The sequence below is a fragment of the Klebsiella sp. Q2 genome, from assembly GCF_009900705.1.
Taxonomy (GTDB): Bacteria; Pseudomonadota; Gammaproteobacteria; order Enterobacterales; family Enterobacteriaceae; genus Klebsiella; species Klebsiella quasipneumoniae.
The window spans coordinates 168,204-224,616 of the sequence record NZ_JAAABE010000004.1 but is presented as its reverse complement, the minus strand read 5'-3'; the positions used below and the strand labels follow the sequence as shown (position 1 = coordinate 224,616).

At 56.4% G+C, this 56,413-nt stretch carries 54 protein-coding genes, 6 tRNA genes and 2 pseudogenes (1 of these 62 running past the window's edge); 40 read left to right on the top strand and 22 right to left on the bottom strand.

From position 1 onward, the window contains the following. Positions 1-311 precede the first annotated feature (311 nt). Complete coding sequence (locus GT756_RS16635) at positions 312-1,946, top strand: Na+/H+ antiporter (protein WP_004203499.1); 1,635 nt, start codon at positions 312-314, stop codon at positions 1,944-1,946. A gap of 94 nt (positions 1,947-2,040) precedes the next feature. On the opposite strand, the gene GT756_RS16630 is transcribed toward GT756_RS16635, so the two are convergent. After that, a tRNA-Asn gene (locus tag GT756_RS16630) sits at positions 2,041-2,116 on the bottom strand. A 330-nt stretch (positions 2,117-2,446) separates the two neighbouring features. Between GT756_RS16630 and nac the strand changes: the two genes are divergently transcribed. From nac to ldtA, 3 genes are all read left to right on the top strand, one after another. After that, positions 2,447-3,364, top strand: a complete 918-nt coding sequence (gene nac, locus GT756_RS16625) for a nitrogen assimilation transcriptional regulator NAC (RefSeq protein WP_004203498.1) — start codon at positions 2,447-2,449, stop codon at positions 3,362-3,364. A 106-nt stretch (positions 3,365-3,470) separates the two neighbouring features. After that, on the top strand, positions 3,471-4,421 hold the full coding sequence (gene cbl, locus GT756_RS16620; protein ID WP_004180456.1) for an HTH-type transcriptional regulator Cbl: 951 nt from the start codon (positions 3,471-3,473) through the stop codon (positions 4,419-4,421). A gap of 78 nt (positions 4,422-4,499) precedes the next feature. Continuing rightward, on the top strand, positions 4,500-5,441 hold the full coding sequence (ldtA, locus tag GT756_RS16615; protein ID WP_064757110.1) for a L,D-transpeptidase: 942 nt from the start codon (positions 4,500-4,502) through the stop codon (positions 5,439-5,441). Positions 5,442-5,530: 89 nt separating this feature from the next. Here the strand turns inward: ldtA and GT756_RS16610 are convergent. Both GT756_RS16610 and mtfA read right to left on the bottom strand, forming a co-directional pair. Then, positions 5,531-5,606, bottom strand: a tRNA-Asn gene (locus GT756_RS16610). 100 nt (positions 5,607-5,706) lie between these two features. After that, entirely contained in the window at positions 5,707-6,507 is an 801-nt protein-coding gene (gene mtfA, locus GT756_RS16605) for a DgsA anti-repressor MtfA (protein ID WP_072140495.1), read from the bottom strand. A 90-nt stretch (positions 6,508-6,597) separates the two neighbouring features. Between mtfA and GT756_RS16600 the strand changes: the two genes are divergently transcribed. After that, positions 6,598-6,687 (top strand) — tRNA-Ser (locus GT756_RS16600). A gap of 274 nt (positions 6,688-6,961) precedes the next feature. Here the strand turns inward: GT756_RS16600 and ompC are convergent. Next, positions 6,962-8,098, bottom strand: a complete 1,137-nt coding sequence (ompC, locus tag GT756_RS16595) for a porin OmpC (protein ID WP_004203491.1) — start codon at positions 8,096-8,098, stop codon at positions 6,962-6,964. 537 nt (positions 8,099-8,635) lie between these two features. Between ompC and drpB the strand changes: the two genes are divergently transcribed. The 4 genes from drpB to GT756_RS16575 all read left to right on the top strand — a co-directional run bounded on the left by drpB (position 8,636) and on the right by GT756_RS16575 (position 11,621). Next, positions 8,636-8,917: a cell division protein DrpB gene (gene drpB, locus GT756_RS16590; protein ID WP_135730070.1), complete on the top strand. Its 282-nt coding sequence runs from the start codon at positions 8,636-8,638 to the stop codon at positions 8,915-8,917. A gap of 41 nt (positions 8,918-8,958) precedes the next feature. Beyond that, positions 8,959-9,669, top strand: coding sequence for a phosphohydrolase (locus GT756_RS16585; protein ID WP_135730069.1), 711 nt, complete (start codon positions 8,959-8,961; stop codon positions 9,667-9,669). A 76-nt stretch (positions 9,670-9,745) separates the two neighbouring features. Continuing rightward, complete coding sequence (locus GT756_RS16580; protein ID WP_161992938.1) at positions 9,746-11,146, top strand: DNA cytosine methyltransferase; 1,401 nt, start codon at positions 9,746-9,748, stop codon at positions 11,144-11,146. Beyond that, positions 11,127-11,621 carry a very short patch repair endonuclease gene (locus GT756_RS16575; protein ID WP_023318645.1) on the top strand — a complete coding sequence of 165 codons (495 nt, stop codon included), beginning with the start codon at positions 11,127-11,129 and terminating at the stop codon, positions 11,619-11,621. Before GT756_RS16580 ends, GT756_RS16575 begins: the two co-directional genes overlap by 20 nt. Here GT756_RS16575 and yedA read toward each other — a convergent pair. Further along, positions 11,596-12,507 carry a drug/metabolite exporter YedA gene (yedA, locus tag GT756_RS16570; protein ID WP_023318644.1) on the bottom strand — a complete coding sequence of 304 codons (912 nt, stop codon included), beginning with the start codon at positions 12,505-12,507 and terminating at the stop codon, positions 11,596-11,598. The genes GT756_RS16575 and yedA overlap by 26 nt on opposite strands. Before the next feature lie 183 nt (positions 12,508-12,690). On the opposite strand from yedA, the gene GT756_RS16565 reads away from it, so the two are divergent. Then, complete coding sequence (locus GT756_RS16565; RefSeq protein ID WP_087832156.1) at positions 12,691-13,602, top strand: DUF808 domain-containing protein; 912 nt, start codon at positions 12,691-12,693, stop codon at positions 13,600-13,602. Between the two features lie 117 nt (positions 13,603-13,719). After that, the gene (dgcQ, locus tag GT756_RS16560) at positions 13,720-15,399 is read left to right on the top strand and encodes a cellulose biosynthesis regulator diguanylate cyclase DgcQ (protein ID WP_160124927.1); all 1,680 of its coding nucleotides are present in this window, start codon (positions 13,720-13,722) and stop codon (positions 15,397-15,399) included. Positions 15,400-15,698: 299 nt separating this feature from the next. Here the strand turns inward: dgcQ and yodD are convergent, their stop codons facing one another. After that, positions 15,699-15,920, bottom strand: a complete 222-nt coding sequence (yodD, locus tag GT756_RS16555) for a YodD family peroxide/acid resistance protein (protein ID WP_004203478.1) — start codon at positions 15,918-15,920, stop codon at positions 15,699-15,701. Positions 15,921-16,055: 135 nt separating this feature from the next. On the opposite strand from yodD, the gene dsrB reads away from it, so the two are divergent. Continuing rightward, a complete protein-coding gene (gene dsrB / locus GT756_RS16550) occupies positions 16,056-16,247 on the top strand; it encodes a protein DsrB (protein ID WP_004203477.1) in 192 nt (63 codons plus the stop codon). 32 nt (positions 16,248-16,279) lie between these two features. On the opposite strand, the gene rcsA is transcribed toward dsrB, so the two are convergent. Then, positions 16,280-16,903: a transcriptional regulator RcsA gene (gene rcsA, locus GT756_RS16545; protein WP_004203475.1), complete on the bottom strand. Its 624-nt coding sequence runs from the start codon at positions 16,901-16,903 to the stop codon at positions 16,280-16,282. A gap of 374 nt (positions 16,904-17,277) precedes the next feature. Between rcsA and yedD the strand changes: the two genes are divergently transcribed. After that, positions 17,278-17,712: a lipoprotein YedD gene (gene yedD / locus GT756_RS16540; RefSeq protein WP_072140493.1), complete on the top strand. Its 435-nt coding sequence runs from the start codon at positions 17,278-17,280 to the stop codon at positions 17,710-17,712. A gap of 41 nt (positions 17,713-17,753) precedes the next feature. Here the strand turns inward: yedD and amyA are convergent, their stop codons facing one another. Continuing rightward, the gene (gene amyA / locus GT756_RS16535; RefSeq protein ID WP_004203469.1) at positions 17,754-19,241 is read right to left on the bottom strand and encodes an alpha-amylase; all 1,488 of its coding nucleotides are present in this window, start codon (positions 19,239-19,241) and stop codon (positions 17,754-17,756) included. Between the two features lie 200 nt (positions 19,242-19,441). On the opposite strand from amyA, the gene tcyJ reads away from it, so the two are divergent. The 5 genes from tcyJ (at position 19,442) to sdiA (ending at position 23,794) form a co-directional block, all read left to right on the top strand. Continuing rightward, a complete protein-coding gene (gene tcyJ, locus GT756_RS16530) occupies positions 19,442-20,242 on the top strand; it encodes a cystine ABC transporter substrate-binding protein (protein ID WP_004203468.1) in 801 nt (266 codons plus the stop codon). A gap of 95 nt (positions 20,243-20,337) precedes the next feature. Continuing rightward, on the top strand, positions 20,338-21,324 hold the full coding sequence (gene dcyD, locus GT756_RS16525) for a D-cysteine desulfhydrase (RefSeq protein WP_004203467.1): 987 nt from the start codon (positions 20,338-20,340) through the stop codon (positions 21,322-21,324). A 15-nt stretch (positions 21,325-21,339) separates the two neighbouring features. Continuing rightward, on the top strand, positions 21,340-22,008 hold the full coding sequence (tcyL, locus tag GT756_RS16520; RefSeq protein ID WP_004203466.1) for a cystine ABC transporter permease: 669 nt from the start codon (positions 21,340-21,342) through the stop codon (positions 22,006-22,008). After that, positions 22,005-22,757, top strand: coding sequence for an L-cystine ABC transporter ATP-binding protein TcyN (gene tcyN / locus GT756_RS16515; protein WP_004203465.1), 753 nt, complete (start codon positions 22,005-22,007; stop codon positions 22,755-22,757). Before tcyL ends, tcyN begins: the two co-directional genes overlap by 4 nt. Before the next feature lie 314 nt (positions 22,758-23,071). Further along, a complete protein-coding gene (gene sdiA, locus GT756_RS16510) occupies positions 23,072-23,794 on the top strand; it encodes a transcriptional regulator SdiA (RefSeq protein ID WP_004203458.1) in 723 nt (240 codons plus the stop codon). A 67-nt stretch (positions 23,795-23,861) separates the two neighbouring features. Here the strand turns inward: sdiA and GT756_RS16505 are convergent, their stop codons facing one another. Further along, complete coding sequence (locus tag GT756_RS16505) at positions 23,862-24,086, bottom strand: DUF2594 family protein (protein WP_004203457.1); 225 nt, start codon at positions 24,084-24,086, stop codon at positions 23,862-23,864. A gap of 461 nt (positions 24,087-24,547) precedes the next feature. Between GT756_RS16505 and uvrY the strand changes: the two genes are divergently transcribed. From uvrY to GT756_RS16460, 8 genes are all read left to right on the top strand, one after another. Beyond that, the gene (gene uvrY, locus GT756_RS16500; protein WP_002911539.1) at positions 24,548-25,204 is read left to right on the top strand and encodes a UvrY/SirA/GacA family response regulator transcription factor; all 657 of its coding nucleotides are present in this window, start codon (positions 24,548-24,550) and stop codon (positions 25,202-25,204) included. After that, the gene (gene uvrC, locus GT756_RS16495) at positions 25,201-27,033 is read left to right on the top strand and encodes an excinuclease ABC subunit UvrC (protein WP_004203456.1); all 1,833 of its coding nucleotides are present in this window, start codon (positions 25,201-25,203) and stop codon (positions 27,031-27,033) included. The genes uvrY and uvrC overlap by 4 nt, the downstream gene beginning before the upstream one ends. Before the next feature lie 57 nt (positions 27,034-27,090). After that, the gene (gene pgsA / locus GT756_RS16490) at positions 27,091-27,639 is read left to right on the top strand and encodes a CDP-diacylglycerol--glycerol-3-phosphate 3-phosphatidyltransferase (RefSeq protein WP_004141115.1); all 549 of its coding nucleotides are present in this window, start codon (positions 27,091-27,093) and stop codon (positions 27,637-27,639) included. Between the two features lie 150 nt (positions 27,640-27,789). Beyond that, a tRNA-Gly gene (locus GT756_RS16485) sits at positions 27,790-27,865 on the top strand. Between the two features lie 40 nt (positions 27,866-27,905). After that, a tRNA-Cys gene (locus GT756_RS16480) sits at positions 27,906-27,979 on the top strand. Between the two features lie 13 nt (positions 27,980-27,992). Further along, positions 27,993-28,079: transfer RNA gene (locus GT756_RS16475), tRNA-Leu, on the top strand. Between the two features lie 1,479 nt (positions 28,080-29,558). Beyond that, the gene (locus GT756_RS16465; protein WP_080935535.1) at positions 29,559-30,440 is read left to right on the top strand and encodes a dihydrodipicolinate synthase family protein; all 882 of its coding nucleotides are present in this window, start codon (positions 29,559-29,561) and stop codon (positions 30,438-30,440) included. A 98-nt stretch (positions 30,441-30,538) separates the two neighbouring features. Next, the gene (locus GT756_RS16460) at positions 30,539-31,207 is read left to right on the top strand and encodes a YecA family protein (RefSeq protein WP_004203454.1); all 669 of its coding nucleotides are present in this window, start codon (positions 30,539-30,541) and stop codon (positions 31,205-31,207) included. Positions 31,208-31,232: 25 nt separating this feature from the next. Here the strand turns inward: GT756_RS16460 and tyrP are convergent, their stop codons facing one another. Then, the gene (gene tyrP, locus GT756_RS16455) at positions 31,233-32,444 is read right to left on the bottom strand and encodes a tyrosine transporter TyrP (protein WP_004203453.1); all 1,212 of its coding nucleotides are present in this window, start codon (positions 32,442-32,444) and stop codon (positions 31,233-31,235) included. A 192-nt stretch (positions 32,445-32,636) separates the two neighbouring features. Here tyrP and GT756_RS16450 point away from each other — a divergent pair, with 192 nt between their 5' ends. After that, complete coding sequence (locus GT756_RS16450; RefSeq protein WP_004203452.1) at positions 32,637-32,876, top strand: YecH family metal-binding protein; 240 nt, start codon at positions 32,637-32,639, stop codon at positions 32,874-32,876. 36 nt (positions 32,877-32,912) lie between these two features. On the opposite strand, the gene ftnA is transcribed toward GT756_RS16450, so the two are convergent. Together ftnA and GT756_RS26270 are read right to left on the bottom strand one after the other, a co-directional pair. After that, positions 32,913-33,410: a non-heme ferritin gene (gene ftnA / locus GT756_RS16445; RefSeq protein ID WP_160124926.1), complete on the bottom strand. Its 498-nt coding sequence runs from the start codon at positions 33,408-33,410 to the stop codon at positions 32,913-32,915. A 57-nt stretch (positions 33,411-33,467) separates the two neighbouring features. After that, positions 33,468-33,575: pseudogene (locus GT756_RS26270) on the bottom strand (hypothetical protein); the annotation flags it as partial. A 244-nt stretch (positions 33,576-33,819) separates the two neighbouring features. Here GT756_RS26270 and GT756_RS16440 point away from each other — a divergent pair. Continuing rightward, positions 33,820-34,458: an RpiB/LacA/LacB family sugar-phosphate isomerase gene (locus GT756_RS16440; protein ID WP_004203450.1), complete on the top strand. Its 639-nt coding sequence runs from the start codon at positions 33,820-33,822 to the stop codon at positions 34,456-34,458. Positions 34,459-34,495: 37 nt separating this feature from the next. On the opposite strand, the gene GT756_RS16435 is transcribed toward GT756_RS16440, so the two are convergent. Beyond that, positions 34,496-35,917 carry an MFS transporter gene (locus GT756_RS16435; RefSeq protein ID WP_124989333.1) on the bottom strand — a complete coding sequence of 474 codons (1,422 nt, stop codon included), beginning with the start codon at positions 35,915-35,917 and terminating at the stop codon, positions 34,496-34,498. A gap of 147 nt (positions 35,918-36,064) precedes the next feature. Between GT756_RS16435 and GT756_RS16430 the strand changes: the two genes are divergently transcribed. Further along, positions 36,065-36,316 carry a DUF2766 family protein gene (locus GT756_RS16430; RefSeq protein ID WP_004203448.1) on the top strand — a complete coding sequence of 84 codons (252 nt, stop codon included), beginning with the start codon at positions 36,065-36,067 and terminating at the stop codon, positions 36,314-36,316. Positions 36,317-36,353: 37 nt separating this feature from the next. Here GT756_RS16430 and GT756_RS16425 read toward each other — a convergent pair whose 3' ends face one another. Then, positions 36,354-37,865, bottom strand: coding sequence for an MFS transporter (locus GT756_RS16425; RefSeq protein WP_004203444.1), 1,512 nt, complete (start codon positions 37,863-37,865; stop codon positions 36,354-36,356). 65 nt (positions 37,866-37,930) lie between these two features. Here GT756_RS16425 and GT756_RS25940 point away from each other — a divergent pair. After that, a pseudogene (locus tag GT756_RS25940) lies at positions 37,931-38,065 on the top strand (succinate dehydrogenase). Between the two features lie 103 nt (positions 38,066-38,168). On the opposite strand, the gene GT756_RS16420 reads toward GT756_RS25940, so the two are convergent. Next, the gene (locus tag GT756_RS16420) at positions 38,169-38,678 is read right to left on the bottom strand and encodes a non-heme ferritin-like protein (protein ID WP_032425947.1); all 510 of its coding nucleotides are present in this window, start codon (positions 38,676-38,678) and stop codon (positions 38,169-38,171) included. A gap of 892 nt (positions 38,679-39,570) precedes the next feature. On the opposite strand from GT756_RS16420, the gene GT756_RS16415 reads away from it, so the two are divergent. The 5 genes from GT756_RS16415 to otsA all read left to right on the top strand — a co-directional run bounded on the left by GT756_RS16415 (position 39,571) and on the right by otsA (position 45,470). After that, on the top strand, positions 39,571-40,551 hold the full coding sequence (locus GT756_RS16415; protein WP_004203441.1) for an arabinose ABC transporter substrate-binding protein: 981 nt from the start codon (positions 39,571-39,573) through the stop codon (positions 40,549-40,551). Between the two features lie 60 nt (positions 40,552-40,611). Beyond that, positions 40,612-42,126, top strand: coding sequence for an L-arabinose ABC transporter ATP-binding protein AraG (gene araG, locus GT756_RS16410; protein ID WP_004203440.1), 1,515 nt, complete (start codon positions 40,612-40,614; stop codon positions 42,124-42,126). A gap of 14 nt (positions 42,127-42,140) precedes the next feature. Beyond that, positions 42,141-43,121, top strand: a complete 981-nt coding sequence (gene araH, locus GT756_RS16405) for an L-arabinose ABC transporter permease AraH (RefSeq protein WP_106938910.1) — start codon at positions 42,141-42,143, stop codon at positions 43,119-43,121. Positions 43,122-43,282: 161 nt separating this feature from the next. Then, positions 43,283-44,071: a trehalose-phosphatase gene (gene otsB, locus GT756_RS16400; RefSeq protein WP_023318630.1), complete on the top strand. Its 789-nt coding sequence runs from the start codon at positions 43,283-43,285 to the stop codon at positions 44,069-44,071. Further along, the gene (gene otsA, locus GT756_RS16395; protein ID WP_023318629.1) at positions 44,046-45,470 is read left to right on the top strand and encodes an alpha,alpha-trehalose-phosphate synthase; all 1,425 of its coding nucleotides are present in this window, start codon (positions 44,046-44,048) and stop codon (positions 45,468-45,470) included. Before otsB ends, otsA begins: the two co-directional genes overlap by 26 nt. 23 nt (positions 45,471-45,493) lie before the next feature. Here the strand turns inward: otsA and uspC are convergent, their stop codons facing one another. Beyond that, positions 45,494-45,922 carry a universal stress protein UspC gene (uspC, locus tag GT756_RS16390; protein ID WP_004203433.1) on the bottom strand — a complete coding sequence of 143 codons (429 nt, stop codon included), beginning with the start codon at positions 45,920-45,922 and terminating at the stop codon, positions 45,494-45,496. 352 nt (positions 45,923-46,274) lie between these two features. Between uspC and GT756_RS16385 the strand changes: the two genes are divergently transcribed. After that, entirely contained in the window at positions 46,275-47,858 is a 1,584-nt protein-coding gene (locus GT756_RS16385) for an MFS transporter (RefSeq protein WP_017900226.1), read from the top strand. A 4-nt stretch (positions 47,859-47,862) separates the two neighbouring features. Beyond that, positions 47,863-49,002 (top strand): glycoside hydrolase family 105 protein, encoded by a 1,140-nt coding sequence (locus GT756_RS16380; RefSeq protein WP_004203430.1) that lies wholly within the window; start codon positions 47,863-47,865, stop codon positions 49,000-49,002. A 60-nt stretch (positions 49,003-49,062) separates the two neighbouring features. On the opposite strand, the gene argS is transcribed toward GT756_RS16380, so the two are convergent. Continuing rightward, positions 49,063-50,796, bottom strand: a complete 1,734-nt coding sequence (gene argS / locus GT756_RS16375; RefSeq protein ID WP_004203428.1) for an arginine--tRNA ligase — start codon at positions 50,794-50,796, stop codon at positions 49,063-49,065. A gap of 236 nt (positions 50,797-51,032) precedes the next feature. Between argS and GT756_RS16370 the strand changes: the two genes are divergently transcribed. Further along, positions 51,033-51,602: a VOC family protein gene (locus tag GT756_RS16370; RefSeq protein WP_048295107.1), complete on the top strand. Its 570-nt coding sequence runs from the start codon at positions 51,033-51,035 to the stop codon at positions 51,600-51,602. A gap of 76 nt (positions 51,603-51,678) precedes the next feature. Then, positions 51,679-52,422, top strand: coding sequence for a copper homeostasis protein CutC (gene cutC, locus GT756_RS16365; protein ID WP_160124925.1), 744 nt, complete (start codon positions 51,679-51,681; stop codon positions 52,420-52,422). An 80-nt stretch (positions 52,423-52,502) separates the two neighbouring features. Here the strand turns inward: cutC and cmoB are convergent, their stop codons facing one another. From cmoB to GT756_RS16340, 5 genes are read right to left on the bottom strand one after another with little or no spacing between them, the layout of a single operon-like run. Continuing rightward, positions 52,503-53,507, bottom strand: a complete 1,005-nt coding sequence (cmoB, locus tag GT756_RS16360; RefSeq protein WP_017900222.1) for a tRNA 5-methoxyuridine(34)/uridine 5-oxyacetic acid(34) synthase CmoB — start codon at positions 53,505-53,507, stop codon at positions 52,503-52,505. Beyond that, the gene (gene cmoA / locus GT756_RS16355) at positions 53,504-54,247 is read right to left on the bottom strand and encodes a carboxy-S-adenosyl-L-methionine synthase CmoA (protein ID WP_004203422.1); all 744 of its coding nucleotides are present in this window, start codon (positions 54,245-54,247) and stop codon (positions 53,504-53,506) included. The genes cmoB and cmoA overlap by 4 nt, the downstream gene beginning before the upstream one ends. A 39-nt stretch (positions 54,248-54,286) precedes the next feature. Then, entirely contained in the window at positions 54,287-54,682 is a 396-nt protein-coding gene (locus GT756_RS16350) for an MAPEG family protein (RefSeq protein WP_004203421.1), read from the bottom strand. Positions 54,683-54,734: 52 nt separating this feature from the next. Next, positions 54,735-55,553, bottom strand: coding sequence for a DUF72 domain-containing protein (locus GT756_RS16345; protein ID WP_004203419.1), 819 nt, complete (start codon positions 55,551-55,553; stop codon positions 54,735-54,737). Next, on the bottom strand, positions 55,550-56,116 hold the full coding sequence (locus GT756_RS16340; protein ID WP_043520570.1) for a hydrolase: 567 nt from the start codon (positions 56,114-56,116) through the stop codon (positions 55,550-55,552). The genes GT756_RS16345 and GT756_RS16340 overlap by 4 nt, the downstream gene beginning before the upstream one ends. A 267-nt stretch (positions 56,117-56,383) precedes the next feature. Between GT756_RS16340 and aspS the strand changes: the two genes are divergently transcribed. Beyond that, on the top strand, positions 56,384-56,413 hold the start of the coding sequence (gene aspS / locus GT756_RS16335; protein ID WP_004203416.1) for an aspartate--tRNA ligase. 1,758 nt of this gene lie beyond the right edge of the window; the window shows 30 of its 1,788 coding nt (coding positions 1-30); the start codon lies at positions 56,384-56,386; the stop codon falls past the right edge of the window.

The following is a 56,413-nucleotide window of genomic DNA, read 5'->3' as shown; positions in this document are numbered from 1 at the left end:
GGCTATTCCGCTGACCATATATCTCTCTGGTCGCCACGGAATGATAAGGATGAATGGTAGAGATTATATTGCCGGGCTGACGATGATTTGCAGACCATAGCGGATTGACAATGCCGGCATGATAAAACACATTGTCCCCCCTGAACGGGCGCCGGTTGCCACCTCAGTTTAAATAAACACGCCGCCAGACAGGAAAGCCTGTCCTTTATTATCGGCGTCTGGATAAATAACCCGCCGCTGAAACCACACCTGCGAAAAAGGAATAACAGCCTGATGTACAGAATGAATATTGCCGTCAAAGGAGGGGAGGAATGTCTCTAATCGCTATTGTGCTGGTCTTTATCATGGCCATCGTGGTGACGGTGTTCATTTCCCATCTTCTGCCCGTTAAAGTGCCGCTGCCGTTGATCCAGATTGCGGCGGGCGCCGCGCTGGCCGCCGGTGGTTTTCAGGTCGATTTCGATCCGCACATCTTTTTGCTGTTGTTTATCCCGCCGCTGCTTTTCCTCGATGGCTGGCGGATCCCGAAAGACGCGTTTTTCCGCGATATGAAGCCGATTCTGTCGCTGGCGATAGGCCTGGTGATGGTGACTATCCTCGGTATTGGCCTGTTTATTCACTGGCTTATTCCGGCGATTACCGTGGCGGCGGGGTTCGCCCTGGCGGCGATTCTGTCACCTACCGATCCGGTGGCGGTATCGGCAATGACCGCCAGCTCGCCGCTGCCTTCCCGGATGGCGCATATCCTCGAAGGGGAGTCGCTGTTAAACGATGCTTCGGGTCTCGTCGCTTTTAATTTTGCCATCGCCGCGGTGCTGACCGGCAGCTTCTCACCGGGAGAGGCGGTGATGAAGTTTTTCCTGATGGCGTTCGGGGGCATCCTCAGTGGGCTCGTGGTGGTGTGGGTCACCGGCAAATGTAATAACTTTCTGGTGCGGCGCACCCGCGAGGAGCCGGCCATCCAGATCCTGATCAGCCTGCTTATCCCCTTCGCCGCCTACCTGCTGGCCGAGGCGTTCCATGTCTCCGGCATTCTTGCCGCCGTCGCCGCCGGCATTGCGATGCACTATGAGCAGCTGTCGGGGCCACGGCTTCCCGCGACGCGCATGAAAAGCAGCGCGGTGTGGTCCATGCTGCAGACTACCCTCAATGGGATGATCTTCCTGATGCTGGGCGAGCAGTTGCCCCGCATGCTCAGGACGTTGCCGGCGGTAGCCAGCCAGGCCGGCGTCCCTTCGCCCTGGTATCTGCTGCTGTACGCCGTGGCCATCACTCTCGCGCTCGGTCTGATGCGTTTCGCCTGGGTATGGCTGTCGATGACGCTGACCATTTTTCGCCGTAAACGCCGGGGCAAGGCCATCACCGTCCGTCCGCGATTCAGCATCCTCGCCGTCATGGCGCTGGCGGGGGTTAAAGGCTCCGTGACGCTCGCCGGTATTCTGACGCTGCCGGCGGTGCTGGCGGATGGTTCACCATTCCCGGGCCGCGAACTGCTGATCTTTCTCTCAATGGCGGTGATCCTGATGTCGCTGGTGGTGGCGGCTATCGGTCTGCCGTTCATGACCCGCTATCTTGCCGATGATTTACCCCATGACACCGGCAAGGACGATATTGGCGCCGTCATGACCGAAGTGGCCATCAACCGGCTAAATGCGCTACTCGACGAGCCGGTGGAGGATCCCACTGAGCAGGCCCTGCGGGCGGATGCCGGTAATATGCTGCTGGAAACCTACCAGCGTCGGCTTCACTATAACGACAATGACGAAGGGCAGGACGTCGGGCTGGAGCTGGCGAAGCGCGCCAGGCTGGAGAAATATATGCAAAGAGAGGTCATTATCGCCCAGCGTCAGGAGCTGTTCCGGCTGCGTCGCGCCCACAACATTAGCGATATCACCTTTTATGAGGTGCTGCGGGAGATAGACCTGAAGGAAGAGAGTTTGCGCTAGGGGCGCCATTGCTGGAGGGGGATCCTTCGCCCTCCGGCCGCGCAGCTGGCGCGGAAAAGCAAAAAGCCTGCTCGAAAGCAGGCTTTTTTAAATTTGGCTCCTCTGACTGGACTCGAACCAGTGACATACGGATTAACAGTCCGCCGTTCTACCGACTGAACTACAGAGGAATCGTGTGAACGGGGCGCATATTAACGATGCCACCCGGCCTTGTCAAAGCCTGATTCAAAGAATTGCGTTCGACTGCTGACAATTTCAGCAACCCTCACTCGTGCGCTGTTTTTTTCAGCAGATTGCACCGTTGTAGTGCGAATGTACCCCTAATGGGGCATACCACAATCTGCTTACCGGGCAAATAAAAACCGGATTGCTATCACTATCCCTTATAACACCGCCTGTGGCGGGCAGCGGCAGCGGAAATGAAAAGCTGGCAAGCAAATTGCAAAACCAGTTTCATCATACTTCCAGCGTTGACGCTGGCGTTCCTTACAGGAGGCAAAATGAACTTAAGACGACTGAAATATTTTGTGAAAATCGTCGATATCGGCAGTCTGACCCAGGCCGCTGAAGTCTTGCACATCGCCCAACCGGCCCTCAGCCAGCAGGTCGCGACCCTGGAAGGTGAAATGGACCAGCAGCTGCTGATACGCACTAAGCGAGGGGTCACGCCAACGGAAGCCGGTAAAATCCTGTATACCCATGCGCGGACCATCCTGCGCCAGTGTGAGCAGGCGCAGCTGGCGGTCAATAACGTCGGTCAGACGCTGCGTGGCCAGGTCTCGATCGGCCTGGCGCCGGGCACGGCGGCCTCCGCCATTACTATGCCGTTGCTGCAGACGGTGCGTAATGAACTGCCCGAGGTGATGGTCTATCTGCAGGAGAGCAGCGGCACGGCGCTGAATGACAAGCTGCTGGCGGGCCAGCTGGATATGGCGGTGCTGTATGAGCGTTCGCCGGTGGCCGGCATCGTCAGCCAGCCGCTGCTGAAAGAAGATCTCTACCTGGTCGGTACCCGCGATTGCCCGGGGCAGAGCGTGGACCTCACGGCGGTGGCGGAGATGAACCTGTTTCTGCCGCGCGACTACAGCGCTGTACGGGCGCGGGTCACCGAAGCGTTCACCCTGCGTCGGCTGTCGGCGAAAATTATCGGCGAGATTGAATCCATTACCACCCTGACCGCGGCCATCGCCAGCGGCATGGGGGCGACGGTCCTGCCGGAATCCGCTGCCCGCTCCCTGTGCGGCGCGGCGAACGGCTGGATGGCGCGGATTAGCACGCCGTCAATGAGCCTGTCGCTGTCGCTTAACATGTCGGCGCGCGGCGGTTTGTCGCCGCAGGCGCAGGCGGTGAAGGAGATCCTGCTGTCTCTGGTGAGCCGTCCATCGCTGGAGAACCGCGAACTGCAACTGGTGAGTTAGGCTATATTCTCTTAAGGAATAAGTTGCTGGTTTTTATTATTTGTTACCCGGGACAACAGACTTTAACAATAGCAGATACGTTAAGTCCATTGGCCCGGAGGAAAGGGTGAACTTCCAGCAACTGAAAATTATCCGTGAGGCGGCCCGTCAGGATTACAACCTGACGGAAGTCGCGAATATGCTCTATACCTCGCAGTCAGGCGTCAGCCGCCATATCCGGGAACTGGAAGAGGAGCTGGGGATTGAGATCTTTATCCGTCGCGGCAAACGCCTGTTAGGCATGACCGAGCCGGGTAAAGCGCTGTTATCCATTGCCGAGCGGATCCTCAATGAAGCCAGCAACGTCCGGCGGCTGGCGGATCTCTTCACTAACGATGCCTCCGGCGTCTTAACCATCGCCACCACCCATACTCAGGCGCGCTACAGCCTGCCCCCGGTGATTAAAGCTTTCCGCGAGCTGTTCTCCGACGTTCGCGTCGAGCTGGTGCAGGGCACCCCGCAGGAAATCGAAGCGCTGTTGCATAACGGCGGGGCGGATATCGGCATCGCCAGCGAGCGTCTGAGCAACGACCCGACGCTGGCGGCTTTCCCCTGGTTCCGTTGGCATCACAGCCTGCTGGTACCCAAAGACCATCCCCTGACCCAGGTGTCTCCTCTGACGCTGGAGGCGATTGCCCGCTGGCCGTTAATCACCTATCGCCAGGGGATCACCGGCCGTTCGCGGATCGATGAGGCCTTCAACCGCAAAGGGCTGATGCCGGATATTGTGCTGAGCGCCCAGGATTCCGATGTCATCAAGACCTACGTCGAGCTGGGGCTGGGCGTCGGGCTGGTCGCTGAGCAGTCCGGGGATGCCCGCGAAGCGGACACCTTTACGCGCCTCGATACCCGCCATCTGTTTGATGCCAATACCGTGTGGCTGGGACTGAAGCGGGGCCAGCTGCAGCGTAATTACGTCTGGCGCTTTATCGAATTGTGCAATGCCGGACTGTCGCTGGATGAGATCAAACGCCAGGCGATGGAGCCGGAAGAGGCCGCTATCGACTATCAGATTTAAGGAAATGCTGGCCAGCGGATCGGGGAGAGGAAATACCGCTATAATTCACACACGAGAGTCGCGACTGAGGAAGGGAAAATGACGATGCGGCGTGTGAAATTACTTTGTTCGGCGCTGATGCTTCTCGCCAGCCACAGCGCGCTGGCCGTTAGCTATCCGCTGCCGCCGGAGGGGAGCCGTCTGGTGGGCAGCGCATTTACCATTGCCGTGCCGGAGAACAACACTCAACCACTGGAAAGTTTTGCCGCCCAGTACGGCCAGGGGTTGAGCAATATGCTGGAGGCTAACCCCGGCGTCGATGTCTATTTGCCGCACTCCGGTTCGACGCTGACCATTCCGCAACAGCTGATCCTGCCTGACACCGTGCGGGAGGGGATCGTCATCAACGTCGCCGAGATGCGTCTCTATTATTACCCACCGCTGGGCAATAGCGTGGAAGTCCTGCCAATCGGCATTGGTCAGGCGGGACGCGAAACGCCGCGTAACTGGGTGACGGCGGTAGAGCGCAAGCAGGAGGGACCCACCTGGGTACCGACCGCCAATACCCGCCGCGAGTATGCGAAAGAGGGCAAAACGCTGCCGGCTATGGTGCCGCCCGGGCCCGATAATCCGATGGGGCTGTATGCGATCTATATCGGCAGGCTGTACGCCATCCACGGCACCAATGCCAACTTTGGTATCGGGCTGCGCGTCAGCCAGGGATGCATCCGCCTGCGTAATGACGACATTAAATTCCTGTTTGATAACGTGCCGGTTGGGACGCGCGTCCAGCTCATCGATCAGCCGGTGAAGTACAGCGTGGAGCCGGACGGCAGTCACTGGCTGGAGGTGCACGAGCCGCTGTCGCGCAACCGCGCGGAGTTTGAATCCGACAGAAAAGTCCCCTTGCCGATGACCTCGGCGCTGCGCGAGTTTACTCAGGGGCCGGGAGTGAGTCCTTCGCAGGCCGAGCAAACCCTGCAGCGCCGCTCCGGCATGCCGGTGAATATCAGCGCCACAGCGGCGCAGGGAAGTTTGTAGCGGTGGAAAAAGTTAAGCCTTGATGCGGGATGGCGGCCCGGCGGGGCCCGAAAAGCAAAAAGCCTGCTTAAAAGCAGGCTTTTTAAATTTGGCTCCTCTGACTGGACTCGAACCAGTGACATACGGATTAACAGTCCGCCGTTCTACCGACTGAACTACAGAGGAATCGTGTGAACGAGGCGCATACTACTGGCCCGGCATTTTTGTGTCAACACTAAAATTAACTTGCTGATTCAAATGGCTAAATTTAGCTCAACACGTTGTTTTAGTGAACAGTGCGCCGATCGTCTTCGTCCTGCAGGCCATTCTCCCGTCTGCGCGCCAGCGGATCCTGGCGGTAAAAATGGCAAAAACGCTGCCACAGGGCCGGGAAGCGGGGCGCGAACAGTTCAGGCGCGCTGAAAAAATATTCCGATAGGACGGCAAAGCACTCAGCGGGATCGGTGGCGGCATAGGCGTCAATGCTGGCTGCGCTTTCCCCCACCAGATCTATCTCATCCTGAATGTTGTTCATCGCCGCGTGGAGATCGTGCTCCCAACCGGCGACTTCGCGCAGTGGGATCAGCGGCACCCCGCTGGCCCGATCGCCATTCCGCGTATCGAGCTTATGCGCTACCTCATGCACCACAAGGTTAAAACCTGACGCATCAAAGGAGTCCTGAATATCCAGCCAGTTCAGCACCACGGGACCCTGCTGCCAGCTTTGCCCCGATTGCACCACCCGCTGGTTGTGGACCAGGCCAATATCATCCTCCCATTCATCATCCACGACAAACGGGGCAGGATAGATCAGCACTTCATGAAAACCGTCCAGCCACTCTATCCCCAGCTCAAGTACCGGCAGGCAAAAGAGCATAGCTATCCGCGCCTGATGCAGCGGAGTCAGCTCCAGTCCCTGAAGCGCTACCAGACGTTTTTGCTGTAGGAAACGGCCAGCCATCTGCGTCAGCTTATGCTGCTCAGCGGGCGAAAGGTGGGCTAAAACCGGAATGGCAAGCGCTTGCTCCCAGGGCATCTCTGCGTTGCCGGACTCATCATCTGCTTTCCAGGGCCATTTAAACATCATATTGCTCGCAAAGTCGTCACTTGAACACGATTACCGAAACGGGAGCTATTAAAATGCCAAAGATCCTGGCATTATAGCAACCACAACAGCGGAGAGATGCCGGAGCGGCTGAACGGACCGGTCTCGAAAACCGGAGTAGGGGCAACTCTACCGGGGGTTCAAATCCCCCTCTCTCCGCCACTCTTCTTTCTCTGACCATTCCCCTTCAATAATACCGTTAGCTTCAGGTATAACGCCTGCGCTGGGGTATCGCCATCATCATCGTCCTGGTTTCAGCGTAAAGACGCGGTACTGTGCCTTGTCCTTGTGTGGTCTTACCGCCGCAATTTGCCCGAACGAGCTTAAACGCATCATAAAGAGGGAAGGTACGCCTGGAAAGCGGCAATGTCGAAAAGAGTGATCTCAACGGAGCGGGAACAAGAAAAAGCCCGCTGAGCGCGGGCTTAGATGGGGATCAGAACTGGTAAACCAGACCGAGGGCCACGATATCATCGGTCGAGATACCGTTGTTGCTGTAGAAGCGATCGTCTTCGTCCAGCAGATTGATTTTATAATCCACATAGGTGGACATATTTTTATTGAAGTAGTAGGTCATGCCGATGTCGACATACTTGACCAGATCCTTGTCGCCGAAGCGAGAAGAGGAGTAGAGATCTTTACCCTTTGATTGCAGATAGGCCACAGACGGACGCAGCGGTAAATTATACTCATCGAACTGGTACTGGGCGACGACTTCAAAGTTCTGCGTCTTGTTGGCAATAGCGCCGTTGCCGTAGAAGGTCATGTTGCGGGTTTCCGCATACATGGCGGCCAGATAGATGTTGTTGGCGTCATATTTGGCGCCGACGGTCCAGGCGTCGGCTTTATCACCGTTGGCATAAATATGGCTGCTACGTGCTGCCGCCAGCTGGTTATGGGTACGGTCGGAAGATGAGTAGGCGGCCCCGAAGCTGATGCCCATATCGAGATCGTAGTAGCTGGAGATACCAAACCCGTCGCCATTTTCCCGCGCCAGTTTACGAGCACCACCGTTGTTAGTGCCTTCGCCAGAACCGGCGTTTTCATTATTACCCTGATACTGCAGGGCGAAATGCAGGCCGTCGACGAGGCCGAAGAAATCGCTGTTACGGTAGGTGGCCACCCCGTTGGTGCGGCCGGTCATGTAGACGTCGGTCTGGGTGTAGGTATCGCCGCCGAATTCTGGCAGCATATCAGTCCAGGATTCGATGTCGTACACCACGCCGTAATTACGGCCATAGTCCAGTGAGCCATAGTCAGCAAACTTCAGACCGGCGAAGGCCAGACGGGTCCAGGAATTCGCTCCTTCATTTTCGCTGGTATTGGCCTTGATATTGTATTCCCACTGACCGTAGCCGGTTAACTCGGGAGCGATCTGCGTTTCGCCTTTGATGCCAAAGCGTGCATAGGTCTGATCGCCGTCCTCTGAAGTGTCGTCTGAGAAATAGTGCAGGCCGGCGACTTTCCCGTAAAGGTCCAGTTTGTTGCCGTTGTTGTTATAGATTTCCGCGGCATTAACGGCATTGGCCATTAATAATGCCGGAACCATGAGAGCCAGTACTTTTCTTTTCATTATATATTCCCTTTTAATAATAATTTCTGTGAATTATGACAATCCCTCCGGAATGACTATCAGATACTAACGACCAGGTTCATTTTTATTTAAAATAAAATATGTAAATAAATAATGTAAGATATTGCAAAATATTTCCAAATGGTTCGTTATATTAAATTTAAATGAATCTTCTTTTATTATTATTTTATTATATAGCAATGGGTTATGTTGTTTTGTTGCGGGCTCGGTTAACCAAATGAAATTATTTGTATAAATTTACGGCGAGAGGGTTATTCAGCATTTAAATATAATTTATGAGTCAAACTCGCCGGGGAAGATAAGTACAATACGCGGCATGGTTGATGTCGTTAATGTTTAATCCTGTGGGTAAGTAATAAAGAACAAACCCTTGGGTATTTCCATTGGCAGCATAAGTGATAAGTAGGTGCAGAAGACAAGGATGAAACTGCTGCCTGTGGCGCAGGTTGGCGGTATAATGTGATGCGTATCACGTTTTGGGTGACAGTAGTATGATTTGTCACGGAGAAGAATGAGATGGAAGAGCAGGCAAAACGCAGCCCGGGCGGCAAACTCGCGGTCTGGGCGTTGTATGCCTTTTGCGGATATTGTGTCTGGGTCATTGTGCGTTACTGGTGGGTGGTAGGGAAAATTCACAGCGTTCCCGGCGCCAGCGCGGAGGGCGACTTTGGCACAATGGCAGGGAAATGGCTTGGCGCCCTGTTGGGGATGCTGGTGCTCGCCGGCATTGGCGCGATCCTAGGTGCTGTCGTCTGGTATACACGGCCCGCCAGAAGCAGGCGGGATCATCGGTCGTAAAGTTGCTATGCTCGAGGCTGACCTTCAGATAAGGAACGCCTATGAACCTGGTAGACTGGCAGCAACGATTTGAGCACTGGATACTGACGCACCACGCCCAGGAGGATGCGGCGCACGATCTGTCCCATTTTCGTCGCGTCTGGGCCACCGCCAACCGGCTGGCCGCCGGGGAGGTGGAAGTCGACAGGCTGGTGCTTCTCACGGCCTGCTATTTTCATGACATTGTCAGTCTGCCTAAAAATCATCCGGAGCGAAGCCGCTCTTCGATGATGGCTGCCGAGAAAACCCTTGCGATTTTGCAGTCGTCGTTTACCGATTTTCCCGCAGACCGCTATGCGGCGGTCAGCCATGCTATTGAGGCGCACAGCTTTAGCGCGGCGATCCCGCCGCGCACGCTGGAGGCGAAAATCGTCCAGGACGCCGACCGTCTCGAGTCGCTTGGGGCGATTGGCCTGGCGCGGGTCTTCGCCGTCGCCGGCGCCCTGAACACCATTCTGTTTGATGCCGACGATCCTTTCGCCGACCGGCGAGCGCTGGATGACAGAAAATATGCCCTCGACCATTTCCAGTGCAAACTCCTGCGCCTGCCGGAAACCATGCAGACCGCCGCAGGAAGGGCTATGGCGCAGCATAATGCGCGCTTCCTCGTTGAGTTTATGGCCAAGATCAGCGCGGAGCTGAAGGGGGAGCCTATGGCGCTGGATGAGGCGGTTTTACGCCGCTTTGCACCACAGCCGTCAACCGACCAGTGATTTATGGTACTCTCTGCAAAAATCGTCCGCGCTGGTTGAGGATATGCCACAAAAGTTAATCAAGGAAAACAGGTCGTTGTCATTGACGGAGCAGGCCGGTGAAGAGGCTCAGGCGCTGCTGCGTCAGCTGATGACGATCTACGATGTGAAAACGCTGGTCGCCGAGCTGGTTAGCGTCGGGGAGCAGCACTGGAGCGCGGCGATCCTCAAGCGCGTGGCGGCCCTCGGCCGCGCGGCGGGGCGTTTGCGTCCGCAGGAGGTCGCTCATCTGGCGACGCTGCTGCCGGCGCCGCCGGCCCATCATCCGCACTATGGGTTCCGCTTTGTCGATCTGTTTGCCGGTATCGGCGGGATCCGCAGCGGTTTTGAAGCCATCGGCGGGCAGTGCGTCTTTACCAGCGAGTGGAATAAGCATGCGGTGCGCACCTATAAGGCCAACTGGTATTGCGATCCGCAGCAACACCGTTTCAATGAAGATATCCGCGATATCACCCTCAGCCATCGCCCCGACGTTAGCGATGACGAGGCGGCGCAGCATATCCGCGAGACTATCCCGCAGCATGATGTGCTGCTGGCCGGCTTTCCCTGCCAGCCTTTCTCACTCGCCGGCGTATCGAAAAAAAATGCCATGGGTCGCGCCCACGGCTTTGCCTGCGAAACCCAGGGGACGCTGTTTTTTGATGTGGTGAGAATTATCGCCGCCCGTCAGCCGGCGATCTTTGTGCTGGAGAATGTTAAAAATCTCAAAAGTCACGATCAGGGACGCACCTTCCGCATCATCATGCAGACGCTGGATGAGCTGGGGTATGAGGTCGCTGACGCCGGGCATAGCGGGCCGGACGATCCGAAAGTGATCGACGGGCGCCATTTCTTACCACAGCACCGGGAGCGCATCGTGCTGGTAGGCTTCCGTCGCGATCTGCACCTGCACGAAGGGTTTACGCTGCGCGATATCGCGGCGCTTTATCCGGCGGTTCGGCCAACATTTGGCGAGCTGCTGGAGCCGACGGTGGATGCCAAATTTATCCTCACGCCGGTACTGTGGAAATATCTTTATCGCTATGCGCGCAAGCATCAGGCGCGGGGCAATGGCTTTGGTTATGGCCTGGTGGACCCCGCGAATCCCCACAGCGTGGCCCGGACGCTCTCCGCCCGCTACTATAAAGATGGCGCCGAAATTCTCGTCGATCGCGGCTGGGACCGGCCGCTGGGCGAGACGCATTTTGACGATCCGCAGAATCAACAGCGGCGTCCTCGTCGGCTGACGCCGCGGGAGTGCGCCCGATTGATGGGCTTCGAATCGCCTCAGGGGGCGCGTTTCCGCATCCCGGTGTCGGATACCCAGGCCTATCGTCAGTTCGGCAACTCGGTAGTGGTTCCGGTCTTCGCCGCGGTGGCGAAGCTCCTGGCCCCGCGCATCGCTCAGGCGGTGGCGCGTCGCGAAGCGGATGATAACGATGGCGGATGTTCACGATAAAGCCACACGCAGTAAAAATATGCGGGCTATCGCCACGCGCGATACGGCGATCGAAAAGCGGATAGCGGCGCTGTTGACTCAGGCGGGATTCACCTTTATTGCTCAGGATCGCGAGCTGCCGGGGCGCCCCGATTTCGCTTTACCCGACTACCGTTGCGTCATCTTTACCCACGGCTGTTTCTGGCACCACCATGACTGTTACCTGTTTAAGGTGCCGGCCACCCGGACGGCGTTCTGGCTGGACAAGATCGCCGGCAACGTAGCGCGCGATGCCCGTGACCGGCAAAAGCTGGCCGCGCAGGGCTGGCGGGTGCTTATCGTCTGGGAGTGCGCCCTGCGCGGTCGCCTGAAGCTGAATGACGAGGCGCTCACCGAGCGTCTGGAAGAGTGGATCTGCGGCGCCGGACACGACGCGCAGATCGACACCCAGGGGATCCGCGAACTGGCGCTTATTTCGACGCCTTACAAGGAGTAACTTCGCTGCGAACCGGGAAGAGATATTTGCCCAGCGTCACCAGCACGACGGCGAAAATAATCACCGCCAGCGCCAGCCACTCGATCAGTGACAGGCTTTCGCCACCGAATCCGGTGCCAAGGAGAACCGCTACCACCGGGTTGACATAGGCGTAGCTGGTGGCCACCGCCGGGGTGACATTGCGGATCAAAAACATGTAGGCGTTGATGGCAATCAGCGAGCCAAAGATAGCCAGATAGGCTACGGCGGCGATCCCGGACCACGACGGAACGCGGGTTAAGGTTTCACCGCTCAGCCATGAGGCGGCCAGCAGGACGATCCCGGCGGCGAGCATCTCGATTGCCCCCGCCATCATGCCGGTCGGCAGCACGATCCGCGAGCCGTAAACCGAGCCGAAGGCCCAGCTCAGAGAGCCAATCAGAATCAGCAGTGCGCCCCAGGGGTTGCCGTTCAGGTTGCCCCCGCTGTTAAGCATCACAATACCCGCGAGGCCAATGGCAATCCCCAGCCACTCCAGCTTCCGAGTGGCGATGCCGAAAAAGCGGCTGAAGCACAGGGTGAACAGCGGAACGGTGGCGACCATCACCGCGGCGATCCCGGAGGGAACGTGCTGATGTTCGGCCAGGGTGACAAAGCCGTTGCCGACGGCCAGCAGCAAAACCCCGATCAGCGCGGCATTAAGCAACGGCCTGCGGGCCGGCAGTTTATGGCCGGTGGCCAACAGCCATCCCAGCAGCAGCACGCCGGCAGAGAGAAAGCGAATTCCGGCCATCATCAGCGGCGGCCAGCTGGCGACGCCGACGGCGATGGCGAAATAGGTAGAGCCCCAAATGATATACAGCGCAAACAGCGCCCCGATAAGCGGTAACAGCTGACGGGTAGACATACTTCCTCACGACGGTGCAGAGATAGAAAGGGGACATATAGTAAACGTGAAAACTATCCTGCTGGCGAGCGCTTAATTTGCGCCAGGTTGTTAAATTTATATTGACTAATTGTACCTTGGGCAGCGGCCGTTTTTTAACGCATACTCGAGGGAGACATTGATGAAAAGAGAAGGAAAATCATTTTGGCAGGAAGTAGTCTTTTAACATTACTTGATGATATCGCCACGCTGCTGGACGATATCTCCATGATGGGCAAGCTGGCGGCGAAAAAAACGGCGGGGGTGCTGGGCGACGATCTTTCCCTGAATGCCCAACAGGTGACCGGCGTGCGGGCAAATCGTGAGCTGCCCGTGGTCTGGGGCGTGGCGAAAGGGTCGTTCGTCAATAAAATAATCCTCGTGCCGCTGGCCCTGCTGATCAGCGCCTTTATTCCCTGGGCGATCACGCCGCTGCTGATGGTGGGTGGCGCGTTTCTCTGTTTTGAAGGGGTGGAGAAGGTGCTCCACAGTCTGGAAGCGCGTAAGCACAAGGAGGACCCAGCGCAACGGCAGCAGCGTCTTCAGGCGTTGGCGGATCGTGACCCGCTGGCCTTTGAGCGTGACAAAGTAAAAGGCGCGATTCGCACCGACTTTATTTTGTCCGCGGAAATTGTCGCCATCACCCTCGGCATTGTCGCGGAAGCGCCGCTGCTGAATCAGATCCTCATTCTCTCAGGGATCGCGATTCTGGTCACCGTCGGGGTCTATGGCCTGGTGGGGGTGATCGTCAAGCTGGATGACATGGGTTACTGGCTGGCGGAGAAACGCAGTACGCTGGCGCAGTGGCTGGGCAAAGGGTTATTGGCCGTGGCTCCCTGGCTGATGAAACTGCTCTCTGTCGTCGGGACGCTGGCCATGTTCCTCGTTGGCGGCGGGATTGTGGTCCACGGTATTGCGCCGCTGCACCATGCCATTGAGCACTGGAGCGCGGGCCTGGGCGGCATGTTGGCCGCCTTGCTGCCGATGGTGGTCAATCTGGTGCTGGGTTTTATCATCGGTGCGGTGGTACTGGCCGGCGTCAAGGCGGTGAGCCGCCTGCGTGGCGCTGTGAAGTAGTCAGGTGCGGCGCAGCGTATTGGCGCCGCGTGGTCTACGCTAAAAAGCGCGTCCGGTATCGACAGAAACCGCGTGCGCTGACGACGTCAGGTTTGCGCAACGTACTACGAGAGAAAGATGGATAAGCCACTGCGGTTGAAGTTGAAAAAGCGCTACTTCCTGACTCGCCCGGCACATGTGGTTAACGTTTGTTTTATCGTGGTGCTATTTTTCTCCACGCTGCTGATCTGGCGTGAAATCAACGTCCTGGAAGAGGCCTACGTGGCGAACCAGCGCAATAATCTGGCTAACGTCGCGCATGAAATGGATGGGCTGCTGCAGTTTAACATCGACAGGATGATGTTTTTTCGCCACGGTATGCAGTCCGCACTTGAACGCCCCCTCGACGTCGATGTGTTGCACGAGGCCAGCCAGCGCTATCTGAACCAGCGCCATCAGGAGATTTGGCGGGTGGCGCTCCCGAACCGCCGGACGCTGCCGGTGTTTGGCGTCTCGGAGAGCGTCGTCAGGGAGAACCCGCTGCTCTTGCCGGACGATCCGCTGGTGGTCAATGAACTGATGGCGACGCTGGAGCTGGGTTATCTGTTAAATCTGACGCAGCATGACCGCGATTTTGCCGAGCGGATGCAATATATCTCCCGCAGCGGCTTTTTCACCTCGACCCTGCCGCTGCGCGATGAATCGCAGGTGAAGACGCACTATTCGCGCGCTATCAGCGCCCTCTGGTTTACCCGGCAGACCCAGCGGAACAATCCGTACCGCGGCGTTATCTGGCAAACCTTTCCTGACGATGACCCGCAGCTGGAAGAGCAGGTGGTTACCGCCTCGATACCGCTGGATTTTGCCGGTTACTGGCGCGGCGTGCTGGCGATGGATTTCTCAGTCAGCGAAATAAAAGCATTTTTAATCAGCGCGATGAAGGGCGGGCAGGAGGGGGAATACCAGCTTTATGACAGCCATCTTAGCCTGCTGGCCTCCTCTGCGCCGGGGAATGTCCTGACGCTGCTGTCGCCGCGCGAGCAGGAGCTGCTCAGCCGCGCGTTTGCCCATGATAACCAGGGCGGCCTGCGTCTGCTGACGCGCTATATCAGTTGGGCCAAACTACGGAATTTTGACGGCGTGCTGCTGCGGATCCACACCCTGCGGGAAGGCGTACGCGGCAACTTTGGCACCATCACCATCGCCCTGACCCTGATGTGGATCCTCTTCACCTTGATGCTGCTGCTCTCCTGGCTGGTGATCCGCCGTATGGTCCGCAATATGAGCGTCCTCCAGACCTCTCTGGAGTGGCAGGCCTGGCACGATGCCTTAACCCGCCTGCTCAATCGCGGGGCGCTGTTTGAAAAGGCGATGGCGCTCGCCAGCGCCTGCCAGCGCAGCGGACTACCGCTGGCGGTGATCCAGCTCGATCTGGATCACTTTAAGAGCATTAACGATCGCTATGGTCATCAGGCGGGTGACAGGGTGCTGTCGATGGTGGCCAGTACCCTTGCCGGCACTGTGCGGGAAGGCGATTTGCTGGGCCGCGTGGGGGGAGAGGAGTTTTGTGTCGTGCTGCCGAATACCACGCTGCAGGAAGCGGCGGCGATAGCGGAGCGGCTACGCCTGCGTATTCATGGCCGGGAGGTCTTTTTGCATAATAACGTGACGCTGCGGGTCAGCGCGTCGTTAGGGGTAAGCGCCAGCGAAGAGCAGGGAGAGTATCACTTTGAAGCGCTGCAGTCGGTCGCCGATGGTCGACTGTATCTGGCCAAGCAGAATGGCCGCAACCAGGTCTGTTATCGCAGCGAAGCGTGAGTAAAACGTTTCGCTCGCGCCAGCGGATTTGAGATTTATCTTAAAGTAATGTCTGGCGATCGTACTATCAGATGAAACCGGTTTGCGGCTAAGCCTTCTCGCATCAGCCTTGCAGCCCTTTATGCTGCGAAGCGCCGACTTTCTCAATATTTTGCGTCATGAATATCTCTTGTCATGCAAAATAATTGAGGATAATGTTTCAACGCATCGGATTTCCCGGTGTAACGAATTTTCAAGTGCTTCTTGCATTAGCAAGTTTGATCCCGACTCCTGCGAGTCGGGATTTTTTTCGCCCATCACTAGCGGTTGGCTTCACTGGCGCTGAAATCATGAATATCGAGTTCAAATGCCTCCGCCAGTTCGCGCCAGGTATGCGCCCCGCGGCCATCGATACTGGCGCGCTGAGGGTCATCGAGGATGCGGTGGACTTCGCTTTCGCTGATCTCATTAATCGCCGCCAGTAGAGCATCAACGTTCACATCAACGTCGTTCCCGGTCTGGTCTGTCAATCGGTTCTTCATCATTACCCCCCTCGCTGAGCGTCGCTCAAGCCTTTTTAAGTATAGTCGGTCTAAAAAAACGCCAGTCACCGGCCGCGACGCTGCGAGCGGCGTGGTTTTGTTCTACACTGGCTGAAAATAGAGAGGAGATGGATTATGCAGGTGAACGATCGTGTCACGGTGAAGACCGACGGTGGCCCACGTCGATCGGGCGTAGTGCTGGCAATTGAGTCGTTTAGCGAAGGGACGATGTATCTGGTTTCGCTGGAAGACTATCCCCTGGGGATCTGGTTTTTCAATGAAATAGGGCACCCGGATGGGATCTTCGTGGAAAAAGAAATCTCGTAAAACCGAACTGGCGGGACCACCGCCAGTTTGTTTTAGCGTAGATTCACCTGAATACCACTGGTAATGTTTTCGGTCAGCCGAACGATGTGGTAAATCACCTGCTTATTATGCGTCTGTATTTTCTTTTTAATATTACCTTTGTGCGATGATACCGTTTTCGCTTTGATGTTCATTTGCGTTGAAATTTGCGAAGTACCATGCCCGGCCATCCACATTTGCAGCATATTTGATTCTGTTTTGCTTAGCGACAACGTCGGTAAATTCAACTGCCCCAGGCTCGTGTTCTTGTATTTAAGATAATTAACCAGAATGACATCAAGGTCTTTTGGGGTGATCGATTTTGAACTGATTAGCAGATTCTTACGTACCCGCAGATAGCGGTCAAAATGGATGTTCGCCAGCGACATAAAAATCACAAACAGCGTCGCCGGATTTTGCGTGATGATCTGGCGAATAATGTTATTACTTTCATCATCATGCACAAAGCAATCTTCATTCAGAAACACCACCGCCGGGCAACATGACGCACAGTGCCTGTGCAGATCCTCAGCGCAGTTGACCTCAACGATTTCCTGTTTTTTAATTCCCCGACTGGTCAGATATCCCGTAAGTCCTAACCGGGTATAACTGCACAAATCCATAATCATCGTTGACATGACCCATCCTCAATCAACACGTAACGATATACACTTCGCACTGGCTGTGCGAAGCAGTCCTTGCGGGCGGTAATAATAGTAGGTTTAAGAAAGAACCCATTAGTTCCATTAAACTATTCCGCATCTCTGCATATAATTTGCCAGGAAAACTCTTAAAGTAAAGTCGAGAACCGGTAGTGTGAGCGAATTAAAAACAAAAAGTGCCCGTGGCTGCTATGGTTAGGCGCCAAAGATTCTTTTACTTTCAGAATTTCCTTATTTCATATGAAGGTCGCGATGCCTGGCCGTGTTTTACCCGGCTTCTCCGCCCGCAGCGGGGGTGGAAGGCTTAACGCTTTAATGCCACAATACTTTTTTATCAGCTTGTGGGATGAATGATGAAACAGTTAGTTTTTGCTGGCATGGTGGTGGCGCTGGCCGGATGCGTGCAGGTTGATCGTTACGAAGACGTTGTTAAAGCCCCCGCGCCGGCAGGCCTGGAAGGCTACTGGCAGACGAAAGGGCCGCAGAGTGAGATGATGAGTCCGGACGCCATCGCCAGCCTGATCGTCACCAAAGATGGGGACACCTTCGACTGCCGCCAGTGGCAGCGCGTGATCGCCCAGCCGGGGAAACTGATGAACCGCGATAGCGATATCTACAACGTGACCGCTTCCCTGGATATCTACCCGATCGAGCGCGAGGGCAACACCCTTTCCTACGATCGTATGACGTTGACCCGCGTTGAACGTCTCACCCCGGAGTGCGAGAAAGCGTGGGCTAAAGCGCGTGCCACCGCTCCAGTCAGCGCGCCGACCACCGCGCACTAAGATTCCGGCGGGCCACCGCTGGCCCGTCCGGCGTCAGATGACTACAGCACCGCCTCCAGCACCCACACGCTGACGCTTCCTCCGTTACAGGTAAAGGTGGCGCAGCCTTCGCCGTCGGTTTCGACAATCTCTTCCCGATTGCCCAGGAAATCCCGCCAGCGTTTGTTGCCATAATTCTCGCCCAGCGTCAGGGTCTTTTCTCCCTCATCACCATTGGACATCACCACCACGCAGCCGGGATCCTCGTCCGTGCCGCTGCGGCTGAAGGCAATGCAGTTGGGGTGATCGAACCAGAGAGTCTGCACGCCGTGGGCAAAACGCTGACGGGCGTCGATCAGCTCGTGGAGTTGTTCGATAACGGGCATTTCTATGGCGTAGGTTTGTCCGTCGCCGCCGGTATCCTCATAGGAGGCGCCGAAGAGATCGGCATAGAAGACCGAGGGTACGCCATTTTCACGCAACAGGATCAGCGCATAGGCCAGCGGTTTAAACCATGGCTCAACAGGCGCCTCGAGCGCCTGCAGCGGCTGGGTATCATGGTTGGTGACCAGGGTGACGGCATGGAAGGGGTCGGCTTCCACCAGCGTCCCGCTGAAAATCTGGCTCATGTCGTAATCGCGCCCCTGGCGGGACGCTTCATGAAATTTCATCTGCAGCGGGGCGTCGAACAGCATCGTCTTGCCCTCGACCAGATCGATATACTGCTGGAGCTTTTCCACTTCATGGGACCAGTATTCCGCAACAATAAACAGCGGCTGCGGGGCTACCTCCTGAACATGCTCGATCCACGCTTTGTAAAACCATGCGGGGATATGCTTCACAGCGTCAAGACGAAAACCGTCGCAACCGGTTTGCTCCATCACCCAGCGCGCCCAGTATTTGATCTCTTCGGTGACGGCGTGATTACGAAAATCGATATTGGCGCCCATCAGGTAGTCGAAGTTGCCAAGCTCGTCATCGACCTGTTCATTCCAGCCTTCGCCGGTGTAGTCGTTGACGATTTTAAATACACCGTCTTCCGTCGGATTCTCGATGTGGTCAATGCCGCTAAAGCACTTGTAGTCCCAGACAAACTGCGAATACTGTCCGGCGCGCACCGGGAAGGTATAGCGAGTCCATGCCTCGCACTCGATGATCGTCTCGTCAATTTGCGTGCGATCCTGCTCATCAACGCGCTGCACGCGCAGGGCCTCTTTTTCATCGGCGCCCATTTTATGGTTCACCACCACGTCCAGCAGCACGGCGATGTCGTGCTCCTTCAGGGCGTTGATCGCCGCCAGCAGCTGGGTCTTATCGCCATATTTGGTGGCGACAGAGCCCTTTTGATCAAACTCGCCGAGGTCGAAGAGATCGTAGGTGTCATAGCCGACGGAATAGCCGCCCGAGGCGCCTTTGTAGGCGGGGGGCAACCAGACCATATTGATGCCGATTTCGTTAAGACTGGGGGCCAGCGCTTCGACTTCACGCCACAGTTCGCCGCCGGCGGGGTAGTACCAGTGAAAACATTGCAACAAGGTGGGGTTTTTCATCTTCCATGCTCCAGACGTCAACAGGCTGACCTTTGCAGTATGGGAGATATCCCGCAAAACGGGTGAGGAAAGCCCTGAATTTCGCTATACCCTAAAGCGGATCATATATAATAAATTTGCATAAGATGTAGCGTAACGATGTTGGTGTCGGGCCGTTAAGCGCTTTACACTACAGGAAAATCCTAACCTTCGGGGTATCTATGAAATTAGCACTTCTGGGTCGTCAGGCGCTGATGGGCGCGATGGCCGTTGTTTTGATGGCTGGCGTTAGCGTGAAAACTTTTGCGGCGGAAAACCTGCTCAATCAGATTAAAGAGCGCGGCACCCTGCGCGTGGGCCTCGAAGGCACCTATCCTCCTTTTAGCTTCCAGGGCGATGACGGTAAGCTGACCGGCTTTGAAGTGGAGTTCGCCAACGAGCTGGCGAAACATCTGGGCGTGAAGGCTGACCTCAAACCGACCAAGTGGGACGGTATGCTGGCCTCGCTGGATTCCAAGCGCATTGACGTGGTGATTAACCAGGTCACTATCTCTGATGAACGTAAGAAAAAATACGATTTCTCCACCCCGTACACGATCTCCGGTGTGCAGGCGCTGGTGAAGAAAGGCAACGAAGGCGCGATTAAAACCGCGGCGGATCTGAAAGGCAAGAAAGTGGGCGTCGGGCTGGGCACTAACTATGAAGAGTGGCTGCGTCAGAACGTCCAGGGCGTGGATGTCCGCACCTATGATGACGATCCGACCAAATACCAGGATCTGCGCGTAGGCCGTATTGACGCGATTCTGGTTGACCGTCTGGCGGCGCTGGATCTGGTGAAGAAAACTAACAACACGCTGGCGGTAACCGGCGAAGCGTTCTCCCGTCAGGAAGCTGGCGTTGCACTGCGCAAAGGCAACGATGACCTGCTGAAAGCGGTAGATGGCGCGATCGCGGATATGCAGAAAGATGGCAGCCTGAAGGCCCTGTCAGAGAAATGGTTTGGCGCTGACGTGACAAAATAAAGGCCAGCGGTGAAAAAAGGCGCTCCTGGAAGCGCCTTTTTTTATTTAGCGCGTAACTGTGTGCATAATGAAGCATAACTGAGTCAGGAGGGGCCATGTCACTGCAAAATTTAACCCGCTTTCCGCGTCTGGAATTGATCGGCGCGCCGACGCCGCTGGAGTATCTGCCGCGTCTGTCCGATCACCTCGGGCGCGAAATTTTTATCAAACGTGATGATACGACGCCGCTGGCGATGGGGGGAAACAAACTGCGCAAGCTGGAGTTTCTCGCCGCCGATGCGCTGCGCGAAGGGGCGGATACTTTAATTACCGCCGGCGCGATCCAGTCTAACCATGTGCGCCAGACGGCGGCGGTCGCCGCCAAACTGGGCCTGCACTGCGTGGCGCTGCTGGAAAATCCCATCGGCACCCGTGCGGAGAATTATCTGAGCAATGGCAACCGCCTGCTGCTGGATCTGTTTAATACCCAGGTTGAGATGTGCGATGCCCTGACCGATCCCGCTGCGCAGCTCGACGAGCTGGCGACCCGTATCGAAGCGCAGGGGTACCGCCCGTACGTCATTCCGGTCGGCGGTTCAAACGCCCTTGGGGCGCTAGGCTATGTGGAAAGCGCGCTGGAAATCGCCCAGCAGTGCGAAGACGCGGTGGAGATTTCGTCGGTGGTGGTGGCCTCCGGGAGCGCCGGCACCCATGCCGGACTGGCGGTCGGCCTTGAACAGCTGATGCCGCAGGCGGAACTGATTGGGGTGACGGTGTCGCGCGCGGTTGCCGACCAGCTGCCGAAAGTGGTAGCGCTGCAGCAGGCCGTGGCCAACAGCCTTGAGCTGCAGGCGAAAGCCGACATCATCCTGTGGGACGATTACTTTGCCCCAGGCTACGGGACGCCAAATGAGGAAGGAATGGCCGCCGTGAAGCTGCTGGCGCAACTGGAAGGTATTTTGCTCGACCCGGTTTATACCGGCAAAGCGATGGCCGGACTTATCGATGGCATTACGCAGAAACGCTTTAAGGATGAAGGGCCGATTTTGTTCGTCCATACCGGCGGAGCGCCGGCGCTGTTTGCCTATCATCCTCACCTCTAATACAGAAACCACAGCATGCAAGAAAGTATTCAACTGGTCATCGATTCTGCGCCTTTTCTGCTGAAAGGCGCCGTCTTTACGCTGCAGCTGAGCATTGGCGGGATGTTTTTCGGCCTGGTGCTGGGCTTTATCCTGGCGCTGATGCGCATGTCGACCCTCTGGCCGGTAAAATGGCTGGCGCGCATGTATATCTCCATTTTTCGCGGGACACCGCTTATCGCCCAGCTGTTCATGATCTACTACGGCTTGCCGCAGTTTGGCATTGAGCTTGACCCGATCCCGGCGGCGATGATCGGCTTATCGCTGAACACGGCGGCCTACGCGGCGGAAACCCTGCGCGCGGCCATCGCCTCGATTGACAAAGGGCAATGGGAAGCGGCGGCCAGTATCGGTATGACCCCCTGGCAGACGATGCGTCGGGCTATTTTACCCCAGGCGGCGCGGGTCGCTTTGCCGCCGCTCTCTAACAGTTTTATCAGCCTGGTAAAAGATACCTCGCTGGCGGCGACGATCCAGGTGCCGGAGCTGTTCCGTCAGGCGCAGCTTATCACCTCGCGTACGCTGGAGGTCTTCACCATGTATCTGGCCGCCTCTCTGATCTACTGGGTGATGGCGACGGTACTCTCCTCGCTGCAGAACTATTTTGAAAACCAGCTGAACCGCCAGGAGCGTGATCCGAAATGAGTGCGATTGAAGTAAAAAGCCTGGTGAAAAAATTCCATGGCCAGACGGTGCTCCACGGTATCGACCTCGAGGTGCAGGAAGGCGAAGTGGTGGCAATCATCGGCCCCAGCGGCTCGGGTAAAACCACCCTGCTGCGCAGCATTAATCTGCTGGAGCAACCGGAGAGCGGCACTATCCGCGTCGGCGATGTGACGATCGACGCTGGTCGCAGCCTCGGGCCGCAAAAAGGGCTTATCCGTCGGCTGCGCCAGCACGTTGGCTTTGTCTTCCAGAACTTCAACCTGTTTCCCCACCGGACGGTGCTGGAGAACATCATTGAAGGGCCAGTCATCGTAAAAGGTGAAGACAAGCAGGAGTCGATGGCGCGGGCGCGCGATCTGCTGGCGAAAGTGGGCCTCAGCGGCAAAGAGAACAGCTATCCGCGCCGCCTCTCTGGCGGGCAGCAGCAGCGGGTCGCCATTGCCCGCGCGCTGGCCATGCGTCCGGACGTGATCCTGTTTGATGAACCGACCTCGGCTCTCGATCCCGAGCTGGTAGGGGAGGTGCTCAATACCATCCGCCAGCTGGCGCAGGAGAAACGTACCATGGTTATCGTGACCCATGAAATGAGCTTCGCTCGCGACGTTGCCGATCGGGCGATTTTTATGGATCAGGGACGCATCGTTGAACAAGGCGAGGCCAAAGCGCTGTTCGCCTCGCCTCAGCAGCCGCGAACCCGCCAGTTCCTCGAAAAATTCCTGATGCAATAGAGCAGGCGCAGGCGCGGCGGCTCGCCTTCGTGTGAGCCGCCGCAATGAGCCCAATTCCACGCTGGGGCAACACCCCATCGTCACGTCTTTGTGCTATTTACTCCCCTGGCCGTATACACCGCTTCCCATCCCCCCTTGTAGGGTGTAGAAAATGAAGGGAGGGGCCTTAGTTTCAGCGCAGCGAACTGGGAAAAGGCAAGTCTTCAGGCTAATAAATGCGACAGCTACGATATTTTATACATATAAATAAGATTTATGTGTTAGTTTTCTGTATTTATAATAATGATTATCAATCAGGAGTTATTTGCACAGCTATGAGGGACAATGATTTTTTCAGCTGGCGGCGGGATATGCTGCATCAATTTCAGTCCATGGCCGCCGCTCAGGAGGTTTATAATCTCCTGCAACGAGAAACAGAAACGCTGGAATATGATTTCTATACGCTTTGTGTGCGTCACCCGGTGCCTTTCACTCGCCCCCGCGTCACGTTTCAGTCGACCTATCCCCGCGCATGGATGTCTCATTACCAGGCAGAGAATTATTTCGCCATAGATCCCGTATTACGCCCGGAGAATTTTATGCGTGGCCATCTGCCGTGGGAAGATGGGCTGTTTCGCGATGCGCAGGCGTTATGGGACGGCGCGCGCGACCATGGTCTGCAAAAAGGGGTGACACAGTGCCTGACGTTGCCGAATCATGCTCAGGGTTTTCTCTCCGTCTCCGCGAACAACCGTTTGCCGAACGCTTATGCTGAAGATGAGCTGGAGCTGCGCTTGCGAACGCTGACGGAGCTGAGCCTGCTGACGCTCTTGCGTCTTGAAGATGAGATGGTGATGCCGCCGGAGATGAAATTCAGCCGGCGCGAACTGGAGATCCTCAAATGGACCGCGGAAGGAAAGACCTCTGCGGAGGTGGCGATGATTCTCTCGATTTCGGAAAATACGGTCAATTTCCATCAGAAGAATATGCAACGGAAATTTAACGCGCCGAATAAAACGCAAATTGCCTGTTACGCTGTGGCGACAGGGTTAATCTGAAGGCGCCTGCCGTTCTGCGTGCCAGACGTGATACCGGCTGTCAGTCATACTTTCAGCCGGTACAGGATTACTGCCGATAAGCTTGTTTAATTTGCTTAACGGTGCTGGAGAATACGGCGGCCTGAGCCTCATCTTCCATCTGCGCGATCTGCTTTTCCATTTTAATAATCACGCGACCCGCATCTGCCTGGCCCATCGCCTGCAGCATCAGCGTCATCATCGCTTTCAGGCAGGAGACTTCCTGCGCCAGTTCCTGATTATTTTCTGCAGTGGAAAAATCTGGTGTGCTCATCGATATCCTCGTTTACTCGCTGCGCTATTGCGCTCTACTCAATGTGAAGGCCGCGCAGTATACCACAAGCGACAGAAAAAAAAGGAGTGCTTAATTTCTGTTCTCTCATCTGAGCTGTGAATGGTTTTATGCTTCAGATAAGACGTAATAGCCATCGTCAGGCCAATAATTGCCACTATCTATTTAGTACGTTAATAATTGTTACATATTTAGCTTCGTATTTATGCGCTACGTAATCTGTTGTGTTTTTTGTGCCTTCTGTATGGGGATTGTTAAAAAATAAGACTCGTGCAACCGACTGTTCGCAATGACTTTCCACTGAGTGTGCACAGACATTGCCATAAATGAGAGCCAAATCGAGGCGAGGGCATTTTTTTGCCTTTTAAAATAGCAATAAAACCCGGTAATATGTGGGAGATAAAGTATCAGTAGCGTTATCCCTCATTCTGGAGATTATTCCTTTGATCAACGTTCTTCTTGTTGATGACCACGAACTGGTGCGCGCAGGGATACGACGCATTCTGGAAGATATAAAAGGGATTAAAGTCGCTGGCGAAGCCTGCTGCGGCGAAGACGCCGTCAAGTGGTGCCGGGCTAATTCCGCCGATGTCGTCCTGATGGACATGAACATGCCCGGGATCGGGGGTCTGGAAGCGACGCGCAAAATTGCGCGCTCGGTAGCGGGCACGAAAGTGATCATGTTGACCGTGCATACTGAGAATCCCTTACCTGCCAAGGTCATGCAGGCGGGGGCGGCAGGTTATCTCAGTAAGGGCGCCGCGCCACAGGAAGTGGTGAATGCGATTCGCTGCGTCGCGTCAGGGCAACGTTATATTGCCTCTGATATTGCTCAGCAAATGGCGTTAAGTCAGATTGAACCGGAAAAAACAGAATCGCCGTTTGCCAGTTTGTCTGAACGCGAATTGCAGATTATGCTGATGATCACCAAAGGTCAGAAGGTGAATGAGATCTCAGAGCAGCTGAATCTGAGTCCTAAAACGGTTAACAGCTATCGCTATCGGATGTTCAGCAAATTGAACATTCATGGCGATGTCGAGCTGACCCACCTGGCAATTCGCCATGGCCTGTGTAATGCGGAGTCGTTAGCAAGCCAGTGAGTGATGTTTTTGACGCAAAAGCTTTCCTGAAAACGGTAACTAGCCAGCCCGGTGTGTATCGGATGTATGATGCTGGCGGAACCGTCATCTATGTTGGCAAAGCCAAAGATTTGAAAAAGCGGCTCAGCAGCTACTTCCGCAGCAACCTCGCGTCGCGTAAAACGGAAGCGCTGGTGGCGCTGATCGCGCAAATCGACGTGACCGTCACCCATACCGAGACGGAAGCGCTGCTGCTTGAGCACAACTATATCAAGCTGTACCAGCCGCGGTACAACGTGCTGTTGCGCGACGATAAGTCGTATCCTTTTATTTTCCTCAGTGGCGATACCCATCCGCGTCTGGCGATGCATCGTGGCGCCAAACATGCGAAGGGCGAGTATTTTGGTCCTTTTCCCAACGGCTATGCCGTGCGCGAGACCCTGGCGCTGCTGCAGAAGATCTTTCCCATCCGTCAGTGTGAAAACAGCGTCTACCGCAATCGCTCCCGTCCCTGTCTACAGTATCAGATTGGCCGCTGCCTCGGGCCGTGCGTGGCGGGGCTGGTCAGTGAAGACGAGTATGCACAGCAGGTGGAGTATGTGCGGCTGTTTCTTGCCGGCAAAGATGACCAGGTGCTGACTCAGCTCATCGCGCGGATGGAGAAGGCGAGCCAGAACCTTGAGTTTGAAGAGGCGGCGCGCATTCGCGACCAGATTCAGGCCGTCCGCCGCGTGACTGAGAAACAGTTTGTCTCTAACACCGGCGACGATCTTGACGTGATCGGGGTTGCCTTCGATGCCGGCATGGCTTGCGTCCATGTACTGTTTATCCGCCAGGGTAAAGTACTGGGCAGCCGCAGCTACTTCCCGAAAGTGCCTGGCGGCACCGAGCTGGGCGAGGTCGTCGAGACCTTTGTCGGCCAGTTCTATCTGCAGGGCAGCCAGATGCGCACGCTGCCGGGGGAAATTTTGCTCGACTTTAACCTCGGAGATAAGACGCTGCTGGCCGAGTCGCTGTCAGAACTGGCGGGGCGTCGAATCCATGTGCAGACCAGGCCGCGCGGCGACCGGGCGCGTTATCTTAAGCTGGCGCGCACCAATGCCGCGACGGCGTTAACCACCAAATTGTCTCAGCAATCGACCATTCATCAGCGTCTGCAGGCGCTGGCCTCCGTGCTGGAGCTGCCGGCGGTGAAGCGGATGGAGTGCTTTGATATCAGCCACACCATGGGCGAACAGACCGTCGCCTCCTGCGTGGTATTTGACAGCAATGGTCCGCTGCGCGCGGAGTACCGGCGATATAATATCGCCGGCATCACCCCGGGCGATGACTACGCGGCGATGAATCAGGTCCTGCGCCGTCGCTATGGCAAAGCGATTGATGACAACAAGATTCCTGATGTGATCCTGATAGACGGCGGCAAGGGGCAGCTGGCGCAGGCGAAAGCGGTGTTTGCGGAGCTGGACGTCCCCTGGGATAAACATCATCCGCTGCTGCTGGGCGTGGCGAAAGGTAGCGATCGTAAAGCCGGCCTGGAAACGTTATTCTTTGAGCCGGAAGGCGAGGGGTTTAGCCTGCCGCCGGATTCGCCGGCTCTGCACGTGATCCAGCATATCCGCGATGAATCGCATGATCATGCAATCTCCGGCCATCGCAAAAAACGGGCGAAAGTGAAGAACACCAGCTCACTTGAGACTATCGAGGGGGTGGGGCCGAAGCGTCGCCAGATGCTGCTGAAGTACATGGGTGGACTGCAGGGGCTGCAGCAGGCCAGCGTCGAAGAAATTGCCAAAGTACCGGGCATCTCTCACGCTCTGGCAGAAAAGATCTTCTACTCGTTGAAACATTAGGGGCTCTGTAGCAACATAGGGCTAATTTTTACTTACAACAGATAGTTACCCGTCACTATGCAATTTAATATCCCTACGTTGCTTACTCTGTTCCGCGTCATCCTGATCCCGTTCTTTGTGCTGGCGTTTTATCTGCCCTTTAGCTGGGCGCCGTTTGCCTGTGCGCTGATTTTCTTTGTTGCCGCTGTGACCGACTGGTTTGATGGTTTCCTCGCCCGTCGCTGGAACCAGAGTACCCGGTTCGGCGCCTTCCTCGATCCGGTGGCCGATAAAGTCATGGTGGCTATCGCCATGGTGCTGGTCGCTGAGCACTATCACACCTGGTGGGTTACGCTGCCGGCGGCGACGATGATTGCCCGGGAAATTATTATCTCCGCGCTGCGCGAGTGGATGGCGGAGCTTGGAAAACGCAGCAGCGTGGCGGTCTCGTGGATTGGCAAAGTAAAAACCACCGCGCAGATGACCGCCCTGGTGTGGATGCTGTGGCGTCCTTATCCGTGGGTGGAATGGGCAGGGATCGCGCTTTTCCTCGTGGCGGCGGTGCTGACGCTGTGGTCGATGCTGCAATATTTGAACGCGGCGCGCGGCGATTTGCTTGATCAGTGATCGTTTCGCCGTTATTTTCAGCAAACGATGCAAAGTTGCAAAAAATACCGTTGACTCACCGCGAGAGATAAGTAGAATGCAACGCATCGAACGGCGGCACAGTCTTCCAGACGATAACAAAATCAAGTGATTAGCAAATAACTTGATGATGCGGGAATAGCTCAGTTGGTAGAGCACGACCTTGCCAAGGTCGGGGTCGCGAGTTCGAGTCTCGTTTCCCGCTCCAAATTAATAGCATCGGCATAGGCGGGTGCTTCAGTATCAAAGGCGCGTTAGCAAAGCGGTTATGTAGCGGATTGCAAATCCGTCTAGTCCGGTTCGACTCCGGAACGCGCCTCCACTTTATATCCCGAGCCCGGATGGTGGAATCGGTAGACACAAGGGATTTAAAATCCCTCGGCGTTCGCGCTGTGTGGGTTCAAGTCCCACTCCGGGTACCATTGGGATAAAAGCAGAATAATCAAAGCAATAAGCAGTGTCGTGAAACCACCTACGGGTGGTTTTTTTGTTTTTAAATCCCTCTTCATCACGACATGTCATCCTGTTTCTCTTGTCCATCTTGCGCTACACCCGAATTATTGTCACTGGTTAAGCCTGCGCCTGATGATACGGTATGGCGTTCTGACTCCGGGCAAGGAGAGGCTTGAAGTCAAGGTCTGTGGTTGGCACAGACTTCTGGCATAGAAGCTTACCGTAGTGAAGCAGGTCCGGGTCGCGGTGGATAATCGGCTTAACGGGTGGGGGATAAGGCGTTCGGGACGATCTCGCTCCCCCAGGCCAGCAGGGAGGAAGCGAGTGGGTACAAGACGAGACAGCGGACCGGCGTTGAAACCGTCTCTATAGTTCGAGGTTGAAAGAAAGTACTGTCGATATAAATACCATCTCATCCGTAAGCGAGGGGAATTTGCCGGTAAATATTTCTTCAGACTCCGGGGTAAAACGATATAGCGAATAATTGTCCCCAGGAGCGATGCTCTCCAGTTGAATATGAGAGGGTTTCCGCAGTGAAAAAGCTAACAGATAGAAGTTCGTCGTATGCTGAGCAAGTTCGGCGACTAATGCCGGGGGCACCTTTACAAGATTGATCTCTTCTCTGCAGCAAATGACAAAAAGCTTGCCATCCGCGCTTTTTAATATGTTCCTGAACCTCTTTACTGCCCGGACGTAATACGCCTAAACGGTTCGAGGGATCGCGATGGGTGAAAATCGTCCCACAGGCAATCGATGACCATCGCGGGGCAGGAAAAAATCCAGTCAAAAGGCAGAGAGGTGTTTTCAGATTGAATTTTTTCAGTGTCCGCGATGTTAAACAATGGCTTCCTGGCGACACAATGTGCTTTACAGCCAACCGCTCTTGAGTCTCCGTCCCTGATACACATTGTGGCGGGAGACACATATTCTCGAATGCCATTCTGGATGTTGTTAATCCCTTGAACTCGTCACTGTTTATCAGCGATGCGTTAAGAAGTTGTGTTGATTCTGCAAGCGGCTTGTCAGAAGTTGCGTGAGGATCTCCAGGTCGACCCAGTAATATTTTATACGTTGACTTTATTAATCATATTTTTAGATATTTTTCCTGGTTGTCATCTACCATTTTTTATCCATTTGAAGCCGTAGTGGTACCTTATTTAATTGCTGCTTATATATAACAACATCAATCATGCGGTCTTATGGCAAATTGATTCAAGATTGGCAATGCAGCAAAAAATAGCGACTGCAGGGAACGGCGTCGTTGAATATCCTCGGCAGAATCGGGTGGCTATCGATGCCTGGGCTGACAGCGGCAATATCGCGAATAGGAACGCCACGTAGTGGGGAACCACTCCATTGTCACCGGCAATCGCTCATTTGTCCCAGGACAAAACGATCTCTCCCTGCTACTATCGTCCGGACACTTCTCCCAGCCTGCCGGAGGCATCATGTTCACAGGGCTTTGCGCATTTCCGTTGACGCCGCTGCATCAGCAAAATATCGATGAAAAAGCGTTTATTCGTATTCTTGCTCGTCTTACCGATGCCGGAGTCGACTCCCTGGGCATCTTAGGCTCAACCGGCAGCTACGCTTATCTCAGTCGTGAGCAGCGCAAGCGGGTCGTGCAGGTGGCGAAGGCGCATGCCGGGTCGACCCCGATGATGGTCGGCGTCGGCGCCATCGCCACCAGCGAGGTGCTGCGGCTGGTGGAAGATGCCCAGCAGGCCGGGGCGGATGCATTGCTCCTGCCGATGATGTCCTATCAGCCGCTGTTTGCGGAGGAGATCTATGCTTTTTATGAGGAGGTCTGCCGGCATGCCTCGGTGCCGGTTTGCCTGTATGACAATCCCCGTACCACCCATGTGACGTTATCGGATGAGCTGCAGGGGCGCATTGCCGCCTTACCGGCCATCGCCTCGATTAAAATTCCCGGTCTGCCCGCGCCACAGGCCAGCGAACGGGTGGCGGCGCTGCGTCGTCATCTGCCTTGCGGCGTCACGCTTGGCGTGAGCGGTGACGTCCGGGCGACAGCGGGCTTGCAGGCCGGCTGTGAGGTCTGGTACTCGGTCTGCGGCGGACTCTTTCCCCGGATCTCACTGGCGCTGGTAAAAGCCATCCGTCACGGCGACGCGGAACAGGTGGCGGCGCTGAATAAGCAACTGGCGCCCCTCTGGCGGTGCTTTGACCGCTACGGCGGCAGCCTGCGGGTGGTCGCCGCCGCTGCGGCCATCCTGGGATTGTGCGACCCTGACTCGCTTCCCCGCCCCTTGCTGCCGTTAGGGGAGGAGGCCTGTCGCGACGTGGCGGCGGCGCTACAAGGGCTGGCCTGATTGTGTCGGGTCAGCGCAGGCGCAATGGGCGCTGCCGGGTGGCTTTCTGCCGGCATTTCGGCTACTGTAGGCCCGATTTTTACCATGCGAGCCTGTGAATGAATACCGGACCCTTAAACGAAAACGAACTGGAATGGCTGGACGAGACGCTGGCGAAATACGCCACCGAGGGCGCTATTCTGGATGTCTCTGAACTGGATGGCCTGCTGACGGCGATCCTCTCGGCGCCCACCGCTATTGAACCCGCCCAGTGGCTGTTGGCGATCTGGGGTGGCGCAGATAACGTGCCACGCTGGGCCAACGACCGCGAGCGCGATCGCTTTGTCAATCTGACGCTGCAGCATATGAGCGATATCGCCGAACGACTTGAGTCTTATCCCGATCAGTTCGAACCGCTGTTCGGCACCCGCGAAGCGGAAGGTCAGGAGCTGACCATCGTTGAAGAGTGGTGTTTTGGCTATCTGCGCGGCGTGGCGCTGAGCGACTGGTCGACGCTGCCCGCTGAACTTCAGCCTGAGCTGGAGGCGATTGCGCTCCACGGTAGCGAAGAACAGTTTTCCGCGCTGGATAATCTGACGGCGGATGAATTTATCGCCAGTATCGAGCGTATCACCCCGGCGGCGCTGGCGCTTTACCAGTACTGGATGGCGAATCCGCAGCCGGAGGTGGTCCCGCAGCCGGTAAGAAATGAGACGAAAGTCGGACGTAACGATCCCTGCCCGTGCGGCAGCGGTAAAAAGTATAAGCAGTGTTGCTTAGCGAAATGAAAAAGGGGCCGGCTGGCCCCTTCTTTTATCCCACCGCCGGTAACAGCCCGGCGACGATGCAGAACTGGATCGCCACGATGCCGATCCCGCACAGCAGGACCAGCCACAGCGCCGGGGCGCCGCCGGCCACCCGCCAGGCGGCCTGCGGATGCAGTCGGCGACTCTTCATGACCAGCATGGCCGGTAACATCAGGGCCAGAACGGCCAACGCCACCCCGGCGTAGCCCAGGGCCATGACGAAGCCGCGGGGATAGAACAGGGCGAACGCCAGCGGCGGCAAAAAGGTGATCATCCCGCTCTGCAGACGCCCGCTGACGTTGTTTTTGCGCTGAAACATATCGGCCAGATAATCAAACAGCCCGAGCGAGACGCCGAGGAAGGAGGTCGCCAGCGCAAGGTCGGCAAACAGGTGTACTGCCAGCTCCACGTGCGGTGACGCTACCACTTCGCGGATCGCCTCCAGCAGACCGTTCAGACCGGCATGTTGCGCCAGCAGGGCGGTAAAGGCTGGGGCGTCGATACTGCCCAGCGTCGCCAGCTGCCAGAAAATATAGGCCACCAGCGGAATAAAACTGCCGATAATAAACACCCGACGCAGTTTACGGATATCGCCCCCCAGATAGCTGACGATGCTCGGCACGCTGCCGTGAAAGCCGAAGGAGGTAAAGATCACCGGAATGGCCGACAGCGCCAGGCCTTGCTCAACCGGCAGCGTGAGGAGATTCACCTGATGAATGTGCGGCATCAGCAGGGCCAGCATAATCACCAGGAAGACGATTTTGGCGCTAAACAGGAAGCGATTGAACAGGTCGACCAGCGCGGTGCCAATGCACACCACCGCCCCGCCGAGCAGGGTGAAGATCAGTACGCCTGCGGCCGGCGGCAGCTGCCAGTCCAGCCACTGGTTTAGGCTGGAAGCGAGTAATTCGCCGGCGCCACTAATGTAGGCCGCCGTGAGGGCGTATAACAGAAACAGCATGCACAACCCGGTGATCCACTGTCCGTAACGGCCCAGATAGCGCGCCGCCAGAGAACCGAGCCCCATATCGGCAGGGACATGCTGGTAGACTTCCAGCAGCAAAAGGGCGGTATAGCACATCAATGCCCACAGGGTGAAAAGTAAACCCAGCGTGACGGTAAACCCGACGCCTGCGGCGGCCAATGGCATTGCCAACATTCCTGCACCGATTGTGGTGCCGGCTACGATTAAAATACTGCCCAGAGTGCGGTTCTTCACGCTTTTCGCTATCCCTACAGCAAATCACAATAATTTATGCCGCGCAGAGTAGGGGATATTGCGTCTTTCGTCAAATCAGGGTTACAAGCAGTGTAATCAAAACTTTACGAATTCGAAAGGGCGAAAGCCTGCGCTGGCGCAAGGCGCGGGCCGCCGGTCTGGCCTAAGCTGACGTTTTTTTCCGGAGGGGTTATGTCTTCTATACATGGTCATGAAGTGCTGCAGATGATGCTGGCGTCGGGGGAGTGCTGGACGGCAGCTTCGCTGGAGGCGGCCATACACCGTCGCTTTGGCGCAGAGGCGCGCTTTCACACCTGTTCGGCGGAAAATCTGAGCGCTGCGGAGCTGGTGGCGTTTTTAGAGCAAAAAGGTAAATTTATTGCCAGAGCGACAGGGTTTACCACCGCAGAAAATAAGATTTGCCAGCATTAAAAATGCCGCGACGGAGAAGCGTCGCGGCGCGAGCAATTAATTCTGCGTATCGAGAGTGGCCAGCTCTTTGTCGATAAAGTACAGACCTTCACCGCTTTTCCCGGCGAGGGTCAGTTTGTCAATTACCGATTTAAATAATTTCTCTTCTTCATGCTGTTCGGCGACATACCACTGCAGGAAATTAAAGGTCGGGTAATCCTGACTGGTCATAGCCGCGTGCACCAGTTCATTAATTTTTTGCGTGATCAGCTGCTCGTGCTCATAGGTCTGGCGGAACAGTTCATCCAGTGACGCATACTCGGCAAACGGGGAGGCGATGGCGTTGATGCGCGGCAGGCTGCCGGTGTCGGTCAGGTAGTCGAACAGGCGCTGCATATGGGTCATCTCTTCCTGGGCATGGCGGCGCAGGAAGGCCGCAGCCCCTTCAAAACTATGGTAACTGCACCAGGCGCTCATCTGCTGATAAAGAAGAGAAGAATAAAGTTCAAGATTCATCTGTTCATTCAGTTTGTCGATCATTTCCGTTTTCAGCATCGTCGCGCTCCTGGAATTAAAAAATAGATGTTATCGGCTGCCACTATAATTTGTTATTTAATTATTTGCAAAAAGTAAATTTAAAAATATTTTATTTAAAATGCTAATGGGAATAACACGCATTGGCAATTTAATAATAAATGAGAATAGTTTTAATTTATTATTATTTTTTTGCGGAAGCGAAACGACGCCCTCTGCGGGTTGCCTGGTGGGGAGCGCCAGGCGGAGTCGTCCTGATGAGGGGCGACACGGTAACCTGAGCGGCAGAGGCGGTGAAAGTGTGAAGCGCTGCGTAATTTTTAAAACAACTTTTCATAAAATTTGAAAGTTTGTTTTCCAGGTAGTAGAGTGCAGTCAACGCCAATGACATTCTGCGGGCAGGCCCGCACAGCATTCAGGAGAGTAAACCATGAAGATTGCACTGATGATGGAGAACAGCCAGGCGAACAAAAACGCCATCATCCTCAAGGAGCTTAACGCGGTTGCCGACGAAAAAGGATTTCCGGTCTTTAACGTCGGTATGAGCGATGAGAACGATCATCATCTGACCTATATTCACCTCGGGATCATGGCCAGCATCCTGCTGAATTCGAAGGCGGTTGACTTCGTGGTCACCGGCTGCGGTACCGGCCAGGGAGCGCTGATGTCGCTGAACATCCATCCTGGCGTGGTCTGCGGCTACTGTATCGACCCGGCGGACGCGTTCCTGTTTGCCCAGATCAACAACGGTAACGCGCTGTCGCTGCCGTTTGCCAAAGGTTTCGGGTGGGGCGCCGAGCTGAATGTGCGCTTTATCTTTGAAAAAGCCTTTACCGGTCGTAACGGGGAAGGCTATCCGCCGGAGCGCAAAGAACCGCAGGTGCGTAATGCCGGGATCCTCAACCAGGTCAAAGCGGCGGTAGTCAAAGAAAATTATCTCGACACCCTGCGCGCCATCGATCCGGAGCTGGTGAAAACTGCGGTCTCTGGCCCTCGCTTCCAGCAATGCTTCTTCGAAAACTGCCAGGATAAAGCGATCGAAGCGTTCGTCCGTCAGATCGTCGGGTAATCGTTATCAGGGCCAGCGCCGCTGGCCCTTCCATCATTCAGGTTTTCTTCGCCGACACGCTGCTGCCTGCCGTTTTAGCCAGATGCAGGCTGTCGATCATCCCCACCAGACAGATCACCGCGATAAACACAAACGCCAGGCGAAAGCTGATCCCCGGCACGGCGGAAAGGTGCAGCCAGTCGCCGACCTGTTCCCCCAGGCGAATGCCGATCGCCCCAAGCGTGATCCCCAGCCCCACCGCCAGCTGCGACGCGGTACTGAACAGGGTATTGGCATCGCTCATCTGCGCGGCGGGGACATCGGCAAAGGCCAGCGTGCTCACGCCCGTGAACTGAACAGAGCGAAACACCCCGCCGAGATAAAGGATCAGCATGATCGCCCAGACCGGGGTTTGCGGCGTGAGCAGCGCGCATGCCAGCAGCGAACAGACGTTCAGCGCGCCGTTGACCAACAGCAGGCGACGAAAGCCCAGCCAGCGGATCAGCGGCGTGGTGGCGGGTTTAATGGTTAAATTGCCGACAAATACCGCCAGCACCAGCAGGCCGGAGTGAAAGGGATCCATACCGAACCCCACCTGGAACAGCAGGGGGAGCAGAAAGGGCACCGCGCTGATGGAGGCCCGGAACAGCGAGCCGCCGTACATCGTCACCCGGAACGTCGGCACCTGCAGGGCGTCGAGACGAACCATAGGTGCCGCCGCCCGGCGGAAATGACGAATGGAATATAACAGACAACTGAAGCCCAGCGCCGCGAGGGCCAGCGTGGGCCAGATCTCCGGCTGGCGAGCGCCGAGCCGTTCCATCGCGGTGACCAGGCTAACCATCGCCACCGCGGTCGTGATAAATCCTGTCATATCGAAGGCGCGCCGCTCCGTTTCGCGGATATCAGGAATGATGCGCAGCGACAGGATAATCGCCGCAACGCCCAGCGGGACATTGATAAAGAAGATCCAGTGCCAGCTGGCGTAGCGGGTAATAAAGCCTCCCAAAGGCGGGCCGATAATGGGGGCCACCAGCGCAGGCCAGGTGAGGGTGGCGATGGCTTTAATCAGCAGGTGTTTCGGCGTGGTGCGCAGTACCGCCAGACGGCCGACGGGGACCATCAGCGCGCCGCCGATCCCCTGCAGGATACGCATGGCGACAAAGGTATGCACGTCGCTGGAGAGGCCGCAAAAGATCGAGGCAAGGGTAAAAATGGCCAGAGCGAGGGTGAAGATAGCCCGGGCGCCGAAGCGATCGGCGATCCAGCCGCTGGCCGGGATCAGCACCGCGAGGGTTATCAGATAGGCGCTGATGCCGATATTAAGCTCGACGGCGGTGACGCCAAAATCTCTCGCCATGTCGGGCAGGGCGGTAGCGATCACCGTCCCGTCGAGAAACTCCATAAAAAAGGCGCCAGCCACCAGCAGCGCCGGGGCTGAAAAGGCACGTTCGTTACCGGAAGAGATCGCGGTGTTCATGTTGTCGCTGCCATCAAGGGGATCCTCGGCAAAGCGGCAGCAGAGGCGCCGCCAGCCACTCGGGTGGTGAAAAAAACCTGCCGCGGCAGGTTTTATTATCGTTATCGATTTAGGGTACTATTACGCTCCTGAAAAAAGGAGTAATTAATGTCTCAACATCTTACCGAACACGACGAGCTGGTTTCTGATGTGGTTGCCTGCCAGCTGGTTATCAAGCAGATCCTCGACGTGATTGACGTCATCGCGCCGGTGGAAGTGCGTGAAAAAATGACCAGTCAGCTGAAAGCCATCGACTTCGCCAGTCACCCGGCTTCTGCCGACCCGGTGACGCTTCGCGCGGTGCAAAAAGCGATTGCCCTGATTGAGCTGAAGTTTACCCCGCAGGAAGAAACGCATTAATAACCGGCCCCGCGGATTCCCGCCGGGGCCTTTTTCTTTAATGAGAAACCACGGTCTGCACTGGCGCAGGCTCAGCGGTTTTAAACAATTTGCTGTTGCCCCAGCACTCTTCGTAGCGATGGCCAACCAGATCCTCTACGATTGCCCGCACCTCCGGCGCAATATCACTGATTTTACCGCCTGCTTTAATCCGCGCGACTTCCTGCAGAACCACCAGATGAGCTTTACGGTCCAGTTTCATCTGCTTACTGAAGACGATGGCGGCCAGGGCTAAGGCGACGACACCGACGCAGAATACCACCGCGATGGCGGTCACGGCGCTTTCCGGTTGGCTGTGCGCTTTTGACTGGAAACCGTAAAAGCTCAGGATGGCTCCCATCGAAAACACCACAATCGAGCGCAGAATTTTCCCTGAGAAGGTCATGGCGCCGGCATAGATGCCTTCCCGGCGGCGTCCGGTGTAGATTTCGTCGACATCGGCGAGGAAGGTGTAAACGGTCCAGGGAATATAGTAAACCCCGCCGGTCCCCAGGCCGAACAGCACGGTAATACCGAACATCAGCACTGTCGCCAGGCCTGACGGCAGATGGAAGAACCACAGCGAGGTATACAGCAGGACTGCGAAAATCACGATCCCCAGCGCGAGGATATAGGGTTTGCTAAAGCCCTTTTTCACACACAGGCCGATAAACAGCGCGGTGGAGATCAGCTGCAGAATCGAGTTCAGGCTGTTCAGCCCGGCCACCATTGCCGGATCGTGCTGCAGAACGAATATCACGAAATAGGTGAAGATGGAGGCAAACAGCCATTCCGCGCCAAACCCGCACAGGTACATACCGAGATGTTTGCGGAACACGCGCAGATAAAAGGTGGAACGCATGTCTTTCGCCAGCGACAGCAGGGTGCTCAGCAGCCCCTTTTTCGCGCTGGTATCCACGGCTTCCGCACGCTCGCGCTCCCAGCTGCACAGCCACAGGCAGGTAATCGCGACGATCAGGATCGCGCCATAGGTCAGCCCGGTGAGGAAGAAAGGGGTGGCGGAATCTTTGCCGTACAGCAGAATGAACTGTCCGGGAATAAACGCGGCGAGGAAGTTGGCCAGCTTGCCGAAGATGGCTTTATAGCCGGTGAGCTTTGAGCGTAGCGAGAAATCATCGGTCATCTCTGTCGCCAGCGTCTCATAGGGCACCATGATGGAGGTATAGATGATCTCAAACACCACATAGGTACACAGGTAGTACCAGAAACTCAGGCCCTCTACCCATAGCAGCGGGTAGAACAGCATCAGAGGAATGCCGATCAGCAAAAAGAAGCGCCGACGGCCAAAGCGCTTGCCTAACCGCGTTTTGCCAAAATTATCCGTCAGATAGCCCATCAGCGGGTTGCTGATGGCGTCGATGATGCTGGCGACGGAGAAGATAAATGAGGCCTCGATCAGCGTCAGGCCGCAAAAGGTCGTATAAAAATAGAGTAGCCATGCTCCGCTTATCGCCAGTGCGCCACTCCCTAACAGATTACCGCCGCCGTAGGCTAACTGATGGCGTAACAAGATCGGTCTTCCCTGCAGCCCTTCAGAGGCTGAAGCCGTGTATCTAGCCATAAAAAACAAACCTCGTGTTTTATATTTTTGAAACAGTGTTTTTATATTTCTTTATGACTCAACAAAAAGTGACCGCGCTCACTAATCCCCCCTAAGGGGTAACGGTGACGAGGGAATGGGATCGAGTTAAAACTTTTTTATTCGTTTGAGGAATAAATAGCAGGGGAGAATAGCAAGAACGGATTAATAAACAGGGCGGGGCAGCGCGAACGCGCTCCCCCTGACCGGGCGAGAAAGGCCCGGCGCGTCTGATTAGTGGGGGTTCTGTGACGCTCCGACGAGGGTCATCAGACGGCGATCGGTCTGTTCCATACCTATCCCGGCTTTGTCGGCATTGCGAATTTCCTCGAGCACGCTTTGCAGCAGCAGCCCATCCTGCTGCTGCTCTTCCGCCAGGCGGGTCAGAAAACGCCAGGTGTTGTCATCGCTCTGCGCTTTGGCTTCCTCGGCGAGACCGCTCAGCATACTGCTCCGCTGGCGGTAATCGACCAGGGTTTGGGTAAAGAGATCTTCCAGCGAGGTACATTCGGGATTACAGGCGCGGTCGGGATTGACTATCGGCCAGCTGCCGGCTTTTTTCAGATAGTCAAATACGCGCATGGTGAGGGTGATGCTGCATTGCGCGCGGTTGCGCAGAAATGTCGCGGCGCCGTCGAAGCGATGCCGGGCACACCACTCGCTTAAGTTCAGGTAAACGTTAGAGGCGTGGAACTCAAGGTTCATCTGGGTGTTTAGCTTTTGTGCCATTCCTGGAACTGCCATAAAAATATCCTTATTAACCGGGAAGGGGTTACTGGTGCGCGTCAACGGTTCCTGGAGCAAACAACAGGATAAAAGAGTGACGCGCTGCACTGTTGCAGAATAATAAAACTCTACACATTCCGTATGAGTCGGGTAATTTTTCCACTTGCCGACAATTTAAGAATACTCGCTGAATGCGATTAAGAAAACTCTCAAGATGGATAATTTACGTTTTGTTACACCATTATTCCTGCATGACGACATGCAGTGGGATTGCGGCTCAGGCTGGGGCGTGGGTGCGGTGTGTCAGGTATAAGTTATAGATATTTGACTACGAGATTCATCGTATAACTCAAAGCTATAAGTTATTTCAGAGGGCAATGTTTCGTTGTGATGATAATTATTTTTATTTTTTGTTGCAGGCTTTTCTATGCAGCGGGAATATCTTTTATCAATTCGGAATAAATTACGCAAAAGATCCGTTTTATCGCGATATAAAACGGCCGACGCTGGACTGGCGGCGCGCGTCTGTTGCACAACAGCGCCGGCGGGCAGTCGACCGCCGCTGCGACCCCCTTAGCCGCTGGTTATAACAGTGCCGTAACCCTCTGTTAAACACCCACTGACATCACAAGGATAAGCCTGCTGGTGGTATAGATGATCCTGCTATTCACTGGTTAAATTGTATGACAATTATGTCTTTTTTTATGTCTTTTTTTGCTAAATCTATGTACGCAATTACTGTAATTCCGCGATGTGATAATGCTCTCGTATGGAGAAATAATTTCCGGGTATTACTACTCTAACAACGGCAGTAGGGGATGCGATTTTTCTAATGCCTTGTTTTGATGCTGATAAAAAAGTTAATTCCGATTTTTCCCTACATGAAAGCGAATTAAAGCTGGAGTTTACCATGCACAAATTTACTAAAGCGCTGGCGGCCATTGGTCTCGCAGCGGTTATGTCACAATCAGCTATGGCGGAAAACCTTAAATTAGGTTTTCTGGTGAAACAGCCGGAAGAGCCATGGTTCCAGACCGAGTGGAAATTTGCTGATAAAGCAGGAAAAGATTTAGGCTTTGACGTCATTAAAATAGCGGTACCGGATGGTGAGAAAACCCTGAACGCCATCGATAGCCTGGCGGCCAGCGGCGCGAAGGGCTTTGTCATCTGTACCCCCGATCCTAAGCTCGGCTCGGCGATAGTCGCTAAAGCACGCGGCTATGACATGAAGGTGATTACCGTCGATGACCAGTTCGTCAACGCCAAAGGTAAACCGATGGAGAGCGTGCCGCTGGTGATGATGGCGGCCAGCGAAATTGGCGCCCGCCAGGGACAGGAGCTGTATAAAGAAATGCAGAAACGCGGCTGGGATGTCAAAGACACTGCGGTGATGGCCATCACCGCCGATGAGCTGGACACCGCCCGTCGTCGCACCACCGGCTCCATCGATGCCCTGAAGGCGGCCGGCTTCCCGGAAGCGCAAATCTACCGCGTTCCGACAAAATCTAACGATATCCCGGGGGCGTTTGACGCCGGTAACTCAATGCTGGTCCAGCACCCGCAGGTGAAACACTGGCTGATCGTTGGGATGAACGATAACACTGTGCTTGGCGGCGTGCGTGCCACAGAAGGGCAGGGCTTTAAAGCGCCGGATGTGATTGGTATTGGCATCAACGGCGTGGATGCTGTCAACGAACTGTCGAAGGCGCAGCCGACCGGCTTCTATGGCTCCCTGCTGCCAAGCCCGGACATCCATGGCTATAAAACCAGTGAAATGCTCTACAACTGGGTCACCAAGGGCGTTGAGCCGCCGAAGTTCACTGCGGTGACCGATGTGGTGCTGATTACCCGCGATAACTTCAAAGAAGAGCTGGCGAAAAAAGGGCTGTAACAGCCCGGTTGAACTGGCCCCCGCCGCGGCGGGGGCTGAGTGCAGAAGAGCGGAGTCGTTATGCAACAGTCTACCCCTTATCTCTCATTTCGCGGCATCACCATGACGTTCCCTGGCGTAAAGGCCTTGTCCGATATCAGTTTTGACTGCTACCCAGGACAGATCCACGCGCTGATGGGCGAAAATGGCGCAGGCAAATCGACGCTGTTGAAAATTCTCAGCGGTAACTACATCCCCACCGCTGGCCACCTGCAGATCGGCGGCCAGCAGATGGCGTTCACTAATACGATGGCGGCGCTCAACGCCGGCGTGGCGATTATCTATCAGGAGCTGCATCTGATCCCGGAGATGACCGTCGCCGAAAATATCTATCTTGGCCAGCTGCCGCACAAAGGCGGCATCGTCAACCGCTCGCTGCTCAACTATGAGGCCCGTCTGCAGCTGGAGCATCTGGGGCTGGATATCGACCCGGAGACGCCGCTGAAGTATCTCTCCATTGGCCAGTGGCAGATGGTGGAGATTGCCAAAGCGCTGGCGCGTAATGCCAAGATTATCGCCTTCGATGAACCGACCAGCTCGCTCTCCGCCCGGGAGATCGATAACCTGTTTCGCGTTATCCGCGAGCTACGGGAGGAGGGGCGGGTCATCATCTATGTCTCACACCGGATGGAAGAAATTTTTGCCCTCAGCGATGCCATCACCGTCTTTAAGGATGGTCGCTACGTCTGCACCTTTGACGATATGTCGAGCGTCAGCCACGACGCGCTGGTCCAGGCGATGGTCGGGCGCAATCTGGGTGATATTTACGGCTGGAAACCTCGTCCCTATGGCGAAGAGCGGCTGCGTCTGGAGGAGGTCAAAGCCCCGGGCGTGCGCACGCCGGTCAGCCTCTCGGTGCGCAGTGGCGAAATCGTCGGCCTGTTCGGGCTGGTGGGCGCCGGGCGCAGCGAACTGATGAAAGGTCTGTTCGGCGGGACGCGGATCACCGGCGGTCAGGTGTATATCGATGGCCAGCCCGTCGACATCCGCAAACCGGCCCAGGCCATCCAGGCCGGGATGATGCTGTGTCCGGAAGATCGTAAAGCGGAGGGGATTATTCCGGTTCACTCCGTGCGCGACAATATCAATATCAGCGCCCGGCGCAAGCATATCCACGCCGGCTGCCTGATCAACAACGCCTGGGAGGCGGACAACGCCGATCAGCATATCCAGTCGCTGAACATTAAAACGCCGGGCCCGGAACAGCTGATCATGAACCTGTCTGGCGGCAACCAGCAGAAAGCGATCCTTGGCCGCTGGCTGTCGGAAGAGATGAAGGTGATCCTGCTCGATGAGCCCACCCGCGGCATCGATGTCGGCGCCAAACATGAAATTTACAACGTGATATATGGCCTCGCCGCCGCCGGTGTCGCCGTGGTATTTGCCTCCAGCGACCTGCCGGAAGTGCTGGGCGTCGCCGACCGCATCGTGGTGATGCGTGAAGGGCAAGTCGCCGGCGAACTGCTGCATGAAGAAGCCAATGAACAGCAGGCGTTAAGCCTTGCGATGCCAAAAGTGAGTCAGGCTGTCGCCTGAGTAAGGAGTAAATGATGTCATCAGTGACTACGTCCGGCGCTACCCGCTCTGCCTTTAGCTTTTCCCGTATCTGGGATCAGTTTGGCATGCTGGTGGTGTTTGCGGTGCTGTTTATCGGCTGCGTAATTTTTGTGCCTAACTTTGCCTCATTCGTCAATATGAAGGGGCTGGGGCTGGCGATCTCGATGTCCGGGATGGTGGCCTGCGGCATGCTCTTCTGCCTGGCCTCCGGCGATTTCGACCTGTCGGTGGCGTCGGTTATCGCCTGTGCCGGGGTCACTACCGCGGTGGTGATTAACCTGAGCGAAAGCCTGTGGCTGGGGATTGCCGCCGGTCTGCTGCTGGGGGCGGTCAGTGGCCTGGTCAACGGCTTCGTCATTGCCCGTCTGAAGATAAACGCCCTGATCACCACGCTGGCCACTATGCAGATTGTCCGCGGCCTGGCCTACATTATCTCCGACGGTAAAGCGGTGGGGATCGAAGATGAGCGCTTCTTCACCCTCGGTTACGCCAACTGGTTTGGTCTGCCGGCGCCGATCTGGCTGACGGTCGCCTGCCTGGTGGTTTTCGGATTATTACTAAACAAAACCACCTTTGGTCGTAATACGCTGGCTATAGGCGGCAATGAAGAAGCGGCGCGTCTGGCCGGCGTTCCGGTGGTGCGCACCAAGATTATTATCTTTGTGCTCTCCGGTCTGGTGTCGGCCGCGGCGGGGATAATCCTGGCGTCGCGAATGACCAGCGGCCAGCCGATGACTTCGATTGGCTATGAGCTGATTGTTATTTCGGCCTGTGTGCTGGGCGGGGTGTCGCTGAAGGGCGGGATCGGCAAGATCTCCTACGTGGTGGCCGGGATCCTGATCCTCGGGACCGTGGAGAATGCGATGAACCTGCTTAACATCTCGCCGTTCTCGCAATACGTCGTGCGCGGGGTCATCCTGCTGGCGGCGGTGATCTTTGACCGCTACAAACAAAAAGCCAAACGTGCGGCCTGATTTCAGGCATAACTTTTAAGTCTACAGAGTAATTGCCGCCAGCGCCCGTTTCGCTGGCGGTATCTATCAAAAATGGCGAGGTTGGTCACACTGTCTATACTTACATGGCTAACATATAATTAACAACCAGCTTCGGCTGGCCATGATAAGGAGGAAACAGGGTGGATAACCAGATATCTGTACCGCCTGCGCTAACCGGAAACTACGCTTTTTTCTTTGACCTCGACGGTACTCTTGCCGATATCCAGCCGCACCCCGATCAGGTGGTGATACCCGACAACACGCTGCAGGCGCTCAACGCGCTGGCCCGGCAGCAGGGCGGGGCGGTGGCATTGATTTCAGGGCGCTCAATGGCTGAACTTGACGCGCTGACCCATCCCTGGCGGCTACCGCTGGCCGGCGTTCACGGGGCCGAGCGCCGTGATATCAATGGCAAAACCTATATTGTCTCTCTGCCGTCGGCCCTGCGCGATGAAATCGCGGCTGAGCTGACCTCGGCGCTGCAGGCGCTCCCCGGGTGCGAGCTGGAGAGTAAAGAGATGGCCTTCGCGCTGCACTACCGTCAGGCCCCGCAGCAGCAGACCGCGGTGCTGGAGCTGGCGCAGCGCATTGTTCAGCGCTACCCGCTGCTGGCGCTGCAGCTTGGCAAGTGCGTGGTGGAGATTAAACCCCGCGGTGTCAACAAAGGGGAGGCGATCACTGCCTTCATGCAGGAGGCGCCGTTTGCCGGTCGCGAACCGGTTTTTGTCGGCGATGATTTGACCGACGAGGCGGGATTCAGCGTGGTGAATCAACTGCAGGGAATGTCGATAAAAGTTGGCGCCGGGGAAACTCAGGCGCACTGGCGGTTGGCGGATGCCGCCGCCGTAAGGACGTGGTTGCAACATCTGGCGTATGACGCGCAAACCGAAAGGAGGGATGACCATGAGTCGTTTAGTCGTAGTCTCTAACCGTATCGCCTTACCGGACGATAAAAAATCGAGCGCTGGCGGTCTGGCCGTCGGCATTCTGGGGGCACTGAAAGCGGCAGGGGGTCTGTGGTTTGGCTGGAGCGGCGAAATTGGCGATGACCAGCAGCCGCTGAAGCAGGTCTCCCGCGGAAATATTTCATGGGCATCGTTCAACCTTAACGAACGTGACCATGATGAATACTACAACCAGTTCTCTAACGCCGTGCTGTGGCCGGCCTTCCACTATCGTCTTGATCTGGTCAGCTTCCAGCGCGAAGCCTGGGAGGGATATCAGCGAGTTAACGCCATGCTGGCGGACAAGCTTCTACCGCTGATCGAGCCAGATGATACGTTGTGGATCCATGATTACCATCTGCTGCCCTTCGCCAGCGAACTGCGCAAGCGCGGGGTCAACAACCGCATCGGCTTCTTCTTGCATATTCCTTTCCCGACGCCGGAGATTTTTAACGCGCTACCGCCGCACGCTGAGCTGCTGGAGCAACTGTGCGACTACGATCTGTTGGGCTTCCAGACTGAAAGCGACAGAACCGCCTTTCTCGACAGCATTGCCATGCAGACCCGACTCTCCGACCTCGGAGACAAACGCTATCAGGCGTGGGGTAAAGCGTTTAGCACCGAGGTTTATCCGATAGGGATCGATCCGGACGAGATTACGCGCAACGCCAAAGGTCCGCTGCCGCCGAAGCTGGTCCAGCTGAAAAACGAGCTCAAAAACGTGAAGAATATCTTCTCGGTGGAGCGCCTTGACTACTCGAAAGGGTTGCCGGAGCGGTTTCTCGCCTATGAGACGCTGCTCGAGAAGTATCCTCAGCATCACGGCAAGATCCGTTATACCCAGATCGCGCCGACGTCCCGCGGCGATGTGCAGGCCTATCAGGATATCCGCCACCAGCTGGAAACCGCAGCCGGACGCATCAATGGCCAGTTCGGCCAGCTTGGCTGGACTCCGCTTTACTATCTGAACCAGCATTTTGACCGTAAGCTGCTGATGAAGGTCTTCCGCTACTCTGACGTTGGGCTGGTGACGCCGCTGCGCGATGGCATGAACCTGGTGGCGAAGGAATACGTGGCGGCGCAAGATCCGGATAACCCTGGCGTACTGGTCCTGTCGCAGTTTGCCGGCGCGGCGCAGGAGCTGAACAGCGCCCTGATCGTCAATCCCTACGATCGCGACGAGGTTGCCGCCGCGCTGGATCGCGCCCTAAGCATGCCGCTGGCGGAACGTATTGCCCGTCATTCCGCGATGCTGGAAGTGATCAGAGAAAATGATATTCATAACTGGCAGGCGCGCTTTGTCGACGATCTGCAGCATATTTCGCCGCGCAGCGAGGAGAGCCGCCTGCGGGGGAAGATAGCCACGTTCCCTAAACTGGCCTAGTTCAGGAAAAGGGCTAACCGGCGTTAGCCCTTTTCAAGGGAAACCAGCAGGACATCGACGCCGCAGCTGCCGACGATATTTTTCGCCGAGCAGGTGGCGCGCGAAAAAAGGGAATGATTATGATTGCCGCAGATCACCAGATCGACCTGGTGTGACCGGCAGAAGTCCTTAATATGATGGCCCAGTTCGCCGCAGGCGATGGTCATTTTTTCTATCGGGTAGTCCGCGTGACGCGCCAGCTCGTTGAGAAAATCACGCGTCTCTTCCTGCATCACCTCGCGCAGATTTTCCATCATCGGCGCGGCGAACTGGTTATACAGCTCCGGATCCGTGGCGAGGGTGATAAAGCTCACTTTCGCGTTCACGGGGCGGGCAATTGACACCGCTTTTTTAATTAATACCTGACTCTCCGGCGTTGGCGCGACGGCAACCAGCAGATGTGAATAAGGCATCTGGCCTCCTTGAGATACGCGGAATAACCCTTTCTTTCCTTCTTTACTCCTGTTTACCCTGCTACGCAAGGGCCGCTCCCGTGATTTGCGACGCTCTTCGCCAGTCCGTGTTTCCCCGACAAGATCACATAAATGAACCTAATTTTTTATTTAAAAGAAATGCTGTTTTATAAATGAGTGAAGTTGAGACATCGTCTCTTTGTCATTTTGCCATCGGCGGTTCTTCCGTGGCAAAAACACAAAGGTAACGTCGTTTCACTGCTTTTAGTGTAGCCAGGTACCCACTCCCTTCCGGTGGCAAATCCGGAAAGATTGTCGGCGTTCTCTTAAAAAAAGACACAGGATCACGGCGATGAAAACACGAAAGATTGGACTGGCTAACTACCTGGCCTACGGCGCGGGCGATTTCCTCGGCGCCGGCACCACGGCGCTAACCGCCGCATGGCTGCTCTACTTTTACACCACCTTCTGCGGACTCTCCCCGATAGAAGCCACGCTTATATTCGCTTCCGCCCGCGTACTGGATGCGGTGGTGAGCCCGCTGATGGGCTTTCTCACCGATAACTTCGGCACCACCTGGCTCGGCAAGCGCTTCGGCCGCAGAAAATTCTTTATTCTGCTCGGCATCCCCTGCGTATTCAGCTACTCGGCGATGTGGGTCGGCGAGATGGGATTCTGGTACTACCTGGTCACCTATCTGCTGTTTGATATGGTCTACACCATGATTCTGGTGCCCTACGAGACGCTGGTGCCGGAGATGACCGATGACTTTAAACAGAAAACCAAATTCTCCGGCGCGCGCATCTCAATGGCGCAAATGTCGGCGATTTTAGCCTCCTTTCTGCCGGGGATCCTCCTTACCTGGCTCGGCAAAGACAATGCCAGCTCGTTCTTTTATGCCAGTCTGGTGTTCTCGGTCCTGTGCGCGGTGATGCTGACCTTCGTCTGGTGTTTCACCTGGGAGCGGCCGCGTGAGGCCTGGTCAGAGGCGGCGCTGCGGGCGGAAGCGGAAAAACAGAACCTCACTCTCGCCCAGAGCCTCAATCGCCTGGTGATTGAGCTGAGCTCTACGCTGCGGATAAAAATTTTCCGCCAGCACCTCGGCATGTATCTGGGGGGCTATATCGCCCAGGACGTCTTCAATGCCGTGTTTACCTATTACGTGGTCTTTGTTCTGATGCAGGAAGCTTCTGTCGCCTCGAATCTGCTGGGGACGATGGCGATTTTCCAGTTTATTGCCGTGATCGCCATGATCCCGCTGTGCATTCGCTTTGGCCCCGCGCCGTCGTACCGCATGGTGGTGGTCCTCTTTGGCCTGAGTTCGCTCTCCTATGCGCTGCTCTATTACGCCGGACTGAGCGACGTCTATTCATTATTGTTGCTCATCTCTGCTGTCGCCGGACTGGGACGCGGCGGGATTAACTACGTGCCGTGGAATACCTACACCTATATTGCCGACGTCGATGAAGCGATCACCGGCCAGCGCCGGGAGGGGATTTTTGCCGGCATCATGACCCTGACCCGCAAAGCCTCGCAGGCGGGGGCGGTGATGCTGGTGGGCATCATTATGCAACTGTCGGGATTTGTCTCCGGGCAAAAAATACAGCCTGAAGGGGTCAGCCATACCATTCTGCTGATCCTCAGCGTCGGTACATTGGTGGTGTTAGCCTGCGGTTTCCTCGTTTCACTGCGCTTCAAACTCAATCTGCACACCCACAGCGTCCTGCGCAGCGAAACCCTCAGAATGCGCGAAAGCGGTCACGCCCGGCCGGAGCTGACCAGTGCGGAACACCGCGCGGTGGTCGAGATGCTGGCGGGGATGCCCTACGACTGCCTGTGGGGGAATAACAATATTGGCTATCTGAATCGTCATAAACCTGCTGCCCCGGCGCTCACCCAGGGCGGCGCTTTGAATTCGACATATACCCGAGGTTAACAACATGAAAGTTTGGCCGGTCAAACATAGCCCATTACTCTGTCAGCCTGAGCGTTTTATCGCCCGCAGCGAACTGCAGGCGCTGATCCGCAACGTGACGCAAAACCTGGTGAATATTAAGGATGAGAGCGGGCAATTTTTACTGCGCCTGGATGACGGGCGCGTTATTGATACCAAAGGCTGGGCCGGCTGGGAGTGGACCCACGGCGTAGGGCTGTACGGCATCTATCAGTATTATCAGCAAACCGGCGATATCGAGATGCGCGATATCATCGACCGCTGGTTTGCCGACCGCTTCGCCGAGGGGGCAACGACCAAAAACGTCAACACCATGGCGCCGTTCCTGACCCTGGCTTATCGCTTTGAAGAGACCGGATGTAAGGCGTATCTGCCGTGGCTGGAGAGCTGGGCGGAGTGGGCGATGTATGAGATGCCGCGTACCGAGCAGGGCGGTATGCAGCACATCACCCTGGCGGAAGAGAACCACCAGCAAATGTGGGATGACACGCTGATGATGACCGTGTTGCCGTTAGCCAAAATAGGCAAGCTGCTTCACCGTCCGCATTATGTGGAGGAGGCGACCTATCAGTTCCTGCTTCATGTGCAAAACCTGATGGACCGGGAAACCGGACTGTGGTTTCACGGCTGGAGCTATGACGGTCGGCATAACTTTGCCCGGGCGCGCTGGGCACGGGGCAACAGCTGGCTAACCATGGTGATCCCGGATTTTCTTGAGTTAGTGGATCTTCCAGAAGGGAATGCGGTACGGCGCTATCTGACCGAGGTGCTGAACGCGCAAATTGCCGCTTTAGCGAAATGCCAGGATGACAGCGGCCTGTGGCATACCCTGCTGGACGACCCGCACTCTTATCCTGAGGCTTCGGCGACCGCCGGCTTTGCCTACGGCATACTTAAAGCGGTGCGCAAGCGATATGTCGGGCAGCACTATGCCGGGGTGGCAGAAAAAGCGATTCGCGGAATTGTGCAGAATATATCGCCGCAGGGGGAGCTGCTGCAGACTTCCTTTGGCACCGGCATGGGGTCAGACCTCGATTTCTATCGCCAGATCCCACTCACCTCGATGCCCTACGGCCAGGCGATGGCGATCCTCTGTCTGACCGAGTATCTGCGCAAGTATTTTTGAGCAAGAGAGCCCGCTGGCGCGGCGCCTGAAAAAACTAACCCGGCTTTCGCCGGGTTGGTTTTACATACGCTCGACGGTTTCGATACCGAGGGTATCAAGACCCAGCTTGAGGGTTTTCGCCGTCAGCAGCGCCAGCTTCAGGCGGCTGTTGCGGGTCGCTTCGCTCTCTGCGCTGAGGATCGGGCAGTGCTCGTAGAAACCGGAGAACAGGCCCGCCAGATCGTAGAGGTAGGCGCACATCACGTGCGGCGTCCCTTCGCGAGCGACCACGGAGAGGGTCTCTTCAAACTGCAGCAGGCGCGCGGCCAGCTGGGCTTCGCGATCTTCTGCAATCACCACCGGTGCGTCGGTGAGGGCGTTTTCGTCAATGCCGGCTTTGCGGAACACGGAGAGCACGCGGGTATAGGCATACTGCATATACGGCGCGGTGTTGCCTTCGAACGCCAGCATATTATCCCAGTCGAAAACGTAGTCGGTGGTGCGGTTTTTCGACAGGTCGGCATATTTCACCGCGCCGATACCCACCACTTTCGCCAGATTTTCCAGCTCATCAGCGGACATCTCCGGGTTCTTCTCGGCCACCAGGCGACGCGCGCGCTCCAGCGCTTCGTCCAGCAGATCCGCCAGCTTCACGGTGCCGCCGGCGCGGGTTTTAAACGGCTTGCCGTCTTTACCCAGCATCATGCCGAACATATGGTGCTCCAGCGGCACGGAGTCCGGCACATAGCCTGCCTTGCGCACGATGGTCCACGCCTGCATCAGGTGCTGGTGCTGACGGGAGTCGATGTAGTAGAGCACGCGGTCGGCGTGCAGCGTTTCATAGCGATACTTCGCACAGGCGATATCGGTGGTGGTATAGAGGTAGCCGCCATCCTTTTTCTGGATGATGACGCCCATCGGTTCGCCTTCCTTGTTTTTATACTCATCAAGGAACACCACGGTGGCGCCTTCGCTCTCAACGGCCAGCCCTTTGGCTTTCAGATCGGCGACGATCCCCGGCAGCATCGGGTTATACAGGCTTTCGCCCATCACGTCATCGCGGGTCAGCGTCACATTCAGGCGATCGTAGGTGATCTGGTTCTGCGACATGGTGATGTCGACCAGCTTACGCCACATCTGCAGGAAGTACTCATCGCCGCCCTGCAGCTTAACCACGTAGCTGCGTGCGCGCTCGGCGAAGGCTTCGTCTTCGTCGTAGTGTTTTTTCGCTTCGCGATAGAAACCTTCGAGGTCGGCCAGGGCCATCTCACCGGCGTTTTCCTGCTGCTGTTTTTCAAGATACGCGATCAGCATGCCGAACTGGGTGCCCCAGTCGCCGACGTGGTTGGCGCGGATCACCTTATGGCCAAGAAACTCCAGGGTACGGACCGAGGCATCGCCAATGATGGTCGAACGCAGATGGCCGACGTGCATCTCTTTCGCCACGTTCGGCGCCGAGTAGTCGACGACGATGGTCTGTACCTGCGGCGTGGCGACGCCCAGGCGTTCGGACTGCAGCGCGCGGTTGACGTTGTCCGCCAGGAACGCGGGGTCAAGGAAAATATTGATAAAGCCCGGCCCGGCGATTTCAACCTTGCTGGCAATGCCGTTGAGGTCAAGATGAGACAGTACCTGCTCTGCAAGTTGTCGCGGCGCCATGCCCAGTTTTTTGGCGACAGCCATCACGCCGTTGGCCTGATAGTCACCGAACTGAACTTTTGCTGACTGGCGGACCTGAGGTTCGCAATCGGCAGGCGCGCCTGCCGCGATCAGGGCCTGGCTGACTTTTTCTGAGAGAAGAGCCTGAATATTCACCGGAATACCTTACGTGTAATGCGCCAGCCCCCGAGGGAGGCGGCGCCGGAATGTGGACAAATTAGGGCGGGAGTATACTGCATTTGTCCCCGTCCGTCAGCATCGCGCGCGGCCCGGCGGCGTGGGCAATCCATCGCCGGTCAGTCACGCATCGGCAGGGTGGCGGTTGGTCCGCGGCCGGAAACACGGTAGATTAGCCTTTTTATTATTGACGAACCTAATTGACGAGCAAACCCATGGCGAACTGGCAGCAGATTGAACAACTGGCCGATATTACGGCGGATCTCCCGCGATTTTCCGATGCGCTGCAGCGCTTCGCTGCGCGACTGGGACTGGAGATCGGCGGACTCGACGCCGACCATATCTCCCTGCGCTGTCATCAGAACGCTACCGCGGAGCGCTGGCGCAGTGGTCTGGCGCAGTGCGGCACTCTGCTGTCGGAGAATATAATCAACGGCCGGCCTATCTGCCTGTTTAAACTGGCGGAGCCGGTCTGCGTAGCGCACTGGCGCTTCCATATCGTTGAGCTGCCGTGGCCGGGTGAAAAGCGCTATCCCCATGAAGGCTGGGAGCATATCGAAATTGTCCTGCCCGGCGATCCGGCTACCTTAAATGCCCGCGCTCTGGCGCTGCTGGCCGATGACGGACTCAGCCAGCCGGGGATCGTCGTCAAAACCAGCTCGCCGAAAGGGGAACACGAGCGCCTGCCTAATCCCACCCTGGCGGTCACCGACGGCAGCGTGACGGTCAAATTTCATCCGTGGTCTATTGAACAAATCGTCGCCAGCGAGCAAGCCGATACGTAACAGTGTGAAGCTGCGCGGCGTCTGCCGCGTGAAATCATGACATGCTAAGAAAGTTGTCTGAATCAGGGAGTGAGGAATGGCGGTACTGGAAGTTTGTTGTTACAGCATGGCGTGCGCCAGGGAAGCTGAGCGCTGCGGCGCCGATCGTATTGAACTCTGTGCCGCGCCGCAGGAAGGGGGATTAACCCCCTCTTACGGGGTGCTGGTCTCGGTCCGCGAGGCGATTACTATCCCGGTGCATCCGATTATCCGCCCGCGTGGCGGCGACTTCAGCTATACCGAAGAGGAGTTCGCCGCGATGCTTAGCGACATCCGCATGGTGCGGGAGCTCGGCTTTCCCGGGCTGGTGACCGGCGTACTGAATGTCGATGGTCAGGTCGATATCCCGCGGATGAAAAAAATAATGGCTGCGGCCGGGCCGCTGGCGGTGACCTTTCATCGCGCGTTCGATCTGTGCGCCGACCCGCGTCAGGCCTGGAAGACGCTGGGTGAGCTGGGGGTTAAACGTATCCTGACTTCCGGTCAGCAATCCTCGGCGGAGAAAGGTATTTCATTAATTACGGAACTTATTGCCGCAGGGGATACTCCAATCATTATGGCCGGTGCGGGAGTGCGCGCCGCGAACCTGCCGCTGTTTCTGCAGGCGGGGGTGAAAGAGGTTCATAGCTCTGCAGGCCAGTGGTTGCCATCGGAAATGCGCTTTCGTCATCCAGGCGTTTCGATGTCAGCCGATCCCGATGCGGACGAATACAGACGCTACGCCGTGAATGGCGCAGCGGTGGCGGAGATGAAAAAGATAATTTCCGCTAACAGAAGTTAAACGGTTTTTGCTGCACATCATGTCGCCCAATATGATGATTGCCCGTACCAGGCCCCTGCCCATTAAACAGGGGCCTTTTTTTATCTCGCTTTTTTTGCCAGCGACTGCTGGGTTTCCGGTTTAGTGGCAATGATCACAGCCCGTAATGGCGCCGGATAGCCTTCCACGGTTTTGCGCTGATCCCGCGGGTCGAGGAAATCGGCCAGCGATTCGCTGGTCATCCATTCTGTGCGCCGCTGCTCCTCCGTCGAGGTGACGCAGGCGTCGACGATGCGCACATCGATAAATCCGCACTTCTCCAGCCACATTTTCAGGGCCGCCGCCGAGGGGATAAAATAGACGTTGCGCATCTGCGCATAACGGTCGCCCGGAACCAGCACCGTATTTTCATCCCCTTCGACCACCAGCGTCTCCAGCACCAGCTCGCCTCCCGGCGCCAGCTGATCTTTCAGCTGCCACAGATGATCCAGCGGCGAGCGGCGGTGGTAGAGCACGCCCATCGAGAACACGGTGTCGAAGGCCTCCAGCGCCGGGAGCTGCTCGATGCCCAGAGGCAGGAGATGCGCCCGCTGGTCGTTGCCAAGCAGCTTACGCACCGCTTCAAACTGGCACAGGAACAGCTGGGTGGGATCGATGCCGACCGCCAGATGCGCGCCCGCGCCGATCATCCGCCACATGTGATAGCCGCTGCCGCAGCCCACGTCGAGGATGGTCCGTCCGCTAAGATCGGACAGATGCGGCAGGACGCGCTCCCATTTCCAGTCGGAGCGCCATTCGGTATCGATGTTGATGCCGTACAGCGAATAAGGGCCTTTGCGCCATGGCATCAGGTTTTTAAGCAGGTTTTCTATCCGCAGCCGATGGCCTTCGCTGAGCGGCGTTTCGCTTTCGGCGGTGACGCTGTGCAGGAGGTCCAGACGCCAGGGCGTTAATTCCGGAAGAAACTCAACGGCGCGCTCCCATTCGCGAAACTTGCCGTGCAGGGCCTCGCGCTGCCAGGCGGCTACCTGGGCAGGCAGCGTCTCCAGCCAGTGAGACAGCGGGCTTTTGGCGATCAGCTGATAGAAGTTACTGAAGTCGATCATGCCTGCTCCCCGGATTTTACTGCCACCAGTGAGCCAAAGTTAAAGCACTGGAACCACAGTTCGGCATGTTCGAACCCAGCCTGACGCAGGCGTTTTTTATGGGTTTCCACAGAGTCGGTCAGCATTACATTTTCCAGCATGCTGCGTTTTTGACTGATCTCCAGCTCGCTGTAGCCGTTCGCGCGCTTAAAGTCATGATGCATATTGAACAGCAGCTCGCCGACGTGGGCGTCTTCGAAGCTAAATTTCTCCGAGAGCACCAGCGCGCCGCCGGGATTCAGCCCCTGATAGACTTTATTGAGGATCGCCTGGCGATCGCCCGGCTCAAGGAACTGAATGGTAAAGTTCAGGATCACCAGCGAGGCGTTTTCAATGGCCACATCGCGGATATCCCCTTCAATCACCTCGACCGGCGTCGGTGCTTTATAGGCGTCAATATGGCGACGGCAGCGCTCCACCATCGCCGGGGAGTTATCGATGGCGATAATGCGGCAGCCCGGGTGGCTAATATTGCGGCGCACGGAAAGAGTGGCGGCGCCCAGCGAACAGCCAAGATCGTAAACCTGGGTGTGGGGCTGAACGAAGCGCTCAGCCAGCATGCCGATCATCGAGATGATATTGGAGTAGCCAGGCACAGAACGCTGGATCATATCGGGGAAGACTTCAGCAACCCGTTCATCAAAGGTCCAGTCGCCGAGGCTGGCAATCGGCGCGGAAAAAAGCGTATCGCGGTGAGACATAACGTTAAACCCGAAAAAACGAAAACGGCGTATTGTGCGCTAACGGAGGGAGAAAACCAACTCCCAGGGCATATACCAGAGATTGGCCAGCACCATCAGCAACAACGCGCACCAGGTGGCGCTCATGCCGGAGCGGCGCCAGTGGTAGACACGGTGATGAAAACCCCAGGAGTGCATCAGTCGTCCGAGGATCAATAAAATGCCGCAAACGTGCACCATCCAGGTCTGGGCGCCGTTCATCTCCATAAATAACAGCAAAATGAGGCCAATCGGCACATATTCGACGGCATTGCCGTGAACGCGGATGGCGACCTGCAGCTCGCTGAAGCCGCCGTCGCCATAGCCTACATGGTATTGGGTGCGCAAACGCACCACGTCAAATGAGAACTTCACTAACAATAACGCACCTAAAACGGCATACAGCGCGCTGACCATACGAAAACTCCCTTTAACTCTGGCAGATGGCTCCGGATATGATAGCAGGATATCAGAAAAGAGAAGATTGCTGCGGAATCGACGGCGCATTTCCTAGCGCCGGCAGGGCAGCGCGCAGATCGCCCCACAGGGTATCCACCAGCGCCGGCGCGTAAGCAATGTCGGGGGTATGGAGGAACAGCCACGGCGTCCCCGACTGATGCCATTTCGGCAGCGTCTGCAGCCAGACGCGAAACAGTTCCCGATTATGGACCATATCGTCGCCGCCAATAAAGCGCACCATTGGCTGCCGGGCGGTCATCACTGCATGCACCGGCACCTTCGGTTTCTTTTGTTGCGCGTCGATCATCGCCGGACTGGTGGCCGCGGCGCTGTGGACCGGGCGGCTGTCGAGGATCACGCGGTTGACGTTGCGCTGGTGCAGCCCGCGGTTGAGCTGCTGTTCCGCTTCCCCTTTGGCGAAGAACTCGGGGTGACGAACTTCGACGCCGTAGGTGAAATCCTTCGGCAGCCCATCGAGAAAGTGCCATAGCGCGGGGAGATCGCGAGGGCCGAAGGTCGCCGGCAGCTGCAGCCAGTACTGGCCGATGCGCGAGGCCAGCGGCGCCAGGCGGGTGAAGAATTCACTACTTAACTCGTCGCAATGGCGCAGGGCGGCCTGGTGCGAGATAGTCGCCGGGAATTTAAAGCAGAAGCGGAAGTCATCGTGGGTCTGCTCGTACCAGCGGGCGACAATCTCCGGCTTGGGCAGCGCATACAGGGTGGTGTTGCCCTCGACGCAGTTGAAGTGGCGGGCGTACTCTTCAAGGCTGGTGATGCCAAGGCGCACCCATTTCGGGTGCGACCACTGGGGAAGCCCAATATAAATCATAACGCGGCGAGGATCTCCTCGGTGCTGCGCACGCGGCCGATGCGCGGGAAAATATGCGTCATGCTGCCCTGATGCTGTTCGGTGGAGGCGGCGCTGCAGGCATCTTCAGCGATGACCAGGTTAAAGCCCAGCTCCCAGGCGTTGCGGGCGGTGGATTCGACGCCGATGTTGGTGGAGATGCCGCAGAGAATAATGGTGTCGATACCGCGGCGGCGCAGCTGAAGCTCAAGGTCGGTGCCATAGAACGCGCCCCACTGGCGTTTGGTCACTTCGATATCGCGCTCTTGTTTACCTAGCGCGGCCGGATAGGCCCACCAGTTCTCAGGCAGCGTATGCGCCCCGGCCTGAGCGTCGACAGGCTGTTTCAGCGCTTCGGCGAAATCGGCCGACCAGCCGACGCGGACCATGATCACCGGCGAACCCTGTTGCCGGCATTTGTCTGCCAGGCGAGCGGCGCACGCCACCACCTCGTCAGCCCGATGTGGGCCGCCGGCGAAAGGCAGAATGCCTTCCTGCAGATCGATCACCACCAGCGCCGTGTTTTTCGCATTGAGTTCTAACATGGTATCCCCGTATCTTCATCTGTTGTCAGGCGGCTACAATACCTTTGCGGCTTCAGCAAAAGGGTAACAAATTTTGTTAATTTATGTGAGTGTGGACGTTAAGCGCGCAGCAAAGCAGCGTACATCGTGCGTCGGACTTATCGAACGACAGAATTTCCAGTATAATAGCCGCCTTTTTTCATTCAGTTGTGACATCAGCTAAAGCTGCGACCTCGTCGCCTGCAGGGCAGACGACAATCCGCCGACGGCTAAGTTAAGGGATATCTCATGCGTACAGAATATTGCGGACAGCTTCGA

Coding starts and splice junctions, on each gene's coding strand:
- GT756_RS16635 (WP_004203499.1), top strand. CDS start 312: ATGTCTCTAATCGCTATTGTGCTGGTCTTTATCATGGCCATCGTGGTG.
- nac (WP_004203498.1), top strand. CDS start 2,447: ATGAACTTAAGACGACTGAAATATTTTGTGAAAATCGTCGATATCGGC.
- ldtA (WP_064757110.1), top strand. CDS start 4,500: ATGACGATGCGGCGTGTGAAATTACTTTGTTCGGCGCTGATGCTTCTC.
- mtfA (WP_072140495.1), bottom strand. CDS start 6,507: ATGATGTTTAAATGGCCCTGGAAAGCAGATGATGAGTCCGGCAACGCA.
- ompC (WP_004203491.1), bottom strand. CDS start 8,098: ATGAAAAGAAAAGTACTGGCTCTCATGGTTCCGGCATTATTAATGGCC.
- drpB (WP_135730070.1), top strand. CDS start 8,636: ATGGAAGAGCAGGCAAAACGCAGCCCGGGCGGCAAACTCGCGGTCTGG.
- GT756_RS16585 (WP_135730069.1), top strand. CDS start 8,959: ATGAACCTGGTAGACTGGCAGCAACGATTTGAGCACTGGATACTGACG.
- GT756_RS16575 (WP_023318645.1), top strand. CDS start 11,127: ATGGCGGATGTTCACGATAAAGCCACACGCAGTAAAAATATGCGGGCT.
- yedA (WP_023318644.1), bottom strand. CDS start 12,507: ATGTCTACCCGTCAGCTGTTACCGCTTATCGGGGCGCTGTTTGCGCTG.
- dgcQ (WP_160124927.1), top strand. CDS start 13,720: ATGGATAAGCCACTGCGGTTGAAGTTGAAAAAGCGCTACTTCCTGACT.
- yodD (WP_004203478.1), bottom strand. CDS start 15,920: ATGAAGAACCGATTGACAGACCAGACCGGGAACGACGTTGATGTGAAC.
- dsrB (WP_004203477.1), top strand. CDS start 16,056: ATGCAGGTGAACGATCGTGTCACGGTGAAGACCGACGGTGGCCCACGT.
- rcsA (WP_004203475.1), bottom strand. CDS start 16,903: ATGTCAACGATGATTATGGATTTGTGCAGTTATACCCGGTTAGGACTT.
- yedD (WP_072140493.1), top strand. CDS start 17,278: ATGATGAAACAGTTAGTTTTTGCTGGCATGGTGGTGGCGCTGGCCGGA.
- amyA (WP_004203469.1), bottom strand. CDS start 19,241: ATGAAAAACCCCACCTTGTTGCAATGTTTTCACTGGTACTACCCCGCC.
- tcyJ (WP_004203468.1), top strand. CDS start 19,442: ATGAAATTAGCACTTCTGGGTCGTCAGGCGCTGATGGGCGCGATGGCC.
- dcyD (WP_004203467.1), top strand. CDS start 20,338: ATGTCACTGCAAAATTTAACCCGCTTTCCGCGTCTGGAATTGATCGGC.
- tcyL (WP_004203466.1), top strand. CDS start 21,340: ATGCAAGAAAGTATTCAACTGGTCATCGATTCTGCGCCTTTTCTGCTG.
- tcyN (WP_004203465.1), top strand. CDS start 22,005: ATGAGTGCGATTGAAGTAAAAAGCCTGGTGAAAAAATTCCATGGCCAG.
- sdiA (WP_004203458.1), top strand. CDS start 23,072: ATGAGGGACAATGATTTTTTCAGCTGGCGGCGGGATATGCTGCATCAA.
- GT756_RS16505 (WP_004203457.1), bottom strand. CDS start 24,086: ATGAGCACACCAGATTTTTCCACTGCAGAAAATAATCAGGAACTGGCG.
- pgsA (WP_004141115.1), top strand. CDS start 27,091: ATGCAATTTAATATCCCTACGTTGCTTACTCTGTTCCGCGTCATCCTG.
- GT756_RS16465 (WP_080935535.1), top strand. CDS start 29,559: ATGTTCACAGGGCTTTGCGCATTTCCGTTGACGCCGCTGCATCAGCAA.
- GT756_RS16460 (WP_004203454.1), top strand. CDS start 30,539: ATGAATACCGGACCCTTAAACGAAAACGAACTGGAATGGCTGGACGAG.
- GT756_RS16450 (WP_004203452.1), top strand. CDS start 32,637: ATGTCTTCTATACATGGTCATGAAGTGCTGCAGATGATGCTGGCGTCG.
- ftnA (WP_160124926.1), bottom strand. CDS start 33,410: ATGCTGAAAACGGAAATGATCGACAAACTGAATGAACAGATGAATCTT.
- GT756_RS16440 (WP_004203450.1), top strand. CDS start 33,820: ATGAAGATTGCACTGATGATGGAGAACAGCCAGGCGAACAAAAACGCC.
- GT756_RS16435 (WP_124989333.1), bottom strand. CDS start 35,917: ATGAACACCGCGATCTCTTCCGGTAACGAACGTGCCTTTTCAGCCCCG.
- GT756_RS16430 (WP_004203448.1), top strand. CDS start 36,065: ATGTCTCAACATCTTACCGAACACGACGAGCTGGTTTCTGATGTGGTT.
- GT756_RS16420 (WP_032425947.1), bottom strand. CDS start 38,678: ATGGCAGTTCCAGGAATGGCACAAAAGCTAAACACCCAGATGAACCTT.
- GT756_RS16415 (WP_004203441.1), top strand. CDS start 39,571: ATGCACAAATTTACTAAAGCGCTGGCGGCCATTGGTCTCGCAGCGGTT.
- araG (WP_004203440.1), top strand. CDS start 40,612: ATGCAACAGTCTACCCCTTATCTCTCATTTCGCGGCATCACCATGACG.
- araH (WP_106938910.1), top strand. CDS start 42,141: ATGTCATCAGTGACTACGTCCGGCGCTACCCGCTCTGCCTTTAGCTTT.
- otsA (WP_023318629.1), top strand. CDS start 44,046: ATGAGTCGTTTAGTCGTAGTCTCTAACCGTATCGCCTTACCGGACGAT.
- uspC (WP_004203433.1), bottom strand. CDS start 45,922: ATGCCTTATTCACATCTGCTGGTTGCCGTCGCGCCAACGCCGGAGAGT.
- GT756_RS16385 (WP_017900226.1), top strand. CDS start 46,275: ATGAAAACACGAAAGATTGGACTGGCTAACTACCTGGCCTACGGCGCG.
- GT756_RS16380 (WP_004203430.1), top strand. CDS start 47,863: ATGAAAGTTTGGCCGGTCAAACATAGCCCATTACTCTGTCAGCCTGAG.
- GT756_RS16370 (WP_048295107.1), top strand. CDS start 51,033: ATGGCGAACTGGCAGCAGATTGAACAACTGGCCGATATTACGGCGGAT.
- cutC (WP_160124925.1), top strand. CDS start 51,679: ATGGCGGTACTGGAAGTTTGTTGTTACAGCATGGCGTGCGCCAGGGAA.
- cmoB (WP_017900222.1), bottom strand. CDS start 53,507: ATGATCGACTTCAGTAACTTCTATCAGCTGATCGCCAAAAGCCCGCTG.
- cmoA (WP_004203422.1), bottom strand. CDS start 54,247: ATGTCTCACCGCGATACGCTTTTTTCCGCGCCGATTGCCAGCCTCGGC.
- GT756_RS16350 (WP_004203421.1), bottom strand. CDS start 54,682: ATGGTCAGCGCGCTGTATGCCGTTTTAGGTGCGTTATTGTTAGTGAAG.
- GT756_RS16345 (WP_004203419.1), bottom strand. CDS start 55,553: ATGATTTATATTGGGCTTCCCCAGTGGTCGCACCCGAAATGGGTGCGC.
- GT756_RS16340 (WP_043520570.1), bottom strand. CDS start 56,116: ATGTTAGAACTCAATGCGAAAAACACGGCGCTGGTGGTGATCGATCTG.